The sequence below is a fragment of the Planococcus sp. APC 3900 genome (assembly GCF_030407735.1).
Taxonomy (GTDB): Bacteria; Bacillota; Bacilli; order Bacillales_A; family Planococcaceae; genus Planococcus; species Planococcus notacanthi.
Genome location: NZ_JASDCT010000009.1, coordinates 1 through 57,671, shown reverse-complemented (window position 1 = coordinate 57,671; position 57,671 = coordinate 1). Strand labels below are relative to the sequence as shown.

Below are 57,671 nucleotides of genomic sequence, written 5' to 3'. Positions count from 1 at the left end.
TTAATTCACTATTGGTCAGTTTGCTGTATAAATCATCGCCAAGAGACTTGAAACTGTTGCTGATTGATCCGAAAATGGTTGAGCTGGCACCGTATAACCACATCCCGCATCTTGTCAGCCCGGTCATTACGGATGTCAAAGCGGCTACGGCCTCACTTAAATGGGCCGTTGAAGAAATGGAACGCCGTTATCAACTCTTCGCACACAGCGGAGTACGCGACATCAGCCGCTACAATAAAATGGTAAAAGAAAAAGGAGATTATGCACAACATCTTCCTTATATTCTCATCGTTATTGATGAGTTGGCTGATCTAATGATGATGTCTCCTTCGGATGTTGAAGATTCGATTTGCCGGATCGCACAGAAAGCAAGAGCCTGTGGCATTCATTTGGTGATCGCAACGCAACGGCCGTCTGTCGATGTCATTACGGGCCTGATTAAATCCAATATCCCGACACGCATTGCATTTTCGGTTTCTTCACAAGTCGACAGCAGAACTATCCTTGATTCCCAAGGGGCAGAACGCCTTCTCGGAAGAGGGGACATGTTGTATCTAGGAAATGGAATGTCCGCTCCAAGCCGCCTGCAGGGCACATTTGTTACGGATGATGAGATTGAGAAAGTCATTGAACATGTCCGGCTGCAAGGCAAACCTGAATACTTCTTCAAAGAAGAGGAACTGATCAAGCGGAGTGAGTCTCCTGCTGAACAGGATGATTTATTTGAAGAAGCATGCCGTTTTATCATGCTACAGGGCAGTGCTTCTACTTCACTTCTTCAACGAAAGTTCCATATCGGTTATAACCGTGCAGCAAGATTAATGGATTTGATAGAACAACACGGCTTTATTTCCGAACAGAACGGCAGCAAAGCCCGATCGGTTCTGATCACTGAATCTGATATCGAAGAAGTTTTTCATTCATAAAATAGCCGGATTGGCGAAGCAGGCAGGCAATAGCCAATAGGCTGTCTCCTGCTTTGTCAATTGGTGTAATAGTAAGAATACTGGCTCATTTCGTGAGATAGCAAATTTGTGGTATAATACTATATTGTGTTTATGATGCTATCATGGAAAGTCGGACTTCGCTTATTGCGCAGAGGAAGCTGACAGGTCGCAGTAGGAAGATTTAAAGGCATGTGATCAAAAAAATGATGCAATTCCTATCAATTAAATACTCACTAATCATCATCAGCTATAGACGATGCAATGCATTTCTATAGACTAATTTTCAACTTCCACAGGAGGTTCATTTATGACAGTTTTACATTTTACCGGTATCAAAGGTTCCGGTATGAGTCCGCTTGCACAAATCATGCATGATATGGGCGAAAAAGTTCAAGGCTCTGATATCGAACAGCATTTCTTCACGGAAGACCGCCTTCGTGAAAGAGGCATCACCATTTTGCCGTTTGATGCAAGCAATATAGAAAAAAACATGACAATCATTGCAGGCAATGCCTTTGGGGATGACCATCCTGAACTGGTTAAAGCGCGGGAATTAGGGGCGACCATCATTCGCTATCACCAGTTTTTAGGCGACTTGATGAAGCAATACGTTTCAGTGGCCATTACAGGAGCCCATGGAAAAACTTCGACGACAGGTTTAATGGCTCATGTTTTAGCTGGTTACAAACCTGTATCTTATTTAATTGGTGACGGAACAGGGGTTGGCCAAGAAAACTCTCATTTCTTCGTGGCGGAAGCTTGCGAATATCGTCGGCATTTTCTTGCTTACCACCCTGATTACGCAATCATGACGAATATCGATTATGATCACCCGGATTACTTCACTGGCGTAGATGACGTCTTCAAGGCTTTTGAAGAGATGGCTCAGCAAGTGAAGAAATGCATTATTGCATGTGGGGACGATGAATACTTACAGCGTATTCAAGCACCGGTTCCAGTGGTCTATTACGGATTTGGTGAAGAAAATGATTTCCAGGCTAGAAATGTGGAAAAAACCACTGCCGGAACAACTTTTGATGTAGTCATCCGCAATGAATTTTATCATACGTTCACAATACCAATGTTCGGGGACCATGCTATTTTGAATGCATTGGCAGTTATTTCGCTTTGCCATTATGAAAATATTCCAGCTGATATCATTCAGCAGCAATTTGAAGATTTTGAAGGCGTTAAGCGGCGTTTTACACAAACGGCAATCGGTGATCGGATTTTAATAGATGATTACGCTCATCATCCAACAGAAATTCGTGCGACCTTGCAATCAGCTCGCCAAAAATATCCGGAGCGTGAGCTTATCGCGATATTCCAGCCGCATACATTCACACGGACTCAGACTTTCCTGCAGGAATTTGCGGATTGTCTGCTTGAAGCAGATCATGTATATCTATGTGATATTTTCGGTTCTGCCCGGGAAAAAGCGGGCACATTGAAGATTCAGGATTTGGCTGAAAAGATTGAAGGCAGCCGCCTGCTGCAACTGGATGAAGTTGCGTCGTTAACAGAGCATAGCAATGCTGTCTATTTGTTTATGGGCGCTGGAGATGTCACCAAATTCCAGGAAGCTTTTGAAAATGTATTGAATACAGGAGAAACGGTTTAACTTTCGGGTTAAACTGTTTTTTTATGCAGGAATACAAGTGTTTTTGTCGAATAATAATAGAGTCCGTGTTTAACCCAAACTTATCAAGGGTAGAAAAGGGATATAACATAAATTCGTTAAAAGGAGGAAACAGGATGGATTGGCAAATCTTGCTTTACATTGCCGCGATCGTCGCCGCTGTTGGATTCTTAATTCTATGCGTAGCGTTGGCAATGACATTAAATTCGCTGAAAAACACTTTAAAAGAAGTTTCAGGCACCGTAGCTGGTCTTGAAAATCAATTGCAGGGGGTAACGTTGGAAACAACCAATCTGCTGCATAAGACAAATGAACTAGCTGAAGACATTCAAGTAAAATCAGAAAAATTGAATGGTGTAGTTGATGCAGTTAAAGGCGTCGGCAACTCTGTTACTGATTTGAACTCTACTGTCCGCCACATCACGTCACGCGTTGGTGTGCAAGTAGAACAGAACGAAGACAAGATCGCACAAGTTGTCCAATGGGGCAATGTCTTTATGGGCATCCGCGACAAATGGAATGAGCGTAAAATTTATGAAGCTCGTGCAAACTCTACTTATGAACCAGTACCAGGCCAAAAAAAATTACCGCATAACGAACAATACTAAAACTGCTTTTACCACTAATACTAATTGGAGGGAATATCAATGAGCAAAAACAAAGATAATTTTACCCAATCTAACAACTATAACGATTCACAGTATAACAAGGATTACTACACTCAAGGCGGTCAATACAACCAGAACAGCGGCCGCAACTATCAGCAAAGTGATTATGTGCCGCAGTCGTACGGCGCTTCTAACCGTTATGACGACTTATATGATTATGAAGAATCAGGCGGAGGCTCGAGTTTCCTAGTCGGTATTTTAGTCGGCGGAATCGTCGGAGCTGCAGCTGCTCTATTCCTAGCTCCAAAATCGGGCAAAGAATTCCAGGCTGATTTAAAAAATCAAGCCACTACATTGAAAGAAAAAGCAGCTCAGCAATCGGATTCTAACGATGATTCTGCTGGTTTTGCTCAACAATTAAAAGAACAATCAACTAAAGTTGTTGATAAAGTGAAAAACATGAAAGGCGGAACGTCACCAATGGACGATGGCACAGCTTCATCTGAAGGCGAAGAGTCCATCAACATCCATTCGACTGTCCAAAACAGTGCAAGCCAGTCAGCGGACAAAAAAGGATCCGATGCGTTCACTTCTACTGCTAACGCTTTAAAAGAAGCAGTTGAAGAAGTGAAAGAAGAAAAAAAATCGGGTTCAAGTTCGTCGTCAGTAGCCGGCAACACTGGCAGCAGCACAAACAGCAATACTGCGAATTCAAGCACAGGTCCAAATACGACCAGCAGCAACAACAACAGCAATAAATCTTCAAATACCAGCAACACGAATAAATCAACAAACTCTAACAGCAACAACAATAGCAACAACAGCAACAACAAATCATCCAATAATTCATCAAGCAACAACTACAATAAAAAGAATTAATCTGGGAGCGGTTTAGATGGAAAACTTAGTGCATGTAAACAGTCTGGACAGTTTAAAGCAAGCCGTAGGGAATAACCAGCATTACTGGCTTTTTAAACATAGCAGTACATGCCCGGTATCTGCTAAAGCGTGGAATGAGTATAACGAATATTGCTCATTACACCCGCACCAAGTCTTTTTGTATCTAGTGGTGCAAGAAGACCGGGAATTCTCTCAAGCGATTGAAGAGATAACGGGAGTTAAGCATGAGTCGCCACAATTGTTCCATTTTACGAGTCAAAAAGTTGATTGGCACGCTTCCCACAACAATATTAAAAGAGAATCTATGCAAGAATTTATTGCTTAGAAATTAGCCGAAGCCTTGGTGCTTCGGCTTTTTCATGTTCGAAATACTTTAGCGCGTTGAATCGCTAAAATAAATTTCGTGACTTTACCGAATAGTTTGCTTATAATAGTCCTATCATGTTAATATGAGTCACCTGATAAAGGTTATTCGCGAAAGGGGAAGTTATAGAATGAGTAATTTAGATTTAGAACAGCTAAGAGAAAAAGTGGATGCAGTCAACCTGCAAATTCTGTCTCTAATCAACGAGAGAGCTTCCGTAATTCAAGACATCGGAAAATTGAAAGAAAAACAAGGAGTTGACCGCTACGATCCGTTGCGGGAACGCCACATGTTGAACTTGTTGAAAGATAATAATGACGGTCCATTAGAACAGAAGACCGTTGATCATATTTTTAAGGAAATCTTCAAATCTGCCTTAAACATGCAAGAAGAAGATACACGCAAAGCATTGCTCGTTTCACGCAAAAAGAAAGCTGAAGATACTGTTATTACAATCAACGGCGAACAAGTCGGTGCTGGAGAGCCTTCTTTCATCTTTGGCCCATGTGCAGTTGAATCTCAGGATCAAGTATCGAAAGTTGCTGAAGCCATCGGAGCTAAAGGATTGAAGATGATCCGCGGTGGAGCTTACAAGCCGCGTACATCGCCTTACGATTTCCAGGGTCTTGGTTTAGAAGGATTGAAGATGCTGAAAAATGCAGCCGATCAGTATAACTTGGCTGTTGTATCTGAAATCGTCACACCTTCCCATTTAGAAGCTGCTCTTGACTACGTAGACGTAGTTCAAGTCGGCGCCCGCAATATGCAGAACTTCGAATTGCTGAAAGCTGTCGGGTCGATCAACAAACCGGTTCTACTGAAACGCGGAATGTCAGCGACTATCGAAGAATTCATCAATGCGGCTGAATACATCATCGCTTCAGGAAATGAAAACATCATTTTATGCGAACGCGGTATCCGCACATATGAAAAAGCGACACGCAACACCTTGGATATTTCAGCAGTGCCAATCTTGAAACAAGAAACGCACCTTCCGGTATTTGTTGACGTAACGCATTCAACCGGCCGCCGTGACTTGTTGTTGCCAGCAGCTAAAGCTGCAATCGCAATTGGAGCAGATGGCGTTATGGCTGAAGTTCATCCGGATCCGGCAGTAGCCTTATCAGATGCTCAACAACAAATGGATTTGGGTCAATTCGATGAGTACTACGATGCGTTGATGAAGTTCATGAAACAATATGAAATGAAAGTGTGACACTGAAAAGTCGGATAAACTCCGGCTTTTCTTTTTTTAGTTGATATTGTTGAAGAATTTGTCGTATGATTAGAGAAAGACTGGAAAAGGAGGGCGCACAATGACCGTTACGATATACGATGTGGCACGTGAGGCAAACGTTTCCATGGCTACTGTGTCACGTGTAGTAAATGCCAATCAAAACGTAAAACCTGCCACAAGAAAGAAAGTATTGAAAGTAATAGAAGAATTGGGCTATCGTCCAAATGCTGTTGCTCGTGGACTTGCAAGCAAAAAAACAACGACGGTCGGCGTCATCATACCCGATATTTCCAATAGCATGTATGCTGAATTAGCCCGTGGAATTGAAGATATCGCTACGATGTACCGTTACAACATCATTTTATCCAATTCAGATCAGAACGAAAATAAGGAACTTCAGTTATTGGAAACCATGCTGGGTAAACAAGTGGATGGCATCGTCTTTATGAGCGATGTAATCTCATCTGAACTTCTTTATGAAATGCAACGTTCTCCAACGCCAATCGTTTTGGCAGGTTCGATAGATGAATCGGCAGCAATTGCTTCGGTTAATATCGATTATTATGGTGCTGCCTATGAAGTGGTTAAGAAATTTATCGACAATGGCCATAAAAAAATTGCTTTTGTATCGGGGCCGTTCACTTCAAGAATCAATAAAGCCTATAAATTGAAAGCTTATCGAGAAGCATTGACAGACGCAGGCATTGAGTTTGATGAGAACTTGGTTGTGGAATGCAACAACACTTATGATGAAGGCATCGAAGCAGCAAAAACGTTGGCTGCTTTTGAGCCTACTGCTTATTTTGTCAGCAATGACGAAATGTCGATCGGTGTTCTCCACGGATTGGGAGAGCTAGGGAAAAAAATACCGGAAGATGCAGAAGTTATCAGCTATGAAAATTCAAAGCTGGCGCGCATGGCTCGTCCGACACTGACATCTGTCGCTTTCCCGCTCTATGATATTGGAGCAGTTTCAATGCGTTTGCTGACGAAGTACATGAACGATGAGGAAATTGAAGAAAAGCAGGTCATTCTTCCATACCGCATCGAAGAAAGACAATCGACGAAGCAAGAATAGCCGCTATAGATGCAATAAGAGTGATCAAGTAGAATTTAGAAAAGCCTGTCCGGATTGCAAATCCAGACAGGCTTTCTTATCGCATCAACAAAAAAGAGTCGACGGAATTTCTCCGGCGGCTCTTTTTTTTGCTATGCTTACCCTTATTTATTGCGGATCATATACAGTGCTTTATTCAACATTTGCTGATTCTTGTCAGTGATTTCGGCTTTCCGTGGAATGGCTTTATACATATTCGGAGGATCTTCCCAAGTGTCGATCAATTTCACAGGGGATTCCGGCTGCCATTTCTCCATCCAAGAAACCGGCAACTTGCCTGTTGGAATGGAAAAATTGTTCATTTCCATCCAAATTAACGACCAAGCTCTCGGAACTACGCGCCAAATATCATATCCACCGCCGCCAACAGCTATCCAGCGGCCATCACAGTACTCATGAGCGAGTTCATGAGCAATCTTGGGTATTTCCTTGTAAATATTCATAGTACCGTATAAATGCGTCAGAGGGTCCAAATAATGGGCGTCTGCTCCATTCTGTGTCAAAATGACATCTGGCTTAAAGAATTCAATGATTTCTTTCATGGACGTACGGTAAATTTCGAGAAAAGATTCATCTTCGGTGAATGCATCGATCGGAAAATTGAAAGAAGTTCCATATCCTTGGCCACTGCCGCGTTCATTGATGTTTCCGGTTCCTGGAAAGAGGTAGCGGCCTGTTTCATGGATGGAAACCGTACAAACATCGGGATCGTCATAAAAACTCCATTGAACGCCATCGCCGTGATGGGCATCGGTATCAATATACATGACGCGCGCATTGTACTTGCTTTTCAAGTAGTTGATGGCAACTGAGCTGTCGTTATAGATGCAAAACCCGGAAGCTTTGCCTCTGAAGCCATGGTGAAGCCCGCCGCCTAAGTTCAACGCATGCTGTGCTTTTCCTTCCATTACGTAATCGACAGCTGTCAAAGTTCCCCCAACAAGGCGGGCACTTGCTTCATGCATATTTTCGAATATTGGTGTATCTTCCGTGCCAATGCCATAACCTTCACCGGCTTCTGGAGTGATTTCTCCACGGCTTGCTTTCTTGACGATGTCGATATACCGTTCATCGTGGGCAAGCAATAGTTCTTCGTCAGTTGCGATGCGGGCTGGAACAACCAGTTCGTCTGGAAGTGCATTCATTTTTTTTAATAAATCAATCGTCAAAACGAGTCTTTTCTGGTTGAATGGATGTGTTTCAGAAAATTTATACCCCAATTGATCTTCTGAAAAGATGAATACAGCATGTTTCATTCGTTCACTTGCGGCATGTTTGGCCATAGGACATCGAATCCTTCTTTTTTCAGGTCGTTGATGATGGCGAGTGGATTCATCGTCTGAACGCGGAAAACAAGAATTTTGTTGCTGTTGTTTTCTCTGTCGGGGTAAACGAGTACACTCAGTACATTAACGTTCTGCTCATGGAAAACTTTAGACACCTCATACAGGATTCCGGAACGGTTTTCCACACGGACCTCAATTTGAGAGCCCGGCTGATGGGCACCTGTGAGCTCGATGAAGGTATACAAAAGATCCGTCTCTGTCAGAAAACCGACCAGCTCATCGTTACTGACAACAGGGATACAGCCGATTTTCTGTTCATAGAAAATCATTGCCACTTCTTCGACAAAATCGAGTGGGTGGGCAGTGACGGGATTGGGCGTCATGATTTCTGCCACTTTCTTTTTATAGGGTTCACCTTTAGGAGCTACGGTGAATCTGGATGGGACAGCATCTTTAAGATCCCGATCGGTTACGATCCCGACCACTTTTCCGTCATCGACAATCGGTGCATGCCGAATGCGTTTTTCCTTAAATAAGTCCATGACGTCCTGGACCGTTTGATCAGAACTCAATGTAAAAACATCGGTTTTCATAATTTCTTCCACTAGCATATGAACACCCCTTCAGTAATAAATCAGTACATATAACGATTCATAAACCGCAGCTGATCGAATTTTTGGATCGATTCATTGTCGACACGGCTGCCGATTTTTGCCATCAAGCAATTGGCCGGATGTGAGCTGATTTCAGGATCATCCGTGGCATAATATTCCAACCCGCCGGCTTGCATCATTTTCTCCATGATTTTGCGGTATTCCCAGACATTTAAGCCGGTTCCTTTCAAATCCCAATGCCAGTAATACTCAGTGGTAATGACAATGAAATCTTCAAAAGCGTCATCCATCATCGAGATTTTCAATAATGATTTTCCGACGCCGCTGCCCCGGTATTTGGGGATGACTTCAATTGCACCGAGCTCGATCAGGTTGTCCATTTTTCCTTCGGACCATCGTTCCAAAGGATCAGGATAAAGGAATGTGACATAACCGACAATGGTATTGTTTTCGCGGGCAATAAGAATTCGGCCTTCCGGCAAGTCAGCAATTTCTACAATGGCCTTATGCTGTTGGGCAGGTGGCCTGAAAGCGACCAGGTCTTCATGAAACTCGAGTTCATTTAATTCTTTTCCAGGAAGAGGGCCTTCGATGGTCAAAAGACCATGTTTGGTTTCCAGCTCCGTGGAGTTATACGTTTTTTTATGTTCCATCTTTTCACCGCCTGTAGGATACAATTAGCTACATTATACATGAACTGATGGAAGATATGGAAAAAAGCTGGCGAAATAAGCTATATTTTCTAAAAAGTTAAAATAATTAGCATTCAATTGTGACAATGTTGTAGAATATAAGGTAATCAATCTGAAAGGGTGATCAGGATGAAAGTGGAAGCGTTACCAGCAAGAGCAGGGGTGCATCAATTACATAACTATGAAGAGATAGCTGAGAATTTCGATTGGACTGAAGTCGATAAGGAATTCAGTTGGTATGAAAGCGGAAAAGTAAATATGGCTCATGAAGCGATTGATCGCCATGCCGATTCCGACCGAAAAAACAAAGTGGCTCTGTACTACAAGGATCAGAATAGAAATGAGTCGTATACATTCTATCAGATGAAGCGCATGACAAACCGTGCGGCCAATTTATTGAAGGAAAATTCAACATTGGAAAAAGGGGATCGGATCTTTATTTTCATGCCACGTTCTCCAGAATTGTATTTTCTGATGTTTGGCGCGTTGAAAATGGGTCTGATTGTCGGACCGTTATTTGAAGCATTTATGGAAGGTGCGATTTATGACCGGTTGGATGACAGTGATGCCAAATCGATCATTACGACACCGGAGCTGTTGAGCCGTGTACCGTATGACCGTTTGCCGAAATTGGAGACGGTTTTCCTGGTGGGAGAAGACGTCGCTGAACACGAGGGGCACATCGATGTACTGAAGCACTTGCCAACCAGTTCCGATAAATTTGAAATTGAGTGGCTGGACAAAGAAGATGGTTTGGTTCTTCATTATACATCGGGTTCCACAGGCAAGCCGAAAGGTGTTTTGCATGCCCAGTATGCAATGGTGCAGCAATACCAGACCGGCAAATGGGTCTTGGATTTCACTGAAACCGATATCTATTGGTGTACAGCGGATCCAGGCTGGGTGACAGGAACGGCATATGGGGTGTTTTCACCTTGGCTCAACGGTGTTACGACAGTCATTTTAGGGGGACGTTTCTCGCCGGATGGCTGGTACAAAGCGATTGAGGATTTTGGCGTAACCATCTGGTATAGCGCGCCGACTGCCTTCCGTATGCTGATGGGAGCGGGGGACGCTTTAGTGAAAGAGTATGATTTATCGACACTGCGCCATGTATTATCGGTGGGCGAACCATTAAACCCTGAAGTAGTGAGATGGGGAGCTCAAGTATTCGATAAACGTATCCACGATACATGGTGGATGACGGAAACGGGTGCGCAGACCATCTGTAACTATCCATCTATGGCTATCAAGCCGGGGTCGATGGGCAAACCGGTGCCAGGCCTCAAAGTTGCGATTGTAGATGACCAGGGGAATGAACTGCCGCCGAATCAAATGGGCAACCTGGCCATTGAAAAAGGCTGGCCGGCTATGATGCGCCAAATTTGGAACAACCCAGCGAAATACGAATCCTATTTCCTGAAAGACAAATGGTATGTTTCAGGAGATTCGGCTTATATGGACGAAGAAGGCTATTTCTGGTTCCAGGGACGAGTGGATGATGTCATCATGACTTCAGGTGAACGCGTCGGCCCGTTTGAAGTGGAAAGCAAACTGTTGGAACATCCAGCAATTGCCGAAGCCGGTGTAATCGGCAAACCAGATCCGGTACGTGGTGAAATTATCAAGGCGTTTGTCGCTCTGGTTGACGGTTATGAACCATCGGAAGAATTAATAGAGGATATCCGCCAATTCGTCAAAAAAGGCTTGGCTGCGCATGCAGCGCCACGTGAAATCGAGTTTAAGGATAAACTTCCAAAAACGCGAAGCGGTAAGATTATGCGCCGTGTCTTGAAAGCTTGGGAGCTGGATTTGCCGACAGGCGATTTATCTACAATGGAAGATTAATGCACAGAAAAAGAAGCCGTTCACGTGAACGGCTTCTTTTTTAAGAAATAAAACCCCGATTCGCTACTCAGGCGAATCGGGGTTTATTTTTGTTAAGCCGCGTCGTCTTCAGCAGGCTCTTCGGGTTCTTCCGGTTCGTCTGGAGCAGGCTCTTCTTCAACAGGCTCTTCAGGTTCTTCTTCCGGAGGAGCTTCTTCCTCTTCTTCAGCAGGAGGAGTTTCAACTTCCTCTTCAGCAGGTGCTTCTTCTTCCGCTTCCGGTTCTTTTTCTTCCGGCGGCGGTGTTGGTTTCGGTTCTGGCTTCGGTTCAGGTTTCGGCTTCGGCTTCGGTGCCGCTATGCTGACACTGCTTGAAGCTGCCGATTGCTTGCCTGTAATATCTACGGCCACTACTGTATAACTTCCGGCTCCTGAAGCAGAATAGGAATTTCCTTTCGCTTCAGAAATTGAGGCCACACGGGAACCGCCTTTGTAGACACGATATCCTACCACGTCATTGGAAGGAGAATCGGTCCAAGTGATCGTATTGCCGTTGATGGCAGCTTTGACACCTGAAGGAGCTGCGCCATCAGCTTTGAATGCAGCACCTGAAACAACAGAAGAAAACTTCGAGTTGCCAGGGAACAGCTTGCTGGCGTCTCCGCCGAACGGAGCCATTATGCGATCAATGTATTTTTGTGACACCCCGATGCCTCCGCCAGAAACAAATTCCCTTGGTGTGCTTGGCAGGGCTGCATAGCGTTTTCCACTAATGGAAGTAAATGAACCACTGGTCAAGCTATCATCTTTTTCAGTTGGAACCATTGCTTGGGCATTGAATAGATCAGAACGGACAAGTCCTGCTTCTTGGCAGGCGCCGCCCGGAGCAAGACCAGAGATTCCACAGAAGGACTTCGTCACGACGCCTTCAGGTTGCTTGAACTTCTCAGCTGTGCCAACCAGTTCGGGCTTCACATCATAACTGGCATTCATCAAACGCGCCCATAATTGATTGACGCGCAGAGAAGCCGGCAAATCACGGTTTTCAAACTGTGACAAAGTGAATTTTTCGGAATCATACCCAAGCCACACACCCATCGTTACATTCGGGTTATAGCCAACTAACCAGACGTCTTTTGTGCTATCGGTTGTGCCTGTTTTACCCGCAAAATCGGCATTGAATTTCAATAAATCATTTGCCCGTTTCGCTGTTCCGCGATCGGTCTTGAAGACATCACGTAACATATCCGTCAACACATAAGCAGTTGGAGGCGTGAATACTTCTTTTGGCTCCACTTTATGTTCATAGATAACATTGCCTTCAGCGTCTTCGATTTTGTCGATCATCGTTGTTTGTATATATTGGCCGTTGTTTCCGATCATGGCATAACCATTGCTGATCTCTTCAACAGATGCTTCAATTCCTCCACCTAAGGAAGAAGAAAGATTATCATTTTCTGCTTTTTCAACACGCGTAAATCCAGCGTTCATCATGTACTGGATAGGCATTTGCTGTTGGATTTTAGCAAAAAGACGGATGGTTGGCAAGTTTTGGGATTGTGCCAATGCATCACGTGCCGGCATGATTCCCTGTTCACTTGTAGCAATAAAGTTAGCGGGTCTCCACATGTTACTGCCGTCCATATGTTCGAATTTTACATCAACCAATGGAGAGCCGGCGCCAATCTGCCCCAATTCGATAGCAGGACCGTAAACTAATAATGGCTTTACAGTAGAGCCCATAGAGCGATAAGCAGAAGTGGCATGATTCAGGTTTTCGACATCATGGTCACGCCCCCCAACAAAGCTAAGGATGCGTCCAGTGGCATTTTCAATCATGATGCTGCCGACTTGAACAGGGAATTGTTTGTCAACAACTTCTCCTGCATCGTTCGTCCCTTTACCTCCGACGGTTGTGCCGTATGATGGATAGGACTTTTGAGCTTCTTCCTGTGCCAGATAAAGATCTTTGTCGATGGTCGAATGAATCCGGTAGCCGTTTGAACGGACTGCCCGGTCTGCAAGAATTGCATACTCTTCGTAAAGCTTATCGTTTTCTGTAAGTGTGGCAGGATCAATGCCGTCTTTTTCAGCTAAAACATCCATAAGAATGCGGGAAGCCCGTTTTTCAATTTCCACTGTAACGAAGGGGAACTCGGAATAAGATCGCGATTCGTTCTGGCGGAAATCGGATACGATATCGTAAGCGATGGCTTCATCGTATTCCTGCTGGGTAATGTATTCAGTCTCTTTCATTCTGTAAAGCACCGTTTTCATCCGGTCAAGACCAGGCTGCAATCCAGCTTCATCTTTTAATTTTCCACCTTCAAAGTAAGGTGTATAGCTATATGGAGCTTTTGGAATGCCGGCAATGAATGCCGCTTGTGGAAGGTTCAGATCACTCGCCGGCACATTGAATATCCCTTTTGCTGCCGTTTCAATACCGGCAATATGGGCACCAGAAGAAATTCGGCCATAAGGAATGATATTCAAGTAGGCTTCCATAATCTCGTTTTTCGTCATGAATTTTTCCAGGCGCATAGCCAAAAGGATTTCTTTCGCTTTTCGCTCATAGGAAACTTCATTGGTCAAAATCTGATTTTTGATCAACTGCTGTGTCAGCGTTGAACCGCCTGTCTGGCTGTCTGAATTTGATACATCCTGGAACAGGCCTCGGAGAATCGCTTTTGGCACGATTCCTTCATGCTCGAGAAAGTATTCATCTTCAGTAGCGAGAACGGCATCTTTGGCGTAGGTTGACACTTTATCCAATGTCGTAACTTCACGCTCCAAATCTGTCTGCAGCTTTCCAAGGTATACATCATTGTCGAAATACAGTTCTGATGTTTCTTCAAAACTGTAGATTTCGCCACGCATTTCATCCGGGGTCCGCAGTTTCTCTTCATCCACCAGCGAAGCAAAATAGCCGGCTCCAACAGACGCTGCGAAGACTCCGCCTGTAACCAGGACAATCGCCAGAATCAATGCCAGGTTCCATATGACTCCTGACGTAATGCTCAGTCGCTTAAACCATTTGGTTGAAGCCCATCTATCGGTTGTTTCCTCGGCTTTTTTCGTCCAATATTTTATTTTATCACGCACATTATCGCCCTCCTAAAATCCATTATATTATATCATATTCTCATAATTGCACCTAAACTTATTGACAATGCCATATAATAAAGTAAACTACTAGTATATTTGATATTTTAAACGTTGAAGGGTCCGAAGTAGAGCATGTGATTTTGTCTAGAGAGCCGGTGGATGGTGCGAACCGGTCAAAACATATGATTCGAATTACAGGCCTGGAGTTTACGGAAGTGCCCCGTTCGGCACATGATGAGAGGGAGAATCTTTTCTCCAAGCTGGGTGGTACCGCGCAATTGCGTCCCTGCATGAATCGATCATGTAGGGGCTTTTTTATGTGGTTTTTACGGTTCTCATCGCTCTAATTTTAAGGAGGAATTGCAATAATGGCTAACGAATTGATTCAAGACTTACAATGGCGTGGTTTGCTGTACCAGCAGACCGATGAAGAAGGTATGGAAAAATTATTGGATGAACAGAAAATTTCCTTGTACTGTGGAGTCGATCCGACAGCAGACAGCATGCATATCGGGCACATTGTTCCCTTATTGACGCTGCGCCGTTTTCAAATGCATGGCCATCAGCCGATCTTATTGGTTGGCGGAGCGACAGGAATGATTGGAGACCCTTCAGGGCGGAATGAAGAGCGTCAGCTGCAGACAACTGAACAGATCGACCGCAACGTCGAAGGCATTAAAGTACAGATGGAACAGATTTTTGATTTCCAATCCGAGAACGGGGCGAAAATGGTCAATAACCGGGACTGGGTCGGCAAGATGAGTGTCATCGAATTCCTGCGTGATTACGGAAAGTTGATTTCGGTCAATTACATGCTCGCTAAAGATTCTGTCGCATCCCGCTTGGAAACGGGCATTTCCTTTACGGAGTTCTCTTACACGTTGATACAGGCAATCGACTTTAACCATTTATACAACGAACACAATTGCCGCATCCAAATCGGTGGATCCGACCAGTGGGGGAACATTACTTCCGGCCTTGAAATGATCCGCAAAACACATGACGAAGAAGCAAAAGCATTTGGCATCACCATTCCGCTGGTAACAAAAGCAGATGGCACCAAATTCGGTAAATCAGCCGGCGGCGCTGTCTGGTTAGATCCGAAAAAGACGACGCCTTATGAGTTTTACCAGTTCTGGATCAACGCAGCAGATGCGGATGTCATCAAATACTTGAAGATTTTCACGTTCATCAGCCGTGAAGAAATTGAGGCGTTGGAAGTTGCAGTGGAAACTGAAGCGCATCTGCGTAAAGCACAAAAAACTTTGGCGGAAGAAATGACTAAACTGATTCACGGCGAAGAAGCGCTTGCTGATGCACAGCGCATCACGAAAGCTCTGTTCAGCGGAGACTTAAAGGCCTTATCAGCAGAAGAAATGAAAGCTGCCTTTAAAGACGTACCCTCAGTGGAAATGCCGAAAGAAAGCAAATCTATTGTCGACTTGATCGTGGAAGCTGGCATTTCGTCATCGAAAAGACAGGCACGTGAAGATGTCACGAATGGCGCGATTTCGGTAAATGGTGAAAAAGTTGTCGATCTGGATTACGTAGTTGATGAAAAAGACCGACTGGAAGATGCATTCGCCATCATCCGCCGGGGCAAAAAGAAATACCATATGGTCCAGTTCCAATAAACAATAACAATAAAAGGGCAGCCGGAGAAATTTCGGCTGCTCTTTTGCCGTTTAAAAGGAAAATGGAGGATGAACGTTTAAACAGAAATGCAGCGGGTAAGATGAGGAATGAACGGCGATTGACTTTACTAAAACTTCTGGGAGGCGTTAGAAATGTCAAGAGTAGTTGGATCATACGAAACAGAAAACGAAGCCATTAGGGCAATTGAAGATTTGCAACGCCAAGGGTATCGCAGTGAAGATATCTCCGTATTGAGTAAAGATAAAAAGGAAACGGAAACTATCACAGAAGAGACAGGGACGCATGCTGGAGAAGGGGCGGCTGCCGGGGCGGTAACGGGTGGCGCTCTTGGTGGCCTTGGCGATTCCAGGGATTGGTCCGATCGTAGCAGCCGGTCCGATAGCGGCAGGCTTAACCGGTGCAGCAGCAGGTGCCGGTGTAGGGGGCCTTGCAGGTGCCCTGATCGGACTTGGAATCCCGGACGAAGAAGCAGAAATGTACGAAACGCATTTTAATGAAGGAAAAATTTTGGTGCTGGTCGAAGAAAACGACAGTACGATTCCGGACCGCAATGACCGTGACACTTTTATCGGTGAACGGGATCCGCTGATCGGGAATGAAAAGACGACAACCATAAGAGGCGATCAAAGCGAGTTGGACAATGACCCGCTGCGCGGCAACCGCCGTGGCCAAGCTGGATTGTAAAGATGATTCTAAATTGGAAAAAGCCGTCCTGTTGGATGGCTTTTTTTGTTTGCCGAGTGATGGGAAAAACGTTGCACCTGGCATCTAGACCTGTTTTTCTTTAATGAAGCGGGGGAGTTCCATGTCGGAAAACTCTTCGGGATGAATCAGTTTCCCCAGGCGGATAGCTCCTTCAATCAATCGAGGAGAAGGGCGGCAATATAGTTCTTCTTCCATAACGTAAATGTGGTCGATGGCTTTCATTTCATTCCATCCCGGGCGTTTTTTGACGAGTTCCGGTTTGACTTTGGCAGTCAGGATGCCGACCCAAGCAAGCAATATATAATCAGGCTGACGGTTGAATACATCATTCCAATCGGTTTGGACATTGGCTGAATCGATATCATCGAAAACGTTGCGGGCGCCTGTTAGGCGGCTGATCTCGTTCAGCCAGTTGATGTTCCCTGGCGTGAAAACGGGTTTTGGCCACCATTCCCAATAGAGGGATGGCCGAGCTGTCGCTTTTTCGCCGCGTTTTTTGATGTCTTCGATAACCGATAAGTATTCAGAGTGGACAGTGGTGGCATCGATTCCACAGGCATCGGCCACTTTTAACAGGTCCTGCCCGATTTCTTCCAGCGTTTGAGGATCCAGTACGAGATGCGGTATCTTTCGCCGGACCAGTTCGTCAACATTCTTTTCCATTCCGGGCACGCTCAGCGAAGCCAGAACCAAGTCGGGCTTTAAGGCTTCGAGTTCATCCATACGGATTGATAAATCTGGCCCAAGCCGAGGCAATGCCGTAATTTCTTTTGGCCAATCTGAATAATCATCAATGCCGACCAATAAATGTTCCGCATTTAAAAATGCCAATAATTCTGTATTGCTCGGGCAAATTGAAATAATTCGCATCCAGCTCCACCTCCATTTTTTATTAGTTTACCATGTTATCGAAATTTTTTTGTTCTGAATTGTTGAAATGGGCAAAACCAAGTATGATGGTTAAGAGATACAACTGATGGATTCTGGCCAATTAACTTGATTGTCGACTTACAGTCAGGTGAAGAAGGATTCAATTTCCGCTTATTTGGGTAAGCATAGGAAGGTAAACAATTGAAGGACCGTCTGATTGGGATTTATTGAATTGAAATTATAAGCGAGAGTGGGGTGAGGCTATTGTTCGGATTTGCAGGATATCCAATCATGCAGCCGTCGCAATAGCTGGTAAATGTTGAAAGACCAAGACTTGTTTGAGTACTTAAGCGCACGAACCTGGAAAATGACAGAAGACTGGTATGACTCCTTGGATAAAAATAAAGCAGGAGTGTACGGGACAAATGATCCGGATAAAGTGACCTTGCTGAAAGAGCAGAACCACGAATTTCATCTTCGTTTTTGTGCCATGTTCCAGCAGGGGGAACGTGATTTTATGTCAGATTTTCAGGATTGGATCGAAACAATCGCCAAAGATGAAGCTCATCTTGATACGCCGATTGTGGAAGTCATCGGAGAGTTTTTCCGTACTCAGCAACAATACCTGGAAGAAATCGGTGCTTATGCCTTAGCCCATAAAGAAGAAATCAGCCACGAAACACTGATGGATTGGACCACGGCCGTCGTTCAAACCATCAGTAAAGTGATTGTGGAATTTACGGATAAAAATTCGAAAGCTGCTGAAAAGCGGATGAACTCCCAGCAGCAGATGATTGTAGAAATGAGTGCCCCCGTCATTCTGCTGGCTAAAAAGACAGGCATGCTGCCATTGATTGGTGAAATCACTCCTCATCGTGCAGAAATCATGTTTGAAAAAGCACTGGCGCAAAGTTCCAAGCACAACTTGGAAAAACTGTTCATCGATTTGTCCGGCGTGCCGCTCATCGATACGATGGTTGCCCAGCAGGTTTTCCAATTGATCAAAGGCCTTGAAATCATCGGCGTCCAAGTCGCATTGTCGGGTATTAGTCCGGTCATCGCACAAACTGCTGTACAATTAGGCATTAAATTTATCGACATTGAAGTTTATAACACGCTCGCACAAGCTTTGAAACAAAATAGAGTTCATTTAGTTTAATAAAGTACGAAATCCCTGTGTCCTGTAGAGGTCTCGGGGATTTTTTTATGCGGTCTGGCTGATTGTTTGCAGAAACGGGATGTTTGTTTGCGGAATGGGAGGGGTTATTTGCGGAATTACCTTGGTTATTTGCAGAATAAACAAATTGTTTGCAGACAATCGGAGTTTGTTTGCAGAATCCTAAAATTTTAAACGACGGCGTTTAAAAGGTCTCATCAGCATAAAGAAAAACCCCCAAATCCTTGAATTAACAAGGAATTGAGGGTTTTCATCACTCTGATAAGGAAAAAGTTTTCCTTAACGTGAGTAGTACTCAACGATCAATTGTTCGTTGATTTCAGCAGACAATTCGCTGCGCTCTGGAAGGCGCACGAATGTTCCTGTTTTGCTATCAGTATCGATAGTTACGTATTCAGGAACGAAGTTGCTTACTTCGATTGCTTCGTTTACTACATCAAGGTTGCTTGATTTTTCGCGGAAAGCAATTGTTTGTCCTGGTTTCACGCTGAATGACGGAATGTCAACGCGTTTGCCATCAACAAGGATGTGGCCGTGGTTTACAAGCTGGCGAGCTTGGCGACGAGTGCGCGCAAGACCCAAACGGTAAACTACGTTGTCAAGGCGAGCTTCAAGAAGGATCATGAAGTTTTCACCGTGCTTACCAGGCATTTTGCCGGCTTTGTTGAACAAAGTTTTGAACTGACGTTCGTTAACTCCGTACATGAAGCGTAGTTTTTGTTTTTCTTGTAGTTGCAAACCGTATTCAGAAACTTTTCTGCGTTGGTTAGCACCGTGTTGACCTGGTGCGTAAGGGCGTTTTTCTAATTCTTTACCTGTGCCTGTAAGAGAAATTCCCAAACGGCGTGACAGTTTCCATGATGGACCTGTATAACGAGACATATAAGTCTCCTCCTCTGTTTTTGGTTTTTAGAGTAAAATAAAAACCAGATGCATTCATGCTGCAAGCCATTTTATATTCTTGTACCTTCGCTCAGCAGCCAAAGAGTTACACGATACACCTGCAATGAGGAATAAAATGGACGAACACGCACATACAACTGCTGCGATTATTTTACACAAAGCATAGTATAACCGATTTTCGCTCTTTAAGTCAACAGAGAGCTCTAGAACATTTAAAAGCAACAGCTTCCTTTTTTTGATTGTTCAAGGTAGAATGAAATTAAGTATGAATGTAAGCGCTTTCTATTTTAGTTAAGGGGTGGGTATTTATGAGAAATAAAGAGATGAACATGGAGACGGCTGTGATCCACAAAGGATACAACAGCTCCGAACATCACGACAGTCTGGTGACACCGCTTTATCAGACCTCGACATATTCTTTTGCCAATGCGCAAGAAGGGGAAGACCGATTTGCCGGAAACAGTGAAGGCAATATATATTCGCGTCTCGGCAATCCGACGGTCCGGGTATTGGAAGAGCGGATGGCGGAAATTGAAGGGGGCCAAGGGGCGTTGGCTTTTGGTTCTGGAATGGCCGCAGTAAGCGCCACATTGATCTATTTGACAAAAGCGGGCGATCACGTGCTTTGCTCGAGAGGGATTTATGGCTGCACGTTCGGATTGCTTGAGATTATGGAAGAGAAATATGGCATTACGCATGATTTGGTGTCAATGACGACGGAACAGGAAGTGGAGCAAGCGATTAAGCCGGAAACAGTCTGCATCTATGTGGAGACACCGATCAATCCAACGATGGAACTGGTCAACTTGCAAGCCGTAATGGCAGTGGCGAAAAAGCATAATCTCCGTGTGGTTGTAGACAACACATTCAGTTCGCCTTATTTACAGAATCCACTGCGGATGGGAGCTGATTTTGTTTTGCATAGTGCCACCAAATACTTGAACGGCCATGGGGATGTGGTTGGCGGCGTTTTGGTGGGGCGTGATGCAGATGAAATGCAGCATGTCCGGATGACCGTGCAGAAGGATATTGGCGGCATCATGTCGCCTTTTGACGCCTGGCTGCTGCTTCGCGGGCTGAAAACGCTTCACGTACGGATGGACCGTCACGTCGCAAATGCTCAGAAAGTGCTGGAATTTTTAAAGCAGCAGGAACTGGTGAAAAAGATTTACTATCCATTTGACGTTCAGCATCCACAGTACGAAATTGCCAAGCAGCAGATGAGGCAGGGCGGCGGATTGATTTCTTTTGAAATTGAAGGCGGCAAAAAACAGGCACAACAATTTCTGGATTCGCTGTCCCTCATCAAAATTGCTGTCAGCTTGGGTGATGCCGAGACACTGATCCAGCATCCGGCTACCATGACCCATGCCGTTGTACCCCAGGAAAACAGAGAAGCGATGGGCATCAGTGACTCCTTGCTGCGGCTGTCAGTGGGGCTTGAGCATACGGATGATTTGGTCGCTGACCTCAACCATGCGTTCGAACAGGTGAAACCAAAACTTCAGGAAATCTAAAAAAGACCCTGGACTCGACCATCGAGTCCAGGGTCTTCCTATTACAGATGCTTAGCTAAAACTTCAACGAAAAGCTCCAAACCTTTCTGGTCGTCTTCTGTAAAACGGCTCAGCTCAGGGCTGTCGATATCCAGGACACCGATCACCTGATCTTCTTTCATCAGTGGAATGACAATTTCAGAACGGGACGCTGCATCACAGGCGATGTGGCCAGGAAATGCTTGGACATCTTCGACCAACATGGTTTTTTTGTCAGCTACGGCAGTTCCGCAGACGCCTTTCCCAACTGGAATCCGTACGCAGGCCGGTAGACCTTGAAACGGGCCAAGGACAAGCTCGCCGTCTTCCATCAAATAAAATCCTACCCAGTTGATGCGTTCAAGAAATTGGTTCAGCAAAGCAGAGGCATTGCTCAGGTTGGCGATGCTGTTGCTTTCGCCTTCCAATAAAGCATCCAATTGCTTTGATAACATTGTATATTGTTCTATACTACTGCCGCTGTAATCGGTTTGCGTAAACATAAATGATAACCCCATTTCATTTTGTTAAGTAATGGTTCAACTTAAGTAAGTATAGATTTTATCATAATGCTTATGCAAGCCATTGACATTGTGGGCATCTGATCCAAAAACCAGGGGGATGCCGAGGTACTTGGCATATCCGATAAAAGAGAGTGGTGGATAGGGTTCCAAACAGTCTAGTTTCGAGAATCCTGCACCATTCACATCAAGCTCCAGACCGGCTTTCTTCATTAATTGGAGAATATAGTGAATCTGTGCGCTATCATCGACTTTTTCGCCATGCGCCAATTGGAATTTATGGATCAGTGTCGGATGGCCGATGCGCTTAGGTTTGAATTGGCCGAGGTCAGCGTGTATGGATGCTTCCACTGTGTCATAATAAAGCTTATAAGCAGCTTCCACTGAACCGCTTGCAGCTGCCAATTCAGTAAAGACGTCTTTGCTGTAATCGGCGCAGAAATAACGGTTATCTGCTTTGAGAAAATGGACCGAAAGAATGGCATCGTCGAGAGCTGGTCCGATGTCATCCAAGAAAGAGCGGGTTTCTTTTTCGTATCCTGAGATAAAGTCCACTTCCAAACCTACGCGAATGCGGATATCGTTTTTATAGACATTTTTAAAATGGGTGATTTCGTGGAGATAAGGTGTGAGCTGCTCCATGCTCATGCCGCTGTCCTGATCAGGAGTGGGGTCTGTAAAGTTACCCGGGAGCGGTGCATGTTCGGTGAAGGAAATATCTGTAAACCCGGACTTTATTGCTTTTTCAATATAAAGTTCTGTTGCGTCTTTAGTCCCGTGAGGACAAAATTTCGTATGAATGTGACCATCTCGTCTCATAAAAGCAGCCTCTTTTCTATGTATTAAAAAATATAATCGCTTTTCTTCTAATTTGGCAAACAAAAGAGTAGAATACATGTTAAAATAAAAGAATCATGAATACATTTACGTATAACTGGTAATGTGATTTTGGAACAGGGGGCTATATGACTTATGATGGAGTATATCATCATTGCGGTCATCATTCTATTAGCGATAATAATCATCGGCTTTATGTTTCGTAAAAAACATTTGGCTGAAATTGAGCGCTTAGAACAATTAAAACTGCAAATACAAAATAAACCGATACTTGAAGAACTGACTAAAGTGAAACAGCTGAACATGAATGGCCAGACAGAAGAAATGTTCGAACGCTGGCGCAATGTGTGGACTGAAATCATGGATGTCCACATTCCTAAAATCGATGCTTCTCTCTATGACGCTGAGGAAGCCATTAACCGTTTCCGTTTCGGTAAAGCGACGAAGATCGAACAGGAAACTGAAGTCAAAATTGATAATGTAGATAAAGATATGAACGGTATCCTGGTGGAACTGGCAGAATTAATCGGCAGCGATGAAAAGAATCGCAACGAAATTGATCTGATCCAGGAAAAATACCGCCGCGCCCGTAAGAATCTATTGGCTCATCAGCATTCTTATGGTGCTGCAGCTGCGCCACTAGAGAAAAAGTTGGAGTCATTCATTCCGATGTTTGATGAATACGAAAAATTGACGACTGAAGGCAATTACTTAAAAGCCCGCGAAATTGTCATCAGTTTATCAACTGAAGGCGAAGAAGCGTTTTTATTGGCAGATGACATTCCATCATTGTTGGCTGATGTCCACAATAAGATCCCTTCTTATATAGCTGAATTGCGTCAAGGCAAGAGCGAAATGGAAGAGCAGTCGTATTATCTTGGCCACTTGGAGCTCACGCTTCAACTCGATGAGATAGAAGAAGAATTGGCAGTGTTAGAAGAAAACATCGCCCAGCTGGAAATTGCCCAAACAAAAATCGCAGTAGAAAAAATAAAAGACCGCATCGACTCGTTCTATGAATTGTTGGAAAAAGAAGTTGAAGCAAAGCATTATGTCGATGAATTCCAAATAGATACAGAACGCCATTTGGAAGTTGTGGCACGCGATACACAGGAAATGGAAGAGGAAAGCCGCTACGTGCAGCATAGCTACAAGATTAGTGAAAGCGAAGCTGCCATTCCAAAAGCATGCAAAGAAAAAATGGAGCAATTGGCGCAACGCTACGACTTATTGCGTACGCGCTTAGAAGAAGACCAATCCGCTTATTCAAGTTTGCAGGAAGAACTGATGCATATACGTGAAGATCTGTCGATTGTCGATTCGACACAAAACGATTTCATGACAGCATTGAAGAACTTGCGTGTTGAAGAAACCAATGCCAACGCTAAAGTGGAGCAGCTGAAACGCAAATTGCAGGAAACGGATCGCATCTTGCATAAAGCCAATATCCCTGGAATTCCGGAAGATATGGATGTGCGCCTCGAAGAAGCTGAAGAACATCTTTTTGTTGCGATGCAAACTTTGCGTGAAGTGCCATTGAACATGAAGCTTGTGGACAATTATTTGGAGCAGGCAGAAAAAAGTATTGATGACGTTCATGATAAAGCCGTTGAGATGGTAGAAAATGTGTTGTTGATTGAACGCATTATTCAATACGGCAACCGTTACCGGAAGTCGAATCAGCAATTAGATGCTAAACTTGGAGAAGCCGAAGAGTCATTCCGCCAGCTTCGTTATTCGAAAGCATTGGAAGAAGCGGCTACTGCGGTTGAAAACTTTGAACCGGGTTCAATGAAACGGATTGAAGTACTGGTCAAAGAAGACGCTTGGAACATCTAAAAAACAAAAGGCAAAACCACCAGCGGATTTGAGCTGGTGGTTTTCTTTTTCGGAGGTTACAGAATGAATTACCTGGACAATAGCGCAACAACTAAGCCGAAACAAGAAGTGCTTGAAGCATTCATAAAAGTAAATGAGCAATTTTATGCCAATCCGGCTTCTTTGCATGCACTTGGCAATCAAGCTGAAGATTTGCTGGAAACGGCCCGTAAGCAATTGAAGGACCTATTGCACATGGATAAAGTCATCTTCACTTCTGGCGGAACAGAATCGAATAATTTGGCTTTGATGGGCACAGCAAAAAGTTACCAGCACCGGGGCAGGCATATTGTCACCGCCCAAACTGAGCATCCTTCGGTCTTGAACAGCCTGGCAGCATTGGAACAACAAGGTTTTGAAGTGACGCGTCTGTCTGTAAACTACGCGGGGGAAATTGATATCGATGAGTTGAAGAATTCTTTGCGAAGCGATACGATTCTAGTATCACTCATGCATGTCAATAATGAAATCGGCACCATCCACCCTATTGCAGAAATCGCGGGTATGCTGAAAGAACGCCGAATTATCTTTCATGTCGATGCTGTCCAAAGCATTGGCAAGCTGACATTGGACCCGACAGCGATGCCGGATTTATTTACCCTATCAGGCCATAAAATTCATGGTTTGAAAGGCAGCGGATTATTGGCCTATACAGGTGTTGAACTGCAGGCTATTCAATACGGCGGCGGACAGGAAGCTGGAATTCGGAGCGGCACTGTTTCTGTCCCGAATGCAGTTGCGCTTTCGAAAGCAGTAAGGCTGGCACAGCCGAACCCGCAGCATCACCAATGGAATCAAGATCTGCGCCAATTTTTCTCGGAATTTAAAGGCGTGAAAATCGTTAGTCCTAAAGGCGCGGCTCCACATATCCTGGCGGTGGCCGTCAAAGGAATAAAAGGTGAAATACTGGTATCTGGATTGCAAAAAGAGTCGGTAATCGTCTCTACTTCCAGTGCTTGTTCTTCTAAAAGCAAGGACACCAGCCACGTGAGTCAGGCAATCGGTCTGCCGCGCGAGTTTAAAGACGGTGTCATGCGGATCAGTTTCGGAGCATTTACTGAAGAACAGGACATCATTTCCCTAAAAAGAGCATTTCAGCGGGTATACCGCATGATTAAAGGAGTTTAACCTTATATGAAAACCAATCAAATTCTCGTCCGTTATGGCGAGCTGTCAACCAAAGGCAAAAACCGGAGTTCATTTATTGGAAGGCTGCGCGACAACGTCAGACAGACTTTCTCTGATTTGGAAAAGATCCGCATCAAAGCGGAACGTGACCGGATGTTCATTACCTCAGACGATGAAGAGGAATTGGCACAGGTGATTGAACGTTTGCCGCAAGTATTCGGCATCCAATCGTTCAGCCCTGTGACCGCATGTGAATTGGACTTGGAAGCGATGAAGCGGACAGCGGAAGCTGTGGTCGCAAAAATCCAGGATACCGACAAGAGCTTCAAAGTATCCGTAAAGCGGCCGTTCAAGGAGTTTCTGCATGAAAAACCGGAAATTATGAAAGAGCTGAGCTCACACGTGCTGAGAGCTTTTCCGGATTTAAAAGTCCAAATGAAGGATCCGGAAATCGATCTGAAAGTGGAAGTACGTGAAGAAGCGGTTTATATGATGGCGGAAGTCATTCAAGGGGCCGGCGGTTTGCCAGTCGGAGCGGGAGGCAAAGCCCTGTTGATGCTGTCAGGTGGTTTGGACAGTCCGGTTGCGGGTTATCATATGCTGAAGCGTGGCGTCCGGTTGGAGCTGATTCATTTCTTCAGCCCGCCATTCACCAACGACCGTGCCAAGGAAAAGGTATTTGATCTTGCCGAAAAACTGTCGCAATTCGGCTCTTCCGTCAATCTGCACATCATTCCATTCACCAAGCTTCAGCAGGAAGTGCACAAGCAGGTTCCTGATAATATTACGATGACTTCTACACGACGCATGATGATGCGTGTCGCTGATTTGGTTTTGAATGAAACCAATTGCCGTGCCATCATCACCGGTGAAAGCTTGGGTCAAGTGGCCAGCCAGACGCTGGAAAGCCTGCAGGCCATCAATGCCGTAACGAATACCCCAGTCCTGCGTCCGTTGATTGCTGCGGATAAATTGGAGATTATCGAGACGGCCCAGAAAATCGGGACCTATGATATTTCCATCCGGCCGTTTGAAGATTGCTGCACCATTTTTACCCCAGCAAATCCAAAAACCAAACCAAAGCTTGAAAAAGTGGAGTACTACGAAAACTTCGTTTCATTTGATGAATTGATCCAGGAAGCTGTAGCGGAGCGGGAAATCATCAAGTTTCCGCGCGTAAAAGTAAATCAATTTGAAGATTTGTTATAAAGATTGAGCTGCCTATATGGGTGGCTCTTTTTTTATTGTCAACAATCTTATTGTTTTACATAGAGTTGAGGAGGACGCATGGGGTTTTGTGATTGGATAGGATGAATTGACGGTTCTGCATGAGCGATTCGGAGGTCTACCGGAGTATGTGATGCTGCTGCCTTAACTAGTTGCTTCTCTATGTGAAGTTTCTGCATGCCTACATGAATTATGCAGAAATTGAAGATGCACACTGCGCTCGGTGGGCGAAAGGTCCGACACTGTGTATAAGCTTTGCTTCGGTAAAGTGCAGCACTCTTTCTATAGCTGTTCGTGGTGCGGACAGCTTCCATTCATTGGCTGGAACTTTTGTGAAACAGCTCGAATTCAGGTAAGGGGGGAGGAAGTGCATGTAAAGGACCAACTAGTTCAGGAAGAAAGAGGGCATATGCCTGTAGCCGCTCTGAAATCGTTGAAAGAAACTCAATTTGTTCTTGTAGATGCATTTAACCTGTCACCCATTAAAACTCCAATATCTACAAATAAAGTTCAAGGCGAAAAAGTAATCCGTTTCATCTCATAGTCCCACTATATGAAATTATATGAATACTTAAAAACTTCCTGTATAATGATAGGAGTATAATAATCACATTATCTGCAAGGGGGAATCACTGTGAAACGAGAAGAATTAGTAGCACCGGAATCGTATAACCTGGTCGAGGAAATCGAGCGATACGCCAAAGGGGAAGGGAAATTGGCGATTCTCTGGGAAAATGGCCAAGGCGAGAAACAGCAAGTTACATATGATGAATTAATGCAACGCGCCAACCGTGCAGCAAATAGTTTTGAAAAAGCGGGACTGGTGAAAGGCGATGTGGTCCTGGTGATGGTGCCGCGTTTGATTGAAGCCTATGTTGCGTATATTGGTGCTTTGAAAGCCGGATTGGCGGTCATTCCAAGCTCGGAAATGCTTAGAGCCAAAGACATTGCCTACCGTTTGAACCACAGTGATGCCAAAGCAGTCATTGCTTATGAGCCGTTCATGGACCAATTTGAAGGCGTCAAGGAAATGGATAATGTCGTCAAGTTTGTCATCGGCCAATCTGATCAGTCTTGGATATCCTTATTGGATGAAATGGAAACCGCTTCTGCCGAATACATAGCAGCACCGACAAAGAAAGACGATATGGCATTTTTGTCATATACATCAGGAACCACCGGCAATCCAAAAGGCGCAGTCCACAGCCATGGCTGGGCATATGCCCATCTTCGGACATCCGCTGAACACTGGCTGGGAGCGAAGGAAGGCGATGTCGTATGGGCTACAGCGAGTCCGGGCTGGCAAAAATGGATTTGGAGCCCGTTCCTGGCAACGCTCGGCAGTGGAGCAACAGGTTTTGTCTACAATGGCAAATTCGATCCGGCTGTCTATTTAGAGCTTTTGGAGAAGCGCAAAATTAACGTGCTGTGCTGCACACCGACAGAATACCGGTTGATGGCGAAACAAAAAGATTTAGCGAAATATGATTTATCTGTTTTGCACAGTGCCGTGTCAGCTGGAGAACCGCTCAATGCAGAAGTAATCAATGTCTTTAAAAATCACTTCAACCTGGAAGTGCGGGACGGCTATGGACAGACTGAAAATACATTGCTGGTCGGTGTGATGAAAGGCATGGAATCCCGTACCGGCTCAATGGGGAAACCAACGCCCGGCAACCGAGTGGAAATCATTGATGATTTCGGCCAGCCATGCGCTACCGGAGAAGTAGGGGACATCGCGGTCCATGTGGACACACCTGCTTTGTTCAAGGAATACTTTAAAGATCCGGAGCGCACCAGCATGCAATTCCGCGGGGAGTATTATGTCACAGGAGACAAAGCGTCAAGAGACGATGATGGTTATTTCTGGTTTGAAGGAAGGGGAGACGACATCATCATTTCGTCCGGTTACACAATTGGGCCGTTCGAAGTGGAAGATGCGCTGGTCAAGCATCCGGCTGTACAGGAATGTGCGGTCATCGGTGCACCGGATGAAATAAGGGGCACGATCGTTAAAGCATTTGTGGTATTGGTAGCGGATTACGAAGCTTCCGACGACTTAGTGAAGGAACTGCAAGACTATGTCAAAGAATTGACGGCACCGTATAAATACCCGCGCGCTATTGATTTTCGTCAGGAATTGCCGAAAACGGCATCCGGCAAAATTCGGCGAGTGGAATTGCGCCAGCAGGAAAACCAAAAGAAATAATGATCCACACTTTCTTTGGCTGATTTCAATGACATCAGCGATACCGCTCAAACTGCAGTATCCGAACAATGTAATATCCATTTTCACAAGGCAAATTCCTTATTTCAAGGAGTTTGTCTTTATTTACTTTCTGTGTACGGTCAGCCTATAATGAGACTATTATTTCGAAATATAAAATAAAAAACAGAATGGTGCGCGATGCAGGATGACAGATTCTAAAAAAGGCGTTTTAGTCATTATTTTAACTTACACATTATGGGGATTTATGCCGATATTCTGGAAACAGATCGATCATGTTCCGGCAGATGAAATCCTGGCTGGCCGGATTATTTGGTCGTTCTTGCTGACGCTGGGTTTTATTCTTCTATTGAATGGCGGCCGACAGCTTTGGCTTGATTTGAAAATGTTGTGGGCTTCCAAGAAAAAATTCTTTTTGCTGATGTTGGCCTCTTTTCTGATTTCTGCAAACTGGTTTTTGTATGTCTATGCGGTTTCCGAAGACCGGATTGTCGAGACCAGCCTTGGCTATTACATTAATCCGTTGATTTCCATGCTATTGGGGGCTCTTTTCCTGAAGGAGAAACTCTCGCCTGCTATTAAAATAGCTTTTCTATTGGCTGCAACAGGCGTTTTGATTTTAACATTTTCGTTCGGTTCTTTGCCGTGGCTGGCATTGGGAATGGCCTTCAGCTTTGCTTTTTATGGCCTCATCAAGAAAACGATCCGTTTGGATGCGCTTCGTGGATTAGCGATTGAAACCTTGTTTGTTTTCCCGATTGCCATCGCTTATTATGTCTATTTGATGTCGATAGACCGTGTGTCCTTTTTGCAGATCGGATTGACGACAGACGTTTTGCTGATTGCCAGCGGATTGGTCACGGCACTGCCATTATTGCTTTTTGCTATTGGTGCTCCGTTAATTCCTTTGTACATGATCGGATTCCTGCAGTACATTGCGCCTTCACTGATGCTGTTGATCGGAGTATTCATTTATGGCGAAGCGTTTGATGCGGTAGATTTGATTTCCTTTTCGTTGATTTGGAGTGCATTGATTCTTTTCACATCGTCGAAATTTCTTGAGGCGCGGGGCATCCGGAAAGCTAATCGCAAAATTTCGGCATAAAATTCCTTTTCCAATGAAACATTTGCCAGTGTTTCCCGTATAGTAAGAAGTAGAAACTAAGGAGGGAATTGCTTAAATGAATACGAAACGATGGATCGCTTTAGTAGTAGCTGCAGCCGTATTGGGGATTTCGCTGGTCATCAATTCAGCGTTCGCTTTTCTTCAAAGCGGATTTGGCGAAAGTGTCGATGAATTAATGGCGACTACACAATCAAGCCTCTCGGAAGTTGTCATGGAAGATGGAGATTTCGATAATCGGGTCGCCGTGTTGAATGTAGATGGCGCCATCCAGGATACCGGTGAAGCGGCATCTCTATTTGGTACAACCGGCTACAACCACTCTTCCTTCATGGAACAATTGGAAAATGTGAAAGAGGATTCTACAGTTAAAGCCGTGGTGCTTACAGTAAACTCACCAGGTGGAGGCGTAGTGGAATCTGCAGAGATTTACGATAAAATCACTGAAATCCAGGAAGAAACGCAAAAGCCTTTTTATGTCTCAATGGGAGCCATGGCTGCATCAGGCGGTTATTATATTGCGGCACCAGCTGAAAAGATTTTTGTGAACGAAGAAACTTTGACGGGTTCAATCGGCGTCATTATGCAGAGCGTCAATTATGGTGAATTGGCTGAGCGGTACGGCGTTGACTTTGTGACCATCAAGTCAGGTCCATACAAAGATATTATGAGTGCGACGCGTGATATGACAGAAGATGAGCGTGCTCTTCTTCAAACGATGCTGGATGATTCGTACGAGTCATTTGTGGATGTTATTGAAGAAGGCCGAGGCATGACTGAAGAACAAGTCAAAGCTGTTGCTGATGGGCGAATCATGAATGGCCGTCAAGCAGTTGAAGCAAATCTGGCAGACGATTTCGGATTTGAAGAAGATGTCATCGAACAAGTGAAAGCTGATTTCGAACTGGGCAATGCCCAGGTGTTCCAATATGGAGCTTCACAAGGATGGGAATCGCTCCTGTCGATGAAAATGAGTTCTTTCTTCGGCAATGATATTGAAACTCAAATGATTTCGAAAATGCTTACTGAGTATAGTTCTCCTCGTATGATGTATTTATACGGTGATAAATAAGGAGGGACCATGATGACAGACCACGAAACGAATGAAACAGCAACAGAAGTTCAAGTCGCGCCGCATCGTCCCGAAACGCCGAGCTACGAGGAAGTTCTTTTTTACGAACGGAAACCTGCGGGGTTTTGGGTTCGGTTTTGGGCATATTTGATTGATTTACTGATCATTACAGCCCTTACATCGATTTTGATCAAACCCGCCTTTGCTTTAATGGGTCTTGAAACAACTGAAACCTCGTGGTATGCACCATTTGCCATCATGTCAGCCATCGTCTTCTATGGCTATTTTGTACTGATGACCAAATTCTTCAGACAGACGGTCGGAAAAATGATCATGGGCATCCGTGTGGTATCTTTAAAGTCCAATCACTTGTCATGGACGACATTGCTGTTCCGTGAATGGATTGGCCGCTTCCTTTCAGTGACCATCTGGCCGCTTTACTGGATTGTCGGCTTTACGCCCTTAAAACAAGGAGTTCATGATTTTATCGCAGATACGACAGTGGTCCACGAAGAATCTTTCAGAAAAAACAATGTAGTGAAGAAACGTACAGACGGGTCTGGGTTGCATGAGACCAGCGCGGTTTAGTATGATAGATGGAAGACGAAAGTGAGGCGCTTTAATTGGTACAAATTACATTCAAGAAAAACCCTGTGACTTTACCGAACAAAGAAGTGAAAGTTGGAGAGCAGGCTCCGGAGTTTACAGTCCTGTCAACAGGTTTGGAACCGGTGACGCTTAAGGATACAGCCGGAAAAATCCGATTGGTCAGCGTAGTGCCTTCACTGGATACGGGCGTATGCTCAGATCAGACGAAACGTTTCAGCGAAGAAGCGGCTTCCCTTGGTGACGATGTGGAGGTTCTGACGATTTCTGCTGATTTGCCGTTTGCGCAAAAGCGTTGGACGGAAATCAATAAAGTGGACGCGATTACGACTTTATCCGATCATCGTGACCTGTCATTCGGTGAAGCTTATGGCGTGACGATGCAGGAGCTGCGATTGCTTGCCCGTTCGATTTTTGTCATTGATGGAAACGACAAAATTGCATATGTAGAGTATGTGCCTGAAGGAACGGACCATCCGGATTACGAAAAAGCGTTGAACGCAGTTAAAGAATTAACAAACTAATACTAGAAACCCACTCGGGAGAGTGGGTTTCCTTATTGAGGACGGCGAAAGCATGAATTCTATGATGGAAAAGACATTTAATTTTATTGATAATCACACAACGGCTATCCAGAAAGAGCAGGATAATGCTTATTTGGAAAGTCTGTTGACCACTACTGAAAATTGGCTGGACGGCATCATCAAGCCCGAGGAGGGAGCCAGCAAGGAAGACATCCGTAAAGCACTTCAGCTGGCTGTACTTAAAGGCATGAAAGAGCATATTCAGCCGCATCATCAAATGACTCCGGACGCACTTGGGTTATTGGTCGGCTATCTGGTGGAATTATTCGTTAAAAAAGAACAGGCCGTTATTTTGGATCCGGCTGTCGGCACTGGCAATCTGCTGCTGACTGTAATGAATTACTTGGACGGCCGAATGACAGGAGCGGGTGTAGAGCTGGATGACCTGTTGATTCGACTGGCTTCCAATGCCGGCAACCTGGTTGAACAGCCCATCACTTTCTATTTGCAGGATGCGCTGCAGCCTTTATTGATCGACCCGGTGGACGTAGTGGTTTCAGATCTGCCAGTGGGCTATTATCCCGACGAGGAAACGGCAGCAACTTATGAGTTGAAGGCGGATGAAGGCATGTCCTATGCTCACCACCTCTTTATCGAACAATCATTGAAGCATACGGCTGAAGGTGGGTATTTATTCTTTATCGTGCCGAAAGCTTTGTTTGAGTCAGCACAGGCAAGCCAATTGCATAGTTTCCTGAAAAAACATGCCCATATCCAGGCTGTCATGGAATTGCCGGAAACCCTGTTCAAGAACTCGGCCCACGCTAAAGGGATTTTGGTTTTGCAGAAAAAGCAAGAAGGCGTCAAAGCACCGAAGGAAGTGCTGTTGGCACGCGTTCCGAATATGTCCAAACCGGAATCCATGTCTAAATTCTTCTCACAGGTTGCAGGTTGGTTTAAAGAAAACAAAGAATAGAGAAGCGTGTTTATGCTATACTTAAGCTATAAAACATCCATATGCACTATTTTGATGAAAAGAGGGATGCGCAATGACTGAGTCAAACGAAGCGCCGAAAAAAGTTAGTTTGCAGGAAGCTGTAAAACGCCAATTGGAAGCTAAGAAAAACCAGGAGTCAGGCAAACAGTCTGGCGGCAACGCTTCACTTTCAACTAAGAAAATGAAGAGCCAGCAATCAAAGAAAGTCAGCAATAACCGCCGTAAAATGGGTACGTAATGAACGGCAAATGACAAAAGGCAAGGGAGTCTATCCTTTGCCTTTTTTCTATGGGGAAAATTCTATATTAAATTCTTGATATAGAATGTGTATACTATAGTTAATTGAATATTCGGATACAAGGAGGAAATCGATATGCATGCCAATCTGCAACCTGCCTTTGACTCCAGGACTTTTCAGGCGGACTGTGCCAATTGTTTTGGGCTATGCTGCGTGGCACTGGCCTTTACCGTTTCAGCCGACTTTCCGGTCGACAAGGAAAGGGGCATTGCCTGCAAAAACCTGCAGGATGATTTTCGCTGTGCCATCCATCGGAACTTAAAGCTTTCCGGCTACAGCGGCTGCACAACATTCGATTGTCTTGGAGCTGGACAAAAAGTATCGCAGCAGACATTCGGGGGCATTAGTTGGAAAGACGATCCGAAATCAGCTTCCCAAATGTTTCAAGTACTGCCGATTATGCAGCAGCTCCAGGAAATGCTGCTGTACCTCACCGAGGGAATCGAGCGCTGCACTGATAAGCAGCTACAGGAAACACTGCAAATCAGCAGACGAGAAATCGATAAATTGACACAAGCATCTGCTGAACAGCTATTGGCTGCATATCTGCCGAAAATGCGCCGATCCATTAACGAATTGCTTGTGCAAGTCAGTGAACAGGTCCGTCTTGAATCGGGACGTTTAGGCAAAAAACAGCAGAAGAAAAAAGGCCCGGATTACCAGGGAGCGAACTTGATGGGGGAGAAACTTAAGGGACGCGATATAAGAGGCGCGAATTTTAGAGGTGCCTGCTTGATTGGTGCTGATTTGAGTGATTCCGATTTAAGGAATTCGGATTTTATCGGTGCGGACCTGCGGGATTGCAACTTAAGCGGAGTCGATTTAACAGGCGCTATTTTTCTGACACAAATGCAAGTAAATTCGGCAAAGGGAGATGTAGACACTTGCTTGCCGCCTCTCTTGTCGAAGCCTGCTCATTGGAAAAGTGCCGGGCGATCTCTGTGGTGACGTGATAGCTAAAAAGAGGAGGGATAGGATGCCTGCAGGATTGTGGCTGCGGTTCCAGGCTTTTGCCGCTGATTATTTATTGATTTTTGGCTACTTGCTGTTGGTGATGGTAGTTTCGCTGTTTTTGATTCCCTCTCTTCAGCAATTATTTCAAGCTTCTCCAGGAAAGGCTCAGCTGACCGGTTTCTTATTGGTCACTTTACCGGTTTCGCTTTACTTTGTTGTTACGGATTCGCGTCTGGGCAGGCAATCATTGGGCAAACGCAAAATCCATATTCAAGTGGTTGATGAAAACCGCCAAGCGATTTCCGTTTCCCGTGCGGTCTTGCGGACTGCATTAAAATTTTTGCCTTGGGAATTGTCCCATTTCATGGCATACCGTATGATTTATTTAGGGGATGGAGCAGTTCAGTTAATGGATTATGTTATGGGCGGCTTGGTCTACGCATTGATTTTTTTGTATATTCTCATGGCTATATTCACGAAAAACAAACAGTCACTTTATGATTGGATTGCAAAAACCCATGTAGTGAAATCAAATTTTTCCTAAAAAGTATTGACTTGAGGAAGAGAACTGGTAGAATCTATTTCAATATACTTTTAAAAAATTAACTATTGATAAATAAAGCGATCGATGATTTAGTAGGCAATTTGTGTGCAGCAGCAAGAGACTGGATGGCAGGTGTGAATTCAGGCAGCAAATTGGATGAAATACACCATCAGTTGGGATCGTTTCGAAAAGAAGTGGATGTTTTGAACTGTCAAAGCATCAAATTGGGTGGTAACGCGGAGAAAACCTTCGTCCCTTTATGGGGATGAGTGGTTTTCTCTTTTTTTTATAGGAAAAAGGAGTGTTCAATATGTACCAGATCAAACCGGTGATTACACCGAAATTTGCAGAAGCATTTGCACTGATAGTTATTATTTTTCTGTTGATCAGCGTCAGCATCATCAGCTTTGAATCGGTTCCGCATATTCCGATTCTGTTGTCGATTCTATTGCTGTTCGGCTATGGCTTGTTGAAGAAAGTATCGTACCGGACGCTGGAAAGAGGCTTGGTGGAAGGGGCCGGAGCTGGAATGAGTGCCGTATTCCTGTTTTTCTTTATCGGCATACTTATCAGCAGCTGGATGATCAGCGGAACCATTCCGACACTGATTTTCACGGGATTCACGTTGATTTCCATGACGTTCTTCTACGCCATTGTCTTTATTGTGACTTCATTGATCGGTTTGTCCATCGGCAGTTCCTTGACGACCGTTGCGACAATCGGGGTTGCTTTTATCGGTATGGCGACAGCGATGGATTTGTCATTGGCGATTACGGCAGGGGCGATTGTGTCAGGTGCCTTTTTTGGAGATAAAATGTCACCGCTATCTGATACGACGAACCTGGCTTCCACAATTGTTGGAGTGGACCTGTTTGAACATATTCGCAATATGGGCTGGACAACTATTCCGGCATTTGGCATTACATTAATTTTGTTTGCGTTGCTTTCTCCTGAAACAGCTGGCGCAAGTGTGCAAGACGTAACGCTCTTTAAAGAAGGGCTTAAAACCACCGGGATGATTCACTGGTATACGATTATCCCATTGGCTGTACTGATCATTTCGACACTCATGAAAATACCCGCATTAATGACGCTGGCTTTGAGCTCGATATCCGCTATCTTCATTTCTTTTCTCCATCAGAGTTCGACGGCATCCGAGATTTTTTCAGTACTGTTCAGTGGGTACGTATCCACGACAGGGATTGAAGAAATTGATGCATTGCTGTCCCGCGGCGGAATGGAAAGTATGATGTTCACTGTGGCATTGGTGCTGCTCGCACTCAGCATGGGTGGCTTGTTGTTTACATTGGGCATTGTCCAATGTTTGCTGGCAACTATAGAGAGCTTGCTGAAAAAGGTTTCATCTGTCATTGCTGCTTCTGCTTTAACGGCAATCGGCATCAATGTGCTGATCGGCGAACAATACTTGTCGATATTGTTAACTGGGCAAGCATTTAAAGAACCTTATGACAAAGTAGGGCTGGCGGGGAAAAACCTTAGCCGAGTGATGGAAGATGCAGGGACCGTGGTCAATCCACTCGTTCCCTGGAGCGTCTGCGGAATCTTTATTACAGGGGTCATCGGTGTTTCGACGCTTGATTATCTTCCTTTCGCCTTCTTTTGTCTCTTGTCTCCATTACTGACTGTACTGTTCGGTTTTACAGGAAAAACCTTGACTTACAAGCAAGATAAATAAAATAGAAAAGCAGGAACAGGTGATGCTTAGGCTCATCTGTTTTTATTTCAGTAGAGGGAATTTCGAAAGGGAGTCGAATAGTACTCGTAACAGACTATTTTGCCGCCATGCCTCGGAAAAACAGTCGAAGGAGTGGATAAAATGTATCAATCAATTTTATTAGCCGTAGACGGTTCGGAGAATTCCATGCGGGCTGGCAAACAAGCCGCACAACTGGCATCTCTGATAAAAGGTGTGGAAGTGACGGTGTTATATGTTTCGGATTTCAACGAAGACAGCAACGAAGAAGTGCATGATGGCGGTTCGATTGAGTTTGAACTGTCGCGTAAGAAAAAAATCCAGCCTGTCAGAGAATCATTGGAGCATGAAAATATCTATTATAAAACGGAAATCATGCATGGCCGGCCGGCGCCAGTCATCATCGAGCTGGCTAATGACGGCAATTTTGATTTGGTGGTCATCGGCAGCAGAGGGTTGAATCCGATTTCTGAAATGGTTTTAGGGAGCGTCAGCCATAAAGTCTTAAATCATGTGCATTGTCCAGTTCTCGTCGTGAAATAAGGCAGACCGGTCAGCATTCGATTCTGGTATACTGGAGAAAATGATCGGTCTGCCAGTTGCTTGAGATACTGCAAGACCAGCTGGAGGAAAAATCAATGGAAAATTTACCGAATTGTCCCGAATGCAACTCTGAGTATACGTATGAAGATGGCCGCTTGCTGGTATGTCCGGAATGCGCTCACGAGTGGAGCCTTGTAGCTGAGGCTGAAAACGCGGAAGCAGAACAGCTTGTTAAAGATGCCAATGGCACGCTTCTGAAAGATGGAGACGCGGTTACTGTCATCAAAGATTTGAAAGTCAAAGGCAGTTCTTCTACTTTGAAGATTGGCACTAAAGTAAAGAGTATCCGTTTGGTAGAAGGCGACCATAACATCGATTGCAAAATTGATGGTTTTGGCGCAATGAAGCTGAAATCGGAATTCGTCAAAAAAGTGTAACGTGAAAAGACCCCGTGCAAACTTAGCGAAAAGTTTGCACGGGGTCTTTCGATTATAAAGAAACTAACAGCTATTCTACTCGGCCAACTGTCATACGCCGCGTTTATTGCCCCAAACCAACGTGTGCAATTGAGGCAATACCTTCACGTCGTTCATAACGGAAGAGCGTACATGGTAATCGATCAATTGCTCGTACCGCTGCAGCAAATCGGCGACCAGCTGCGTGTCATCCGTTGTCGCTGTGTCTTCATTGCCGGTCTGAAGAAAGAACGGAACAGCTGGATAACGCTGATGAAGATTTTCTGCATAGGCAAAATCATCCTGGTCGAATACAACGACTTTCAAACTGACATTGGCGTTTTGCAGTTTGTCGATAAAGAAATCCAATTTGGCAAAATCCGTCGACATGCCTGAGCTGGGTGGTTTAGGCGATAAGGTGATGTCATCGATTGCTGCCAGCCAGTCTTGCCAAATGGAGGCCTGTGTCTCAACAGCAACTTTCCAGCCCTGCTGGTGGCAAAGATCGACCAATTCAGCTATGCCTTTGTGAAGTGCAGGATTGCCTCCGGAAATGGTGACGTGTGAAAATGCCTTGCCGCCTATGTGGATCAATTCTTCAATAATATCTTCAGGCTGCTTGGAAGTGCTGGTGCCTGTGCCGTCCCAAGTGAATTTTGAATCGCACCAAGAGCAGGAATAGTCGCATCCAGCGGTGCGCACGAACATGGTTTTTTGCCCCATGACCATGCCTTCTCCCTGTATAGTCGGACCAAAGATTTCCATGACGGGAATTCTCATGACAGGTCTTCCTTGCGCGGCCGGTAGACCACATAGCTTGTCGGCGTTTCGCGGACAATGACCTGCAGGCAGTCGGGCCGGTTGCTTTTCGTTTTCAGCACATGCTGAATGGACTGCCAAACCTGCTGGGCAAGCAATTCAGTAGTGGGAAATTTAGTTGCAAATTCAGCATGATCATTCAAGACACTGTGGTCGTATTTTTTATGAATCAATTCTTTCAGCAATTTAAAGTCAATCAGGAAGCCGGTGGCGTCAAGCTCATTGCCGGCAATGGTAATGTTCAGGTGGTAAGTATGGCCGTGCATCATCCGGCATTTCCCGGCATCTTCGCTGGGAATAAAATGTGCTGCAGAGAAATGCAGGTCTTTATTGAGTTCGAATTGAAAGTTATGCGTAGCTGTCGGATAAAATTGCTGCATCATATGATTGTACCTGCTGATTTTTTCGCCTGATAGCGGGCAAGCCCATCATTGCGCAATTGACAGGCCGGGCAATGGCCACAACCGGTGCTCGGGATGCCGTTATAGCAGGTCAGCGTTTTCTTCTGGACAAACTCAAATGCATCAAGTGTGTCAGAGAGCTCCCATACTTCGGCTTTATCGAGCCACATCAGCGGGGTATGGATAATGAATTGCTTGTCCATGGCCAAATTCAATGTGACATTCAACGAGCGGATAAAAGTATCCCGGCAATCGGGATAACCGCTGAAATCCGTTTGGCTGACGCCGGTGATCAAATGCCGTGAACCGATGGCATCTGCATAAACCGCTGCAAAAGACAGAAATAAGTGGTTTCTGCCTGGTACAAAAGTGGAAGGCAGTTGTCCTTCTTCATCACTTACGGCGATATCATCACGCGTCAATGCATTCGCGGATAATTGGTTGATCAACGTCATATCCAATACTTTGAACGAGACGCCGAGTTCTTCGGCGATTTTTCGTGCGCATTCAATTTCAGCTGAATGGCGCTGGCCATAATCGAATGTGACCGTGGCCACTTCCTTAAAATTCTTGATGGCCCAAAACAGGCAAGTGGTGCTGTCCTGGCCGCCGCTGAAAACAACGACTGCTTTTTCATTTTTCATCTGTAACACTCCTTAGTTTTTTAGAGAGGGAGTTTGCGAACCTCTTTGAACGAACAGTTTTAATGATAACATATTGTGCACTAGAGGAAACAATTGACAGAAAGCTTGTGATGTCATCAGACAAATGCGTTACCCGCAAGCCGGTCAATGATGAAATCTGTAATTATTCAATACGCAATGCGTCTAATCTGCAATGGGAGGTGTAGAGATGAAACGAATCGCTTTACTGGTGTTGATAGCAGCAACAGCAGTTGCCTGCAACCGGGAATCGTTTGAAGAAGGAGATATCATCGAAGATGCTCAAGGCGAAATCACGAACGGGGAGCGCCTGTATGAGTTTTATGAACACACGGAAAATGGAGAAGAAGATGCCGTAAGAGTGATCAGCTACACGACAGAAGGTGATCCCATCTATCATGATCTGCATTTTGATGGCAACAAAATTGAGTCCGTAGAAGATAATAGAGAAGATCAGTTCAGTTCTGAAGAAGTTGTCATCAGACAATGCGAATCAATCCTGATTCTGACTTCCGAAACTGAAGCGATATATGTTCTGCGGGAATGTGACCCTGAATCCGGATGGGATACCATTCTGCACGAAACCTGGTAAGACGCTTTACCACCAAATATCACCAAGTTTTTTATGAGTAATTTTTCTGTATAAGGGTATATTTGATAATAACGGAAGGAGAGATGTGAGATGAAAGCAATCGTCATTGACAGTTACGGCGGCAAAGAACAATTAAAGGAACAGCAAGTGGATAAACCGGCAATTACGGACAATCAGGTTCTGGTGGAGATCCATGCTACTTCCATCAACCCGATTGACTGGAAATTGCGTGAAGGATATTTGAAAGAGATGCTGCCTTGGGAGTTTCCAATTATTTTAGGTTGGGATGCAGCAGGCACCATTGCTGAAGTTGGCAAAGACGTAAAGCACTTTAAAGTGGGCGACCGTGTTTTCGCAAGACCTGCAACTACGCGTCAAGGAACCTATGCAGAATATGTGCCTGTGGATGAAGACTTGCTTGCGCATATGCCGGAAAGTATGACATTCGAAGAGGGGGCCGCAATTCCGTTGACGGGATTGACAGCTTACCAATGTCTTGTGGACTTTGCAGAAGTGAAAAAAGGCGACAAAGTGCTGATCCATGCGGGAGCCGGCGGTGTCGGCAGTATGGCCATTCAAATTGCCAACAGCATCGGTGCTTATGTGGCGACAACGGCCAGCGATAAAAACGATGAATTGGTTAAATCTTTGGGAGCCAATCGGGTCATCAACTACCGTGAAGAAGATTTCAGCGAGCTGCTGGAAGATTTCGACGCAGTATTGGATACGATGGGCGGCGAAGTTCTCGATAAAAGCTTTAAGGTCCTGAAAAAAGGTGGGAAATTGATCTCCATTGCTGGACAGCCTTCTGCTGAAAAAGCGGAGCAACACGAAGTGAAGGCCAGTGACTTTTGGCTGGAACCGAGTGGAGAGCAATTAAAAAAGTTAGCAAACCTTTATGTATCTGGCGAATTGAAGCCTACAATCGGTGAAGTATTTGCATTTACTGAACGAGGTTTGCAAGATGCACATGAGTTAAGTGAATCTCATCATGCCAGAGGAAAAATAATCATCAAAATAAAAGCTTAATAAAACGAAAGAGCCTCTCACAAAATTATGTGAGAGGCTTTTTTCGTCTGTTATTTTAGAAGTTTTCAGGTTTACCTGATTTGTCTTCTGAATAATATTCATCGGGAGCATCGTTTTGGGCTTCTTCTGTACGGACGACCAAAACATCGCATTTTGCAGAACGGACAATGTGTTCAGATACGCTTCCGATTAAGAAACGTTCAACTGCATTTAATCCGGTAGCACCACAGACGATTAGGTCTGCTTCCACTTTTTGAGCCAACTCTCTTGAAATCATTGTTTTTGGAGAACCATAATCAACAACAATATTCACTTTTTGAACCCCGCCTGCTAAAGCTTCTTTCTTATAATCTTCCAGCAGGTCTTCGGCGAATTTTTGGGCGCGGTCGGCGATGGAGCGGTCATATGCTTCAATTGCTGCAAATGAGCGGGTGTCGATTACGTTCACCAAATTTAATGTGGCATTGTTCCGCTCAGCTATGCCGACCGATTTTTTGAATGCCCATTCCGCTTCTTTTGACCCGTCTACTGCTACAAGAATCTGACTATACTTTAATGTCATCCTACATTCCTCCTTTGTCTCTACTTATACTATTCGCTATAACTGCAAGAGTTCCTTCTAAATTGAAGTTAATTTTACTGAATATTTGTCAAATTAAAGACGGTGATGAGTCCTTCTGGTAACAGCATCAGAAAGGAGGGCAGCTGATATGACAGCGGAAACAAGTGAAGTCTGATAGAATAAAGTAGATATCAGAATAAACAATCTATTGTACCGGATTAAACTACTTAAAATGATGGAGGGTTTCGAAATGCGAATTGGTGTACCGAAAGAAGTAAAGAACAATGAAAACAGAATAGCCATGACACCGGCCGGCGTAGTCAATCTTGAAGTTCATGGGCATGATGTATTTATTCAGTCGGGCGCTGGTCTGGGTTCCGGTTTTACCGATGAAGATTACAGTGCAGCTGGTGCGAAAATTGTTGAAACAGCGGACGAAGCCTGGGCACAGGAAATGGTCATGAAAGTAAAAGAACCCGTCCAGGAAGAGTACCGTTATTTCCGGGAAGGACTGATTCTGTTCACCTATCTGCATCTAGCGCCTGAAAAAGAGTTGACTCAGGCATTGCTGGAAGCTAAAGTGACAGGCATTGCGTACGAAACGGTGCAGTTGCCCAACAATTCCTTGCCGTTGCTGACACCAATGAGTGAAGTGGCAGGCCGGATGTCCACGCAGATCGGAGCTCAGTTCCTCGAGAAGATACACGGCGGTGCAGGGATTCTGCTAGGCGGTATTCCCGGCGTCGGCCGAGGGAATGTTGCCATAATCGGTGCAGGTGTAGCGGGAACCAACGCTGCAAAAGTAGCCGTTGGAATGGGGGCGAATGTGACGATCCTGGATTTGAATCCCGATCGCTTGCGTCAATTGGATGACCAGTTCGGTCAGGATGTACAGACCTTGATGTCCAATCCGCTGAATATTGCAGAATCCGTGAAAAAGGCGGATTTGGTTATTGGAGCTGTTTTGATTCCGGGGGCGAAAGCACCTAAATTGGTGACAGAAGACATGATCAAATCCATGAATCCGGGTTCCGTGGTGGTTGATATCGCGATTGACCAAGGCGGAATTTTTGAAACCAGTGATCGCATCACGACCCACGATGAACCGACCTATGTGAAACATGGAGTCGTTCATTATGCAGTCGCGAATATGCCCGGTGCTGTTCCCAGAACTTCAACAATTGGTTTGACGAACGTTACAGTACCCTACGCCGTGCAGATCGCGAATAAAGGATTTGCAAAAGCAATCTCCGAAAACGAAGCTTTGAAAAAAGGAGTAAATACATTGGGGGGCCATGTCACCTACCAGGCAGTGGCTGCTGATCAGGGACTGGAATATAAGTCAGTCGACGAGATATTAGGAAAATAAAAAAATGGCATCGGAGAAAATCCGATGCCATTTTTATAATTAATTTGTAATGATCTGAAGTTCTTTCGGGAATTTCGTCAACACTTCATAGCCGTCTTCTGTAACCGCCACATCGTCTTCGATGCGAACGCCGACTGTGCCGGGAACGTAAATGCCAGGCTCCAAAGTAAAGACCATCCCTTTTTCCATCTTCATCGGATTCGCACCGTGGATAGAAGGGAATTCATGCACGGAGATGCCGAGGCCATGTCCCAGGCGGTGCGTGAAATAGTCACCGTATCCTGCATCCGTAATGACCTTACGTGAAATCTGGTCGAGTTCAGCTGCAGTAACACCTGGTTTGACGGCTTCGAGTGCAGCCGTTTCAGCTTTCAAGACAATCTCATATACTTTTTTCTGCTCTTCGCCTGGTTCACCAAGTGCCAATGTGCGGGTGATGTCCGAACAATAGCCTTTATGGACAACGCCAAGGTCGAATAAAACCAAATCACCATTCTGCAGTTTCCGGTCACCGGTTTTGCCGTGAGGCGACGCGGCCTTATCTCCAGCCAATACGGTCGTATCGAAAGACATATGGGTTACGCCGCGTTTTTTCAAAGCCAATTCAATTTCAGTCATCACTTCAACTTCGGTGATGCCTTCTTTAATTGTTTTGGCCGCAACTTCGATGGCATAATCAGCCAATGCTGCCGCTTCACGCAAAATCTGAAGTTCTGCATTGTCTTTGATGACCCGCATAGCATTCAGCTGGTCATCCATTTGGACAATTTGGAGCGAGCCGAATAATGAAAGAATGGCATCGTAACGGTCAACCGTCATATGCGCTTTTTCGATTGCCAATGCCTTCACTTCAACTCCACGCGATTGGACGGTGTTGAACAGGATTTCCATAGAGTTCTGTGTATCTTCGTGCCCGATGATTTCGCCCGTCCATCCTGCGTTTTTTGCGTCGGGCATTTCCATTTTCGGACAGATCAGAAATGGCTCAGCTTCAGCGAAGACCATTACACCCAGCAGGCGTTCATGCGGGTTGCTTTGGAAACCGCTGACGTAAAAGACGTTATAAGGATCGGTGATGAACGCCGCATCGATTGATTGTTCCTTTAAATAATTCTGTAATTGCTTGATTTTGGTCATATGTATTCCTCCTCTACATGTGTAGCATATCAAAAATCAGGGTATAAAACAGCTATGTGAGTTGAATTAACCAGCGCTTCACCATTCAATCAGCCCGAAAACAGGATGAAGACATTTTGTCAGCTTTTATCAGAAAGAACCAGTTCAGCTCTTATATCCATCATTATTTAAAAACTTTTTGGAGGGATTTCATGCACATCTCATATCACGGACATTCCATTGTAAAAATCAAAACGGGTGAGCACACGATTTTAATCGACCCGTTCATCAACGGCAACGAATTGACAGACTTGAAAGTAGGGGATGAAAAACCCACGGCGATTTTATTGACGCATGCACATAACGACCATGTTGGAGATACTGTGGAATTGGCAAAAAGCAATAATGCACAAGTTGTGGCGCCAGTTGAGTTGGCTAATTATTTGGGCAGCCAGGGAGTGAATGCTGCTGGAATGAATCTGGGCGGCGCACATGAATTTGATTTTGGCGTAGTGAAATTCACAAAAGCATTTCATAGTTCTTCCTATACTACTGAAGAAGGTGAAGTGGTATACGGCGGTATGCCAGCCGGAATCCTCTTTAAGGCTGAAGGCAAGACAGTTTACCATGCCGGCGATACCGAAGTTTTCGGTGACATGAAAATTCTTGGGGAACGCAATGAAATTGATGTAGCGTTTGTGCCCATCGGCGATTTTTTCACTATGGGGCCGGAAGATGCAGCGTATGCGGTTGAATTGTTAAAGCCGAAAGTAGTGGTGCCGATCCATTACAATACGTTCCCGCCAATCAAACAAGATCCGGAGCATTTCAAGTCACTGGTAAAAGGTGCAGAAGTGAATATTCTGCAGCCAGGTGGCAGCATCGAATTATAATAAGTTCAAAACCCCGAAGAGCAGAGGCTTTTCGGGTTTTGTTTTTCTTTTTTTGAGCGGTTACTCTTATGGACCGTCTTGCATTGGCTCCCTCCACTTTTCGATTGTCCAGTTACGGCAATCAGCCCTTCTGGTCATAAGCCTGCCCAGCTGTGCGGCTGAAGAGACGCCGCTTCGCCGGTCTGTCTTATGCCGATCAGGGCAAACATGATCGCCTCCACTTTTCTCTTGTCCAGTTGCGACGGGCTGTTCCTCGGTACGTAAGCCCCTCTGGCAGTTCGGCTGAAAAAACGCCGCTCAGCCAGATCGTCTTACGCCTGTCGGACCAGGACGCCCGTCTCCACTTTTCTTGTAATTATGCTACACTATAATGTACAGCTACGTAGAAAGAATGGGTGAAATCATGGCGACTAAACATGAACAGATATTGGATTATATTGAGACTTTAGCGGTAGGGGAAAAAATTTCCGTGCGGCGCATTGCGAAAGATTTGCAGGTCAGTGAAGGTACCGCTTACCGGGCTATCAAAGAAGCGGAGACGAAACGATTGGTGTCGACGATTGAACGTGTCGGAACCATTCGCATCGAACGCAAGAAAAAAGAGAACATTGAGCGGCTGACCTATGCTGAAATCGTCAATATTGTTGATGGCCAGGTATTGGGCGGCAGAGCCGGATTGCATAAATCCCTCAATAAATTCGTTATTGGGGCTATGCAGCTGGAAGACATGATGCGCTATACCGAAGCCGGCAATCTGCTGATTGTCGGAAATCGTTACAAAGCACATGAATATGCATTGCGAGCCGGAGCGGCAGTACTTGTGACAGGCGGGTTTGAAGCATCTGAAGGGGTGAAAAAACTGGCGGATGAATTTGAACTGCCGGTCATTTCGACAAGCTATGACACCTTTACTGTAGCGACCATGATCAACCGTGCCATTTACGATCAATTGATCAAAAAAGAAATTCTGTTGATTGAAGATATTTTGATTCCGTTGGAAGTGACGGCACATTTGAATGTAAAAGATCCGATCAGCCGTTACCATGATTTGAATGAAGAAACGACCCATGGCGGTTTTCCGGTCGTCGATCATTCCAATAAACTGGTGGGAATCATCACATCAAGAGATGTTATCGGCCATCAGCCGACGGATTTGGTTGAAAAAGCGATGACCAAAGATCCAATCACAGTTTCGATGCAAACCAGTGTGGCCGCTGCTGGGCACCGTATGATTTGGGAAGGCATCGATTTACTGCCGGTCGCAGATGACCACGGCAAATTAAAAGGGGTCATCAGCAGGCAGGATGTCCTGAAAGCGATTCAAACCGCCCAACGCCAGCCGCAGCAAGGCGAAACGATTGATGACATCATCAAAAGCCAGCTGCATCAGCAGACGGGCGATAAATTGATGTTGGAATTCCGGGTAACGCCGCAAATGACCAATGCTTATGGCTCGATTTCCCATGGTGCCTATACGATGATCTTGACGGAAGCGGCAGGAGCGGCGCTGAAAACCAAAAACCGAAAAGACAGTGTGTTGGAAAACATGTCTGTTTATTTCCTGAAGCCGGTCCAATTGGATACCTTGGTATTCGTCAAACCCCAGATTCTCGACATCAGCCGAAAATCGGCCAAAGTAGAAGTGGAAGTTTCCCTGGAAAATGAAATCGTCGGTAAAGCCATTTTGACTTTCCAATTGTTGGACCGTTGAGATAAGTGAATTCCATCCATAAAAAAGGCAGCAGGAACACTCGATGATCGAGTGCATCTGCTGCCTGAACATTCCTAAGGAGAAAAAGGGGCTTACGGGTTCAAGTCCGCTTCTTCCTCCAGGAATGTTTGGTAATGGCGTGCTGCTTTGTAATTGTAATACATAAGCGCTAAGCCAAGGACGATGAAAATAGCTGAGACGATGTAGGTGACCGTGCTCTGGAAAACGAATAGCTGATTAATGCCGAATAAAGTGACAAAACTACCCAAAGCCATGGATGCGCGTGCTGCGTACCATTTTTTGCGTATCGGCAAAACGGAGCGGGTGCGGAATTGCTTGGTTTTGTTATAAAAATAAACGACAAATGATACAATGATTAAAACAACGAATATTAACATAGGGACCTCCTGAATTCCAAAACTCATTTTCATTGTACTGAGAATTGAGCAAAATTGCGAATGGATTTCCTTATAAATGGAGGAACTCGGAAATGAACAGTCAAATCATCGACACAATTAAACAATACAGTACCATTATCATTCACCGCCATGTGCGCCCAGACCCGGATGCCTATGGTTCACAGCTTGGCCTGAAATATATTTTGGAACACAATTATCCGGACAAACGCATCCTGGCTGCCGGCACCCATGATTACACAATGGACTTCCTGGACTTTCCTGATCTGGTAGAAGATCAGGATTTTGAAGGCGCATTGGTGATCGTGACCGATACGGCGAATACGGAGCGTGTGGACGATCAGCGCTACAAGACGGGTGCCAAGCTCATTAAAATCGATCACCACCCGAATGATGATGCTTACGGCGACATTGTTTCCGTTGATACGACCGCAAGTTCCGCTTCTGAATTGATCTACGAGTTATTTACATATGGCCGTGACCACGAGGGCTGGACGATGACGGCAAAAGCAGCCCGTCTGCTGTATGCAGGAATTATTGGAGACACGGGACGTTTCCTGTTCCCAAGTACGACACAAAAAACATTTGCGGTTGCAGGCGAACTTATCAAATACGATTTTGACCGCAACGCATTGCATAACGGCATGTATGAAATGGACCGCAAATTATTGCATTTGCAGGGCTATATGTACCAAAACTTCAAAATGGATAAAAACGGTGCGGCCCATGTTAAAATCACCAAGGATATTCTCAAGGAATTTGACGTAACGGCAACCGACACCTCTTTGCTGGTCGGATCGCTCGGCAATGTAAAAGGCATGAAAGCGTGGGTCATCTTGATTGAAGAAGACACTGAAATCCGTGTACGCCTGCGCTCAAAAGGGCCGATCATCAATACACTAGCGAAGGAATTCGGAGGCGGAGGACATCCGTTGGCATCCGGTGCAACTGCTTATTCATGGCAGGAAGCTGACCAGGTTATCGCACGCCTTGCCGAAATCTGTGCTGCTGCAAACTAAGGAGGGAGTCGGTTGTCAATGGTTTATCCGCATATAAGCACATCGGCTGATTTGCTGAAAAGCACGGTACGCCTTGACGAACTTTTCCCATATCTGAAGGAACAAGGAGCCGCTTCAGCCGCAATCGTCAACACCAAATTATATGGTATTCTTCCTTTTTGGGAAGCATGCCGCCGTGCCGGCATCCATGGGGTGGTCGGCCTTTCGGCGGCTATCGAATACGAAGAGCAATCCTATCCGGTCGTTTTATATGCCCAATCGAATAAAGGCTACGGCAATTTGCTGAAAATCTCCAGTGCCTTGTCGACAAGAGACAAAGAGGCCATCCCTGAGCAATGGCTCAAAGCCTATCGAGAAGGGTTGATTTGTGTTATTCCCAATAAGACAGAATGGTTATTGACCGACCGCAGCCTGGTATTTGAATACGTTAAGCATTTATTCGGCTCAGCAGCTTTTGGAAGCATTGAACGGCCAGGCGGAATAACATCGGAACATGAACCTGCATTTGTCGGCATCTGCGAAAATATGGGCTTACCGATTATCGCTTCACAGGAAAGCCGTTACCTGCACCAACAAGATGCATTTGCCTATGAAGTGGCATCGGCCATTGGCCAGGGCTTGAAGATGGAAGATCCGGAAAGAAAGAAACCTGAGCACACCAATGCCTATGTGCCGAGCCGACAAGAGTTCGAGTCCTGGTTCGCTGACCGTCCGGAATGGTTCCAGCGAACAGCGGATGTCTTGAAAAGCTGCCAGTTGACGATTCCGATGAACCGCCAACTGCTGCCAGTATTCCCATTGCCGAAAGAAACCGACAAAGCGGCTTTTATTGCAGAGTTGTGCAAATCGGGGTTGGCTGAACGGGTCCCCGGCTATTCACGGGACTATCAGGACCGATTGGATTATGAGTTGTCTGTGATTGGAACGATGGGATTTATCGATTATTTCCTCATTGTTTCGGATTTCATGAAATATGCCAAAGACCAGGGCATCATGACAGGCCCTGGGCGTGGATCTTCGGCCAGTTCGCTTGTGGCGTATTCACTGAAAATCACAGATGTGGATCCTCTCGAACACGGTTTGCTGTTTGAACGCTTCTTGAATCCAGAACGCGTAACGCTGCCCGATATCGATATTGATTTTGCGGATCACAGACGGCACGAAGTAGTGGAATATGTAGCGGAAAAATATGGAGCGGTCCGAACCGCCCAAATTATCACCTTCGGCACCTTATCGGCAAAAGCCGTTGCCCGTGATACAGCCCGCGTGTTCGGTTTTGAAGCTGAAGAGCTGGATGCGATTTCGAAAATGATTCCGAATCGTCCAGGCACTACGCTCCGGTTGGCCCTCAAAGAATCGCAGACTTTGGAGAGCTGGATCATGGAGCGGGAAGAGCGCAAAACTTGGTTCAAGACAGCACTGAAATTGGAAGGGCTGCCGCGCCATGCTTCAACCCATGCAGCAGGAGTGATTTTAAGTCCATCGCCGCTGGTTGACCATGTCCCGATTGAAAAAGGGCATGAAGGCATTTATTTGACGCAATGGCCTATGCAGGAACTGGAAGCGATCGGCTTACTGAAAATGGACTTTTTGGGTCTGCGCAATTTAACGATCCTGGAACAAATCCGCAACTTGATTTATTGGGATACGAAAAAACGGATAGACTACCGGAATATTCCGTTGACGGATGCTGAAACGTTCAAGCTGCTGGCTGCTGGCGATACAACCGGTGTCTTCCAATTGGAATCCGAGGGCATGCGCGGGGCGCTCCGTCAAATTAAACCCACGGCATTCGGTGACATCGTCGCAGTAAATGCTTTGTTCCGGCCAGGTCCAATGGAATTCATTCCGTTATATGCAAGACGGAAACACAAGCAGGAAACTGTGAAATATGTCCACCCGATTCTGGAACCCATTTTAAGCGAGACTTATGGCGTCATCGTTTATCAGGAACAGATTATGCACATTGCAGCGAAGATGGCCGGCTTTTCTTTGGGAGAAGCCGACTTGTTGCGGCGTGCAGTCAGCAAAAAGAAACGCGAGATTTTGGATCAAGAACGCGCGCATTTTGCCCTTGGAGCCAAAGCGAAAGGTTTTACAGAAGCGGAAGCATCAGAAGTCTACGATTTGATTGTCCGTTTCGCGGATTACGGTTTTCCGAAAAGCCATGCCGTCGCCTACAGCATCATTTCCTATCAGCTGAGCTATGTGAAGACCCATTATCCGGTTCATTTCTATACCGGGTTGTTGGGCAACAGCGCGGGGAATGCGGATAAAACGAGACAGTTGCTGCAGGAAATCAAAGATAATAAAATTCCATTGCTGCCGCCTTCTGTTCAGCAAAGCCGCCATTCCTTTTCTGTAGAAGACGGCAAGATCCGGATTGGGTTGAATGCGGTAAAAGGAGTTCCGGGAACAACGATCAAAGCGTTGCTGAACGCAAGAGAAGATGGGCCGTTCAGCAGCCTGTTCAATATTGCCGAACGGATTTCAGCCTTGCATTTCAACAGGAAATCGTTTGAACCCTTGATCAAAGCAGGAGCTTTGGATGACTTTGGGTATGACCGCAGTGTTTTGCTGGCATCGCTGGATAGCGCCATCAAACATGCTGAACTGGTTAAGCCGAATGAAGACCCCGGCCTATTTGATGATATGGGGTCGAGCTTCATGAAACCGAAATACACCAAAGCAACGGAACTCCCGGAAAGTCTGAAACTCGATTACGAAAAAGAAGTGCTGGGCTTTTATTTGTCTAAGCATCCGGTTGAACGGGAAAAAGAAGAAAGGCAGAAATCCTATAATGAACTGAAATCACTTCATACAAAACGGGACCGTGAATCGGTTAGGGTACTTGGAATGGTGGAAGATATTAAACGGATCCGGACAAAAAAAGGAGATGCTATGGCATTTGTGACCTTAGTGGATGAAACTGGTCCAGCTTCTGTCACATTGTTTCCAGTAGAATATGCCAAATACAACCTTCTTCTTGAGTCCCATGCCATCCTCGAAATTCAGGGGCAAGTCGAAAACCGCAACCATAAAACAGCGATTATCTGCAAGAATATAGAAACCTGACTGCTTTTCTAAAAGAAAAGCAGTTTTTTCTTTACGTAGCCATATTTTTTTTGTAAGGTATAGAATATGAGTGGTCAGACCACTTTCAAAAAAATGGGAACTGAGGAACTGTCATGAATCAAACTAAACGGTATTTGGATATAGTCAGGGACATTCGTGATATGATCCGGCAGGAAAAAATCAAGCCGGGTGACCGCATTCCATCTGAAAGGGAATTGGCCGAAACCATGCAAGTAGGTCGCTCAACGCTGCGGGAAGCATTGCGCAGTTTGGAATTGCTTGGGTTGATCGAAACGCGCAGAGGTGAAGGTACATTTCTGTCTGACCATCGCAACCATACATTGGTTGAGGTGTTGTCGACGTTCGTCCTGCAGGACAATCAGTCGCATAAAGATGTCTGGGAAACGCGCTTGCTCCATGAAGTGGCCGCGATCCAGTCTATTTGCCAAAATGAAGCAGCCAGCCAAATGAAGGTCTGGGACAGTTTTCGGCTGCACCTTACAAACGACAGCTTTCAGCGAGAAGACTTTGTCCGTGAACTGATGGTGCTGTCGGGCAATCGATTGTCATTGAAAATCTGGTTTCTATTGAAGCAATACAGCGGAAATCCATATGATGGAACTGTCACTTCTGATGAAATTGAACACATGAACCATATACTTACTGCAATTGAGCAGCAAGATGCAGAGACGGCCGTTCGGGAGTTTCGGGCCTGGAATGAATGGCTACAAAAGGAGAGAATACGCAATGGCAATGATTCGTGATATTTTTAAACGCAATAAAGACAGCAAAGAGGCGACCATACCTACGAAATCTGCAAAGGATGTCCCAGAAGGCTTGATGACTAAATGTCCTTCCTGTAAAGAAATTACATTGACGAAGGATTTAGATAAAAATAATAAGGTTTGTCCAAAATGCGACCATCATTTTAAGATGACTGCTTATGAACGTGTCAATAGTTTGCTGGATGCCGGAAGCTTCGAATCGATGGACGATCATTTAAAATCGGAAAACCCACTCGGCTTTCCTGGCTATACAGAAAAAGTCCAGGCAGACAGTGAAAAAACCGGTTTGAATGAAGCGGTCTTGACTGGTACCGGCCAGCTGTTTGGCCATCCGATTGTAGTAGCGATTATGGATTCCCATTTCCGGATGGGTTCTATGGGGTCGGTTGTTGGAGAGAAGATTACGCGTGCCATTGAAGCAGCTACTGAGCGCAAATTGCCTTTTATCATTTTTACAGCGAGCGGTGGAGCACGTATGCAAGAAGGCGTTCTGTCGTTGATGCAGATGGCAAAAACCAGTGTGGCTTTGAAACGCCACAGCAACGAAGGCCTGCTTTTTGTCTCAGTTCTGACGCATCCGACAACAGGCGGCGTTTCCGCAAGTTTTGCATCAGTGGGGGATATCAATATCGCTGAACCAAAAGCATTGATCGGTTTTGCAGGACGCCGGGTTATTGAACAGACCGTGCGCGAGAAATTGCCGGAAGACTTTCAGACTGCTGAATTTTTACTGGCCCACGGACAACTGGATGCAGTCGTTCACCGGGCGTCAATGAAAGATACGCTGGCGACGATTGTGCGTCTCCACACGAAAGGAGCCGTGACCAATGGCTAAGAAAAACGGAAAAAAAACAATGCCTTTTGAAGAACCGCTTATTCAGCTGAGAACAAAAATCTCAGAGCTGAAGGAGTATACAGCGAATGCCGAAGTTGATTTGAGTTCGGAAATCAAGTCTCTGGAAGACAGGTTCTCCAAGCTTGAAGAAGAGATATACGAAAACATGAAACCTTGGGACCGTGTCCAAGTGGCTCGCCATCCGGAACGGCCGACTACTCTCGACTATATCCCATTGATTTTTAATGACTTTATCGAATTGCATGGCGATCGCCTTTACGGGGACGATGAAGCGATCGTCAGTGGAATCGCTTCTTTTCACGGCCAGCCGGTTACGATTATCGGCCATCAGCGCGGCAAAGATACGAAAGAGAATGTCAGACGGAATTTCGGCATGCCGCATCCTGAAGGCTACCGGAAAGCTTTGCGCTTGATGAAGCAGGCGGAGAAATTCAAGCGTCCGATCATTTGCCTGATAGACACGAAAGGGGCGTATCCGGGTAAAGCAGCTGAAGAACGTGGGCAAAGCGAAGCGATTGCGCGGAACCTTGTGGAAATGGCCGGGCTGGAAGTTCCTGTCCTATCTATTGTCATCGGTGAAGGAGGTAGCGGGGGCGCATTGGCACTTGGCGTCGGCAACCAGATTTTGATGCTGGAAAACTCAACTTTCTCGGTTATCTCGCCTGAAGGCGCGGCATCGATTTTATGGAAAGATTCGGCTCTTGCGCAAACAGCAGCTGAAGCCATGAAAATCACTGCACCCGACTTGTTGGAAATGAAGATAATTGAACACATGATTCCGGAAGTGCGCGGTGGTGCACATCATGATCCACAGCGGCAGGCGGCAATCATTTCTGAGGCGATCCGCCGTTCCCTTGAGGAATTGAATGGCATGACCTCTGAAGAACTGATTGACCAGCGTTACCGGAAGTTCAAATCAATCGGTGTTTTCAGTGAATGATGGAGAACCGCCTCGGCGGTTCTTTTTGTTTTCGGAAAATTGAGGCACCTGAATTAAATAAGCTTTGGATTTTGCAAACAAAATCTTAACAAGTTTGAAGGCTATTCAGGACTGACAGCAACGCCTTGGCGTGGTAAGGTAAACAGAGTAAATGGACTGCAGGAGGGGTATATCAATGAAGAAAATTGGAGTGTTGACCAGCGGAGGAGATTCGCCGGGCATGAATGCAGCTGTTCGGGCAGTTGTCCGTAAAGGGATTTTCCATGGCATTGAAGTAGCTGGGGTTTATTCCGGGTATCAGGGCCTGATCGAAGGCACCATCAAAAAGCTGGAAGCAGGAGATGTGGGAGACATTATCCAGCGTGGCGGAACTAAATTATATTCCGCACGCTGCGAGGAGTTTCGCACCGAAGAAGGCCAATTAAAAGCGATTGAAAACATGCGCAAAGAAGGTCTTGAAGGGCTAGTAGTCATTGGGGGCGACGGTTCTTATCGTGGAGCGATGGCATTGACAAAAAGAGGATTTCCATGCGTAGGCGTTCCGGGAACCATCGACAATGACATTCCGGGAACCGACTACACCATTGGATTTGATACGGCATTGAATACTGTTATCGAAGCGATTGATAAAATCCGTGATACCGCGACAAGCCACGAACGGACGTTCATCGTCGAAGTGATGGGCCGCGATGCCGGTGATTTGGCTTTGTGGGCAGGTCTGGCCGGCGGTGCAGAAACCATCCTCATTCCGGAAGACAGCTATGATATCGATGACATGGTCGATCGTCTCCAAAAAGGCCGCAACCGAGGCAAGCGCCACAGCATCATCATTGTGGCGGAAGGAGTCATGGGCGGCAATGAACTGGCTGAGCTCATTAAAGAGAAGGCGGATATAGAAACACGCGTGTCGGTACTCGGCCATATTCAACGCGGTGGATCACCGACTGCCCGAGATCGTGTCCTTGGCAGTTTGTTTGGCGCACGGGCAGTGGAAGTTTTGCTTACCGGTGCTGGAGGACGAGCTATTGGCATGAAAAATCATCAGGTGGTAGACTATGATATGACAGAAGCATTCACTGCAGAGCATAATGCGGATATGAGTTTGTATACTTTATCTAAAGAATTGGCAATTTAATACGGTAAATGGAGTGAGTTTATTGAGAAAAACGAAAATCGTCTGCACAATCGGACCAGCAAGTGAATCACCTGAACTGCTTGAACGTTTAATTGAAGCGGGAATGAACGTCGCCCGTTTGAACTTTTCACACGGCAACCATGAAGAGCATGCACTGCGCATCAAACGGATCCGTGAAGCGGCAGATAAAGCGGGTAAAATTGTCGGCATCCTATTGGACACAAAAGGGCCGGAAATCCGTACGCATCAAATGGAGAACGATTCAATCGAATTGGTAACGGGCCAAAAAATTGAAATCTCCATGACGGAAGTAGTGGGGACTCCTGAAAGATTCTCTATTACGTATGATCAATTGATTGAAGATGTAGATGCTGGATCTATCATTTTGCTTGATGACGGACTGATTGAACTGCGCGTGGAAAGCCTGGATAAAGCAAATGGAATTATCCACACGATAGTTGAAAATGCCGGAACTTTGAAAACCAAAAAAGGCGTCAATGTTCCAGGAGTTTCAGTTCAGTTGCCGGGAATCACTGAAAAAGATGCCCAGGATATTTTATTCGGTATTGAACAAAAAGTTGACTTCGTAGCTGCTTCTTTTGTCAGAAATGCTGCCGCTGTCTTAGACATCAGAGGGCTTCTTGAGAAAAACGGCGGAGCCCATATCCAAATCATCCCGAAAATCGAAAACCAGGAAGGCGTCGACAACATTGATGAAATCATCATGGTATCTGACGGTCTGATGGTGGCGCGCGGAGATCTTGGTGTAGAAATTCCGGCAGAAGAAGTGCCATTGGTTCAGAAGTCATTGATCGATAAATGCAACAGCGCTGGAAAACCGGTTATTACAGCTACACAGATGCTCGATTCCATGCAACGCAATCCACGTCCGACACGTGCAGAAGCAAGTGATGTGGCCAATGCAATTTTTGATGGCACAGACGCTATTATGTTGTCAGGTGAAACGGCAGCGGGGCTGTATCCGATCGAATCTGTTGAAACAATGCACCGCATCGCAGAAACAACGGAAGCGGCACTGAATTATAAACAAATCGTCTCAACCAGAAGAAAAGAAAAAGAGTCGAATATGACTGAAGCGATTGGACAGGCAGTTGCCTACACTGCACTGAACTTGAAAGTTCAGGCGATCATTGCACCGACGGAAAGCGGAACAACTGCTAAAATGATTTCCAAATACCGTCCGGGAGCGCCAATCATTGCTGTCACGTCTTCCGATATACCTGCTCGTAAGTTAACATTGGTTTGGGGCGTTCAGCCAATCGTCGGGTCGTCTGTTGAATCGACGGATGAATTGCTGGAAAAAGCTGTGGATGAAAGTTTGAAACACGGCTATGTCAAACACGGTGATCTTGTCGTCATTACGGCGGGCGTTCCAGTCGGGCAAGCCGGAACGACCAACTTGATGAAAGTGCATGTAATCGGCGATATCCTTGCAAAAGGACAGGGAATCGGCAAAACAGTCGCTTTCGGTGAAACTGTTGTGGTCAAAAACGCAGAAGAAGCGCTGGCAGTCGATGTAGAAGGCAAAATCATTGTTACGATCGGCAGCGACCGCGACATGATGCCGGCTATTAATAAGTGTGCTGGCCTCATTACAGAAGAAGGCGGATTGACGAGCCATGCCGCAGTTGTCGGTTTGAGCCTTGGCATTCCGGTAATCGTTGGTGTCAAAGAAGCAACTTCATTGATTAAGAACAACTATGATATTACAATGGATGCGGAAACCGGCATAGTTTATCATGGCCACGCGAGTGTCCTTTAAGTAATAGAGAATCAGTTAGCAGGGAGTTTTGCTCTCCGTTAAAGCATCAAAGGAAAGTAAAGAAGAAGGAGGCCGGTCAACATGATGAAATGGATTTTCTTGGCCTTGATCATAGTACCGACTTTGGAATTGGCTTTGCTGATTTGGGCTGGAGGCAAGCTCGGATTCTTTGCAACAATGGCAATCATTGTGGCGACCGGCTTGCTTGGCGCTTTTCTTGCCAAAAAGCAAGGTCTAAAAGCATTAAAGGATATCCAGGATGGCATGAATAGTTTTCAAGCTCCTGGGGATCAATTATTGAATGCGGCATTCATTCTGGTGGGCGGTATTTTGTTGCTGACACCAGGCTTCATTTCTGATGCAGTCGGGTTTACGATGCTTTTTAGTCCTACTCAGAAAATGTATAAGCCATTCATTTACCGAATAATCCACAAAAAAATGAAAAATACCCGGGTTATCGTTGGATAATACCGGGTATTTCCATGGATTTTGAAAGGAAATTTAAATTCTATAAGCGTTTCCATTCACAAATTCTACAAAGTTGATTATAATGGCTAAGTAAGGGAATAAAAACAGAAGTTCATAAACGCAGATGAGACATCATTCTGCATTTTTTTTTGGAATGATGAATCAAACTGAAGAAGGAGCGATTTAAATGACATCGTCAAAAGGTTTAGAA

At 45.3% G+C, this 57,671-nt stretch carries 53 protein-coding genes, 1 pseudogene, 1 riboswitch and 1 other annotated feature (1 of these 56 running past the window's edge); of the genes and pseudogenes, 40 read left to right on the top strand and 14 right to left on the bottom strand.

The features are described from left to right. The 7 genes from QMA04_RS16150 to ccpA all read left to right on the top strand — a co-directional run. On the top strand, window positions 1-926 hold the 3' end of the coding sequence (locus tag QMA04_RS16150; RefSeq protein WP_290186994.1) for a DNA translocase FtsK. Its footprint begins 1,606 nt before the window's first position; 926 of the gene's 2,532 nt are visible here — the last part of the coding sequence; its start codon lies beyond the left edge, outside the window; it ends in the stop codon at window positions 924-926. A 328-nt stretch (window positions 927-1,254) separates the two neighbouring features. Then, entirely contained in the window at window positions 1,255-2,568 is a 1,314-nt protein-coding gene (gene murC / locus QMA04_RS16145) for a UDP-N-acetylmuramate--L-alanine ligase (protein WP_191716698.1), read from the top strand. Window positions 2,569-2,702: 134 nt separating this feature from the next. Continuing rightward, a complete protein-coding gene (locus tag QMA04_RS16140) occupies window positions 2,703-3,194 on the top strand; it encodes a DUF948 domain-containing protein (protein WP_191716699.1) in 492 nt (163 codons plus the stop codon). A 39-nt stretch (window positions 3,195-3,233) separates the two neighbouring features. Then, a complete protein-coding gene (locus QMA04_RS16135) occupies window positions 3,234-4,073 on the top strand; it encodes a YtxH domain-containing protein (protein ID WP_290186991.1) in 840 nt (279 codons plus the stop codon). Window positions 4,074-4,089: 16 nt separating this feature from the next. Next, window positions 4,090-4,419: a bacillithiol system redox-active protein YtxJ gene (gene ytxJ, locus QMA04_RS16130; protein ID WP_203341210.1), complete on the top strand. Its 330-nt coding sequence runs from the start codon at window positions 4,090-4,092 to the stop codon at window positions 4,417-4,419. A 169-nt stretch (window positions 4,420-4,588) separates the two neighbouring features. Continuing rightward, entirely contained in the window at window positions 4,589-5,674 is a 1,086-nt protein-coding gene (locus QMA04_RS16125; protein WP_191716702.1) for a bifunctional 3-deoxy-7-phosphoheptulonate synthase/chorismate mutase, read from the top strand. Between the two features lie 100 nt (window positions 5,675-5,774). Beyond that, window positions 5,775-6,773 (top strand): catabolite control protein A, encoded by a 999-nt coding sequence (ccpA, locus tag QMA04_RS16120; protein WP_203341208.1) that lies wholly within the window; start codon window positions 5,775-5,777, stop codon window positions 6,771-6,773. A gap of 143 nt (window positions 6,774-6,916) precedes the next feature. Here the strand turns inward: ccpA and QMA04_RS16115 are convergent, their stop codons facing one another. From QMA04_RS16115 to QMA04_RS16105, 3 genes are read right to left on the bottom strand one after another with little or no spacing between them, the layout of a single operon-like run. Next, complete coding sequence (locus QMA04_RS16115) at window positions 6,917-8,068, bottom strand: acetoin utilization protein AcuC (protein WP_290187071.1); 1,152 nt, start codon at window positions 8,066-8,068, stop codon at window positions 6,917-6,919. Next, on the bottom strand, window positions 8,065-8,709 hold the full coding sequence (locus tag QMA04_RS16110; RefSeq protein ID WP_290186988.1) for an acetoin utilization AcuB family protein: 645 nt from the start codon (window positions 8,707-8,709) through the stop codon (window positions 8,065-8,067). Before QMA04_RS16110 ends, QMA04_RS16115 begins: the two co-directional genes overlap by 4 nt. 23 nt (window positions 8,710-8,732) lie before the next feature. Further along, complete coding sequence (locus QMA04_RS16105; RefSeq protein ID WP_191716705.1) at window positions 8,733-9,365, bottom strand: GNAT family N-acetyltransferase; 633 nt, start codon at window positions 9,363-9,365, stop codon at window positions 8,733-8,735. 168 nt (window positions 9,366-9,533) lie between these two features. On the opposite strand from QMA04_RS16105, the gene acsA reads away from it, so the two are divergent. Continuing rightward, a complete protein-coding gene (gene acsA / locus QMA04_RS16100; protein ID WP_290186987.1) occupies window positions 9,534-11,252 on the top strand; it encodes an acetate--CoA ligase in 1,719 nt (572 codons plus the stop codon). A 92-nt stretch (window positions 11,253-11,344) separates the two neighbouring features. Here acsA and QMA04_RS16095 read toward each other — a convergent pair whose 3' ends face one another. Then, window positions 11,345-14,332, bottom strand: coding sequence for a transglycosylase domain-containing protein (locus QMA04_RS16095; RefSeq protein WP_290186986.1), 2,988 nt, complete (start codon window positions 14,330-14,332; stop codon window positions 11,345-11,347). A 105-nt stretch (window positions 14,333-14,437) separates the two neighbouring features. Continuing rightward, window positions 14,438-14,626, top strand: a binding site (T-box leader). 77 nt (window positions 14,627-14,703) lie between these two features. Between QMA04_RS16095 and tyrS the strand changes: the two genes are divergently transcribed. Then, window positions 14,704-15,969, top strand: a complete 1,266-nt coding sequence (gene tyrS / locus QMA04_RS16090) for a tyrosine--tRNA ligase (RefSeq protein ID WP_290186985.1) — start codon at window positions 14,704-14,706, stop codon at window positions 15,967-15,969. A 153-nt stretch (window positions 15,970-16,122) separates the two neighbouring features. After that, window positions 16,123-16,675, top strand: a pseudogene (locus QMA04_RS16085) (general stress protein). Window positions 16,676-16,759: 84 nt separating this feature from the next. On the opposite strand, the gene QMA04_RS16080 reads toward QMA04_RS16085, so the two are convergent. Then, window positions 16,760-17,566 (bottom strand): cobalamin-binding protein, encoded by an 807-nt coding sequence (locus QMA04_RS16080; protein WP_290186984.1) that lies wholly within the window; start codon window positions 17,564-17,566, stop codon window positions 16,760-16,762. A 316-nt stretch (window positions 17,567-17,882) separates the two neighbouring features. Here QMA04_RS16080 and QMA04_RS16075 point away from each other — a divergent pair, with 316 nt between their 5' ends. Further along, window positions 17,883-18,725, top strand: coding sequence for an STAS domain-containing protein (locus QMA04_RS16075; protein WP_290186982.1), 843 nt, complete (start codon window positions 17,883-17,885; stop codon window positions 18,723-18,725). Between the two features lie 297 nt (window positions 18,726-19,022). On the opposite strand, the gene rpsD is transcribed toward QMA04_RS16075, so the two are convergent. Then, a complete protein-coding gene (gene rpsD / locus QMA04_RS16070; protein WP_191716712.1) occupies window positions 19,023-19,625 on the bottom strand; it encodes a 30S ribosomal protein S4 in 603 nt (200 codons plus the stop codon). A gap of 329 nt (window positions 19,626-19,954) precedes the next feature. On the opposite strand from rpsD, the gene megL reads away from it, so the two are divergent. Continuing rightward, window positions 19,955-21,163: a methionine gamma-lyase gene (gene megL / locus QMA04_RS16065; RefSeq protein ID WP_191716713.1), complete on the top strand. Its 1,209-nt coding sequence runs from the start codon at window positions 19,955-19,957 to the stop codon at window positions 21,161-21,163. Between the two features lie 41 nt (window positions 21,164-21,204). On the opposite strand, the gene QMA04_RS16060 is transcribed toward megL, so the two are convergent. Together QMA04_RS16060 and hisJ are read right to left on the bottom strand one after the other, a co-directional pair. Then, a complete protein-coding gene (locus QMA04_RS16060; RefSeq protein ID WP_191716714.1) occupies window positions 21,205-21,684 on the bottom strand; it encodes a GAF domain-containing protein in 480 nt (159 codons plus the stop codon). A gap of 36 nt (window positions 21,685-21,720) precedes the next feature. Further along, on the bottom strand, window positions 21,721-22,521 hold the full coding sequence (gene hisJ / locus QMA04_RS16055; protein WP_290186980.1) for a histidinol-phosphatase HisJ: 801 nt from the start codon (window positions 22,519-22,521) through the stop codon (window positions 21,721-21,723). Between the two features lie 153 nt (window positions 22,522-22,674). On the opposite strand from hisJ, the gene ezrA reads away from it, so the two are divergent. The 15 genes from ezrA to QMA04_RS15980 all read left to right on the top strand — a co-directional run bounded on the left by ezrA (window position 22,675) and on the right by QMA04_RS15980 (window position 37,811). After that, window positions 22,675-24,378 carry a septation ring formation regulator EzrA gene (ezrA, locus tag QMA04_RS16050; RefSeq protein WP_191716716.1) on the top strand — a complete coding sequence of 568 codons (1,704 nt, stop codon included), beginning with the start codon at window positions 22,675-22,677 and terminating at the stop codon, window positions 24,376-24,378. Between the two features lie 63 nt (window positions 24,379-24,441). Next, window positions 24,442-25,545, top strand: a complete 1,104-nt coding sequence (locus QMA04_RS16045; RefSeq protein ID WP_290186978.1) for a cysteine desulfurase family protein — start codon at window positions 24,442-24,444, stop codon at window positions 25,543-25,545. Window positions 25,546-25,551: 6 nt separating this feature from the next. Beyond that, complete coding sequence (gene thiI / locus QMA04_RS16040) at window positions 25,552-26,754, top strand: tRNA uracil 4-sulfurtransferase ThiI (RefSeq protein WP_290186976.1); 1,203 nt, start codon at window positions 25,552-25,554, stop codon at window positions 26,752-26,754. 652 nt (window positions 26,755-27,406) lie between these two features. Further along, a complete protein-coding gene (gene mbcS / locus QMA04_RS16035; RefSeq protein WP_290186974.1) occupies window positions 27,407-28,981 on the top strand; it encodes an acyl-CoA synthetase MbcS in 1,575 nt (524 codons plus the stop codon). 205 nt (window positions 28,982-29,186) lie between these two features. Next, window positions 29,187-30,104: an EamA family transporter RarD gene (gene rarD, locus QMA04_RS16030; RefSeq protein ID WP_191716721.1), complete on the top strand. Its 918-nt coding sequence runs from the start codon at window positions 29,187-29,189 to the stop codon at window positions 30,102-30,104. 76 nt (window positions 30,105-30,180) lie between these two features. Beyond that, window positions 30,181-31,194 (top strand): signal peptide peptidase SppA, encoded by a 1,014-nt coding sequence (gene sppA / locus QMA04_RS16025; RefSeq protein ID WP_191716722.1) that lies wholly within the window; start codon window positions 30,181-30,183, stop codon window positions 31,192-31,194. A gap of 12 nt (window positions 31,195-31,206) precedes the next feature. Next, on the top strand, window positions 31,207-31,782 hold the full coding sequence (locus tag QMA04_RS16020) for an RDD family protein (RefSeq protein ID WP_191716757.1): 576 nt from the start codon (window positions 31,207-31,209) through the stop codon (window positions 31,780-31,782). Between the two features lie 35 nt (window positions 31,783-31,817). Further along, complete coding sequence (tpx, locus tag QMA04_RS16015) at window positions 31,818-32,324, top strand: thiol peroxidase (RefSeq protein ID WP_191716723.1); 507 nt, start codon at window positions 31,818-31,820, stop codon at window positions 32,322-32,324. Between the two features lie 52 nt (window positions 32,325-32,376). Further along, window positions 32,377-33,300, top strand: coding sequence for a class I SAM-dependent methyltransferase (locus QMA04_RS16010; RefSeq protein WP_191716724.1), 924 nt, complete (start codon window positions 32,377-32,379; stop codon window positions 33,298-33,300). Between the two features lie 73 nt (window positions 33,301-33,373). Further along, on the top strand, window positions 33,374-33,559 hold the full coding sequence (locus QMA04_RS16005) for a hypothetical protein (RefSeq protein ID WP_191716725.1): 186 nt from the start codon (window positions 33,374-33,376) through the stop codon (window positions 33,557-33,559). Between the two features lie 135 nt (window positions 33,560-33,694). Then, window positions 33,695-34,567, top strand: coding sequence for a pentapeptide repeat-containing protein (locus tag QMA04_RS16000; RefSeq protein ID WP_290186970.1), 873 nt, complete (start codon window positions 33,695-33,697; stop codon window positions 34,565-34,567). Between the two features lie 28 nt (window positions 34,568-34,595). Continuing rightward, window positions 34,596-35,117, top strand: a complete 522-nt coding sequence (locus QMA04_RS15995; RefSeq protein ID WP_290186968.1) for an RDD family protein — start codon at window positions 34,596-34,598, stop codon at window positions 35,115-35,117. Window positions 35,118-35,427: 310 nt separating this feature from the next. Continuing rightward, window positions 35,428-36,813, top strand: coding sequence for a Na+/H+ antiporter NhaC (gene nhaC, locus QMA04_RS15990; protein WP_290186966.1), 1,386 nt, complete (start codon window positions 35,428-35,430; stop codon window positions 36,811-36,813). 141 nt (window positions 36,814-36,954) lie between these two features. Continuing rightward, entirely contained in the window at window positions 36,955-37,374 is a 420-nt protein-coding gene (locus tag QMA04_RS15985) for a universal stress protein (RefSeq protein WP_290186964.1), read from the top strand. 95 nt (window positions 37,375-37,469) lie between these two features. After that, the gene (locus QMA04_RS15980; protein ID WP_203341189.1) at window positions 37,470-37,811 is read left to right on the top strand and encodes a zinc ribbon domain-containing protein YjdM; all 342 of its coding nucleotides are present in this window, start codon (window positions 37,470-37,472) and stop codon (window positions 37,809-37,811) included. A 90-nt stretch (window positions 37,812-37,901) separates the two neighbouring features. Here the strand turns inward: QMA04_RS15980 and queE are convergent, their stop codons facing one another. Genes queE through queC form a run of 3 tightly spaced genes read right to left on the bottom strand, consistent with a single transcriptional unit; the run spans window position 37,902 to window position 39,693 of the window. Then, entirely contained in the window at window positions 37,902-38,609 is a 708-nt protein-coding gene (gene queE, locus QMA04_RS15975) for a 7-carboxy-7-deazaguanine synthase QueE (RefSeq protein ID WP_290186962.1), read from the bottom strand. After that, window positions 38,606-39,031, bottom strand: a complete 426-nt coding sequence (queD, locus tag QMA04_RS15970; RefSeq protein ID WP_290186960.1) for a 6-carboxytetrahydropterin synthase QueD — start codon at window positions 39,029-39,031, stop codon at window positions 38,606-38,608. Before queD ends, queE begins: the two co-directional genes overlap by 4 nt. Further along, on the bottom strand, window positions 39,028-39,693 hold the full coding sequence (gene queC, locus QMA04_RS15965) for a 7-cyano-7-deazaguanine synthase QueC (protein WP_290186958.1): 666 nt from the start codon (window positions 39,691-39,693) through the stop codon (window positions 39,028-39,030). Before queC ends, queD begins: the two co-directional genes overlap by 4 nt. Before the next feature lie 6 nt (window positions 39,694-39,699). After that, window positions 39,700-39,743, bottom strand: a riboswitch (PreQ1 riboswitch). 158 nt (window positions 39,744-39,901) lie between these two features. Here queC and QMA04_RS15960 point away from each other — a divergent pair. Together QMA04_RS15960 and QMA04_RS15955 are read left to right on the top strand one after the other, a co-directional pair. Then, window positions 39,902-40,303 (top strand): DUF4362 domain-containing protein, encoded by a 402-nt coding sequence (locus QMA04_RS15960; RefSeq protein WP_290186956.1) that lies wholly within the window; start codon window positions 39,902-39,904, stop codon window positions 40,301-40,303. Between the two features lie 90 nt (window positions 40,304-40,393). Then, a complete protein-coding gene (locus QMA04_RS15955; RefSeq protein ID WP_290186954.1) occupies window positions 40,394-41,332 on the top strand; it encodes an NADP-dependent oxidoreductase in 939 nt (312 codons plus the stop codon). 55 nt (window positions 41,333-41,387) lie between these two features. Here the strand turns inward: QMA04_RS15955 and QMA04_RS15950 are convergent, their stop codons facing one another. Beyond that, complete coding sequence (locus QMA04_RS15950) at window positions 41,388-41,894, bottom strand: universal stress protein (RefSeq protein ID WP_191716736.1); 507 nt, start codon at window positions 41,892-41,894, stop codon at window positions 41,388-41,390. 250 nt (window positions 41,895-42,144) lie between these two features. Here QMA04_RS15950 and ald point away from each other — a divergent pair, with 250 nt between their 5' ends. Next, on the top strand, window positions 42,145-43,263 hold the full coding sequence (ald, locus tag QMA04_RS15945) for an alanine dehydrogenase (RefSeq protein ID WP_290186952.1): 1,119 nt from the start codon (window positions 42,145-42,147) through the stop codon (window positions 43,261-43,263). Between the two features lie 39 nt (window positions 43,264-43,302). Here ald and QMA04_RS15940 read toward each other — a convergent pair whose 3' ends face one another. After that, on the bottom strand, window positions 43,303-44,400 hold the full coding sequence (locus tag QMA04_RS15940; protein ID WP_290186950.1) for a M24 family metallopeptidase: 1,098 nt from the start codon (window positions 44,398-44,400) through the stop codon (window positions 43,303-43,305). A 191-nt stretch (window positions 44,401-44,591) separates the two neighbouring features. On the opposite strand from QMA04_RS15940, the gene QMA04_RS15935 reads away from it, so the two are divergent. Further along, window positions 44,592-45,272 (top strand): metal-dependent hydrolase, encoded by a 681-nt coding sequence (locus QMA04_RS15935; protein WP_290186949.1) that lies wholly within the window; start codon window positions 44,592-44,594, stop codon window positions 45,270-45,272. 403 nt (window positions 45,273-45,675) lie between these two features. After that, window positions 45,676-46,983, top strand: a complete 1,308-nt coding sequence (locus QMA04_RS15930; RefSeq protein ID WP_191716740.1) for a DRTGG domain-containing protein — start codon at window positions 45,676-45,678, stop codon at window positions 46,981-46,983. 92 nt (window positions 46,984-47,075) lie between these two features. On the opposite strand, the gene QMA04_RS15925 is transcribed toward QMA04_RS15930, so the two are convergent. Next, the gene (locus QMA04_RS15925; protein WP_290186947.1) at window positions 47,076-47,381 is read right to left on the bottom strand and encodes a YtpI family protein; all 306 of its coding nucleotides are present in this window, start codon (window positions 47,379-47,381) and stop codon (window positions 47,076-47,078) included. Window positions 47,382-47,473: 92 nt separating this feature from the next. Here QMA04_RS15925 and QMA04_RS15920 point away from each other — a divergent pair, with 92 nt between their 5' ends. The 8 genes from QMA04_RS15920 to QMA04_RS15885 all read left to right on the top strand — a co-directional run bounded on the left by QMA04_RS15920 (window position 47,474) and on the right by QMA04_RS15885 (window position 57,460). Beyond that, the gene (locus tag QMA04_RS15920) at window positions 47,474-48,418 is read left to right on the top strand and encodes a DHH family phosphoesterase (RefSeq protein WP_290186945.1); all 945 of its coding nucleotides are present in this window, start codon (window positions 47,474-47,476) and stop codon (window positions 48,416-48,418) included. 18 nt (window positions 48,419-48,436) lie between these two features. Beyond that, window positions 48,437-51,493: a DNA polymerase III subunit alpha gene (gene dnaE, locus QMA04_RS15915; protein WP_290187069.1), complete on the top strand. Its 3,057-nt coding sequence runs from the start codon at window positions 48,437-48,439 to the stop codon at window positions 51,491-51,493. A gap of 113 nt (window positions 51,494-51,606) precedes the next feature. Then, entirely contained in the window at window positions 51,607-52,257 is a 651-nt protein-coding gene (locus QMA04_RS15910; RefSeq protein WP_203341179.1) for a FadR/GntR family transcriptional regulator, read from the top strand. Further along, window positions 52,241-53,113, top strand: a complete 873-nt coding sequence (gene accD, locus QMA04_RS15905; RefSeq protein ID WP_191716745.1) for an acetyl-CoA carboxylase, carboxyltransferase subunit beta — start codon at window positions 52,241-52,243, stop codon at window positions 53,111-53,113. Before QMA04_RS15910 ends, accD begins: the two co-directional genes overlap by 17 nt. Continuing rightward, window positions 53,106-54,074 carry an acetyl-CoA carboxylase carboxyl transferase subunit alpha gene (accA, locus tag QMA04_RS15900; RefSeq protein ID WP_290186942.1) on the top strand — a complete coding sequence of 323 codons (969 nt, stop codon included), beginning with the start codon at window positions 53,106-53,108 and terminating at the stop codon, window positions 54,072-54,074. Before accD ends, accA begins: the two co-directional genes overlap by 8 nt. 175 nt (window positions 54,075-54,249) lie before the next feature. Then, window positions 54,250-55,209: a 6-phosphofructokinase gene (gene pfkA / locus QMA04_RS15895; RefSeq protein WP_203341177.1), complete on the top strand. Its 960-nt coding sequence runs from the start codon at window positions 54,250-54,252 to the stop codon at window positions 55,207-55,209. Window positions 55,210-55,231: 22 nt separating this feature from the next. Continuing rightward, window positions 55,232-56,992, top strand: a complete 1,761-nt coding sequence (gene pyk / locus QMA04_RS15890; protein ID WP_290186938.1) for a pyruvate kinase — start codon at window positions 55,232-55,234, stop codon at window positions 56,990-56,992. Window positions 56,993-57,073: 81 nt separating this feature from the next. Further along, window positions 57,074-57,460 carry an FxsA family protein gene (locus QMA04_RS15885; protein ID WP_191716749.1) on the top strand — a complete coding sequence of 129 codons (387 nt, stop codon included), beginning with the start codon at window positions 57,074-57,076 and terminating at the stop codon, window positions 57,458-57,460. Window positions 57,461-57,671 lie beyond the last annotated feature (211 nt).

What these genes read in the sequence shown, in the direction of transcription:
- murC (WP_191716698.1), top strand. Translation starts at nt 1,255, where the DNA reads ATGACAGTTTTACATTTTACCGGTATCAAAGGTTCCGGTATGAGTCCG.
- QMA04_RS16140 (WP_191716699.1), top strand. Translation starts at nt 2,703, where the DNA reads ATGGATTGGCAAATCTTGCTTTACATTGCCGCGATCGTCGCCGCTGTT.
- QMA04_RS16135 (WP_290186991.1), top strand. Translation starts at nt 3,234, where the DNA reads ATGAGCAAAAACAAAGATAATTTTACCCAATCTAACAACTATAACGAT.
- ytxJ (WP_203341210.1), top strand. Translation starts at nt 4,090, where the DNA reads ATGGAAAACTTAGTGCATGTAAACAGTCTGGACAGTTTAAAGCAAGCC.
- QMA04_RS16125 (WP_191716702.1), top strand. Translation starts at nt 4,589, where the DNA reads ATGAGTAATTTAGATTTAGAACAGCTAAGAGAAAAAGTGGATGCAGTC.
- ccpA (WP_203341208.1), top strand. Translation starts at nt 5,775, where the DNA reads ATGACCGTTACGATATACGATGTGGCACGTGAGGCAAACGTTTCCATG.
- QMA04_RS16115 (WP_290187071.1), bottom strand. Translation starts at nt 8,068, where the DNA reads ATGAAACATGCTGTATTCATCTTTTCAGAAGATCAATTGGGGTATAAA.
- QMA04_RS16110 (WP_290186988.1), bottom strand. Translation starts at nt 8,709, where the DNA reads ATGCTAGTGGAAGAAATTATGAAAACCGATGTTTTTACATTGAGTTCT.
- QMA04_RS16105 (WP_191716705.1), bottom strand. Translation starts at nt 9,365, where the DNA reads ATGGAACATAAAAAAACGTATAACTCCACGGAGCTGGAAACCAAACAT.
- acsA (WP_290186987.1), top strand. Translation starts at nt 9,534, where the DNA reads ATGAAAGTGGAAGCGTTACCAGCAAGAGCAGGGGTGCATCAATTACAT.
- tyrS (WP_290186985.1), top strand. Translation starts at nt 14,704, where the DNA reads ATGGCTAACGAATTGATTCAAGACTTACAATGGCGTGGTTTGCTGTAC.
- QMA04_RS16080 (WP_290186984.1), bottom strand. Translation starts at nt 17,566, where the DNA reads ATGCGAATTATTTCAATTTGCCCGAGCAATACAGAATTATTGGCATTT.
- QMA04_RS16075 (WP_290186982.1), top strand. Translation starts at nt 17,883, where the DNA reads ATGTTGAAAGACCAAGACTTGTTTGAGTACTTAAGCGCACGAACCTGG.
- rpsD (WP_191716712.1), bottom strand. Translation starts at nt 19,625, where the DNA reads ATGTCTCGTTATACAGGTCCATCATGGAAACTGTCACGCCGTTTGGGA.
- megL (WP_191716713.1), top strand. Translation starts at nt 19,955, where the DNA reads ATGAGAAATAAAGAGATGAACATGGAGACGGCTGTGATCCACAAAGGA.
- QMA04_RS16060 (WP_191716714.1), bottom strand. Translation starts at nt 21,684, where the DNA reads ATGTTTACGCAAACCGATTACAGCGGCAGTAGTATAGAACAATATACA.
- hisJ (WP_290186980.1), bottom strand. Translation starts at nt 22,521, where the DNA reads ATGAGACGAGATGGTCACATTCATACGAAATTTTGTCCTCACGGGACT.
- ezrA (WP_191716716.1), top strand. Translation starts at nt 22,675, where the DNA reads ATGATGGAGTATATCATCATTGCGGTCATCATTCTATTAGCGATAATA.
- QMA04_RS16045 (WP_290186978.1), top strand. Translation starts at nt 24,442, where the DNA reads ATGAATTACCTGGACAATAGCGCAACAACTAAGCCGAAACAAGAAGTG.
- thiI (WP_290186976.1), top strand. Translation starts at nt 25,552, where the DNA reads ATGAAAACCAATCAAATTCTCGTCCGTTATGGCGAGCTGTCAACCAAA.
- rarD (WP_191716721.1), top strand. Translation starts at nt 29,187, where the DNA reads ATGACAGATTCTAAAAAAGGCGTTTTAGTCATTATTTTAACTTACACA.
- sppA (WP_191716722.1), top strand. Translation starts at nt 30,181, where the DNA reads ATGAATACGAAACGATGGATCGCTTTAGTAGTAGCTGCAGCCGTATTG.
- QMA04_RS16020 (WP_191716757.1), top strand. Translation starts at nt 31,207, where the DNA reads ATGACAGACCACGAAACGAATGAAACAGCAACAGAAGTTCAAGTCGCG.
- QMA04_RS16010 (WP_191716724.1), top strand. Translation starts at nt 32,377, where the DNA reads ATGAATTCTATGATGGAAAAGACATTTAATTTTATTGATAATCACACA.
- QMA04_RS16005 (WP_191716725.1), top strand. Translation starts at nt 33,374, where the DNA reads ATGACTGAGTCAAACGAAGCGCCGAAAAAAGTTAGTTTGCAGGAAGCT.
- QMA04_RS16000 (WP_290186970.1), top strand. Translation starts at nt 33,695, where the DNA reads ATGCATGCCAATCTGCAACCTGCCTTTGACTCCAGGACTTTTCAGGCG.
- QMA04_RS15995 (WP_290186968.1), top strand. Translation starts at nt 34,596, where the DNA reads ATGCCTGCAGGATTGTGGCTGCGGTTCCAGGCTTTTGCCGCTGATTAT.
- nhaC (WP_290186966.1), top strand. Translation starts at nt 35,428, where the DNA reads ATGTACCAGATCAAACCGGTGATTACACCGAAATTTGCAGAAGCATTT.
- QMA04_RS15985 (WP_290186964.1), top strand. Translation starts at nt 36,955, where the DNA reads ATGTATCAATCAATTTTATTAGCCGTAGACGGTTCGGAGAATTCCATG.
- QMA04_RS15980 (WP_203341189.1), top strand. Translation starts at nt 37,470, where the DNA reads ATGGAAAATTTACCGAATTGTCCCGAATGCAACTCTGAGTATACGTAT.
- queE (WP_290186962.1), bottom strand. Translation starts at nt 38,609, where the DNA reads ATGAGAATTCCCGTCATGGAAATCTTTGGTCCGACTATACAGGGAGAA.
- queD (WP_290186960.1), bottom strand. Translation starts at nt 39,031, where the DNA reads ATGATGCAGCAATTTTATCCGACAGCTACGCATAACTTTCAATTCGAA.
- queC (WP_290186958.1), bottom strand. Translation starts at nt 39,693, where the DNA reads ATGAAAAATGAAAAAGCAGTCGTTGTTTTCAGCGGCGGCCAGGACAGC.
- QMA04_RS15960 (WP_290186956.1), top strand. Translation starts at nt 39,902, where the DNA reads ATGAAACGAATCGCTTTACTGGTGTTGATAGCAGCAACAGCAGTTGCC.
- QMA04_RS15955 (WP_290186954.1), top strand. Translation starts at nt 40,394, where the DNA reads ATGAAAGCAATCGTCATTGACAGTTACGGCGGCAAAGAACAATTAAAG.
- QMA04_RS15950 (WP_191716736.1), bottom strand. Translation starts at nt 41,894, where the DNA reads ATGACATTAAAGTATAGTCAGATTCTTGTAGCAGTAGACGGGTCAAAA.
- ald (WP_290186952.1), top strand. Translation starts at nt 42,145, where the DNA reads ATGCGAATTGGTGTACCGAAAGAAGTAAAGAACAATGAAAACAGAATA.
- QMA04_RS15940 (WP_290186950.1), bottom strand. Translation starts at nt 44,400, where the DNA reads ATGACCAAAATCAAGCAATTACAGAATTATTTAAAGGAACAATCAATC.
- QMA04_RS15935 (WP_290186949.1), top strand. Translation starts at nt 44,592, where the DNA reads ATGCACATCTCATATCACGGACATTCCATTGTAAAAATCAAAACGGGT.
- QMA04_RS15930 (WP_191716740.1), top strand. Translation starts at nt 45,676, where the DNA reads ATGGCGACTAAACATGAACAGATATTGGATTATATTGAGACTTTAGCG.
- QMA04_RS15925 (WP_290186947.1), bottom strand. Translation starts at nt 47,381, where the DNA reads ATGTTAATATTCGTTGTTTTAATCATTGTATCATTTGTCGTTTATTTT.
- QMA04_RS15920 (WP_290186945.1), top strand. Translation starts at nt 47,474, where the DNA reads ATGAACAGTCAAATCATCGACACAATTAAACAATACAGTACCATTATC.
- dnaE (WP_290187069.1), top strand. Translation starts at nt 48,437, where the DNA reads ATGGTTTATCCGCATATAAGCACATCGGCTGATTTGCTGAAAAGCACG.
- QMA04_RS15910 (WP_203341179.1), top strand. Translation starts at nt 51,607, where the DNA reads ATGAATCAAACTAAACGGTATTTGGATATAGTCAGGGACATTCGTGAT.
- accD (WP_191716745.1), top strand. Translation starts at nt 52,241, where the DNA reads ATGGCAATGATTCGTGATATTTTTAAACGCAATAAAGACAGCAAAGAG.
- accA (WP_290186942.1), top strand. Translation starts at nt 53,106, where the DNA reads ATGGCTAAGAAAAACGGAAAAAAAACAATGCCTTTTGAAGAACCGCTT.
- pfkA (WP_203341177.1), top strand. Translation starts at nt 54,250, where the DNA reads ATGAAGAAAATTGGAGTGTTGACCAGCGGAGGAGATTCGCCGGGCATG.
- QMA04_RS15885 (WP_191716749.1), top strand. Translation starts at nt 57,074, where the DNA reads ATGATGAAATGGATTTTCTTGGCCTTGATCATAGTACCGACTTTGGAA.